Source organism: Acinetobacter guerrae, assembly GCF_009372255.1.
Classification (GTDB): Bacteria; Pseudomonadota; Gammaproteobacteria; order Pseudomonadales; family Moraxellaceae; genus Acinetobacter; species Acinetobacter guerrae.
Genome location: NZ_LXGN01000001.1, coordinates 57,672 through 115,342 on the forward strand (window position 1 = coordinate 57,672; position 57,671 = coordinate 115,342).

Annotated in this window: 55 protein-coding genes (1 of these 55 only partly in view); 18 read left to right on the forward strand and 37 right to left on the reverse strand. The window is 38.2% G+C overall.

Annotation, left to right across the window (positions count from 1 at the left end; translation table 11 throughout):
- Positions 1–137 precede the first annotated feature (137 nt).
- From A7A69_RS00240 to gcvH, 5 genes are all read left to right on the forward strand, one after another.
- A complete protein-coding gene (locus tag A7A69_RS00240) occupies positions 138–1,403 on the forward strand; it encodes a mechanosensitive ion channel family protein (RefSeq protein WP_120369107.1) in 1,266 nt (421 codons plus the stop codon).
- 12 nt (positions 1,404–1,415) lie between these two features.
- A complete protein-coding gene (locus tag A7A69_RS00245; protein ID WP_152876170.1) occupies positions 1,416–3,263 on the forward strand; it encodes an ABC transporter ATP-binding protein in 1,848 nt (615 codons plus the stop codon).
- Positions 3,263–3,703, forward strand: a complete 441-nt coding sequence (locus A7A69_RS00250; RefSeq protein ID WP_120369108.1) for a MaoC family dehydratase — start codon at positions 3,263–3,265, stop codon at positions 3,701–3,703. The genes A7A69_RS00245 and A7A69_RS00250 overlap by 1 nt, the downstream gene beginning before the upstream one ends.
- 105 nt (positions 3,704–3,808) lie before the next feature.
- Complete coding sequence (locus A7A69_RS00255) at positions 3,809–4,834, forward strand: AraC family transcriptional regulator (RefSeq protein ID WP_120369109.1); 1,026 nt, start codon at positions 3,809–3,811, stop codon at positions 4,832–4,834.
- Positions 4,835–4,907: 73 nt separating this feature from the next.
- A complete protein-coding gene (gene gcvH / locus A7A69_RS00260; protein WP_152875918.1) occupies positions 4,908–5,282 on the forward strand; it encodes a glycine cleavage system protein GcvH in 375 nt (124 codons plus the stop codon).
- Positions 5,283–5,337: 55 nt separating this feature from the next.
- Here the strand turns inward: gcvH and A7A69_RS00265 are convergent, their stop codons facing one another.
- On the reverse strand, positions 5,338–6,396 hold the full coding sequence (locus tag A7A69_RS00265; RefSeq protein WP_152875919.1) for a 3-deoxy-7-phosphoheptulonate synthase: 1,059 nt from the start codon (positions 6,394–6,396) through the stop codon (positions 5,338–5,340).
- Between the two features lie 588 nt (positions 6,397–6,984).
- Here A7A69_RS00265 and A7A69_RS00270 point away from each other — a divergent pair.
- The gene (locus tag A7A69_RS00270; protein WP_152875920.1) at positions 6,985–8,586 is read left to right on the forward strand and encodes an ATP-binding cassette domain-containing protein; all 1,602 of its coding nucleotides are present in this window, start codon (positions 6,985–6,987) and stop codon (positions 8,584–8,586) included.
- Between the two features lie 60 nt (positions 8,587–8,646).
- Here the strand turns inward: A7A69_RS00270 and A7A69_RS00275 are convergent, their stop codons facing one another.
- Entirely contained in the window at positions 8,647–9,756 is a 1,110-nt protein-coding gene (locus A7A69_RS00275) for an S-(hydroxymethyl)glutathione dehydrogenase/class III alcohol dehydrogenase (protein ID WP_152875921.1), read from the reverse strand.
- Positions 9,757–9,774: 18 nt separating this feature from the next.
- Complete coding sequence (locus A7A69_RS00280; RefSeq protein ID WP_120369113.1) at positions 9,775–10,050, reverse strand: metal/formaldehyde-sensitive transcriptional repressor; 276 nt, start codon at positions 10,048–10,050, stop codon at positions 9,775–9,777.
- A 287-nt stretch (positions 10,051–10,337) separates the two neighbouring features.
- On the opposite strand from A7A69_RS00280, the gene A7A69_RS00285 reads away from it, so the two are divergent.
- Positions 10,338–11,849 carry a phospholipase D family protein gene (locus A7A69_RS00285; protein WP_152876171.1) on the forward strand — a complete coding sequence of 504 codons (1,512 nt, stop codon included), beginning with the start codon at positions 10,338–10,340 and terminating at the stop codon, positions 11,847–11,849.
- On the opposite strand, the gene A7A69_RS00290 is transcribed toward A7A69_RS00285, so the two are convergent.
- The 3 genes from A7A69_RS00290 to A7A69_RS16745 form a co-directional block, all read right to left on the reverse strand.
- A complete protein-coding gene (locus A7A69_RS00290) occupies positions 11,850–12,470 on the reverse strand; it encodes a class I SAM-dependent methyltransferase (protein WP_152875922.1) in 621 nt (206 codons plus the stop codon).
- An 18-nt stretch (positions 12,471–12,488) separates the two neighbouring features.
- The gene (locus A7A69_RS00295; RefSeq protein ID WP_120369115.1) at positions 12,489–13,085 is read right to left on the reverse strand and encodes a uracil-DNA glycosylase family protein; all 597 of its coding nucleotides are present in this window, start codon (positions 13,083–13,085) and stop codon (positions 12,489–12,491) included.
- A 132-nt stretch (positions 13,086–13,217) separates the two neighbouring features.
- Positions 13,218–13,415, reverse strand: coding sequence for a hypothetical protein (locus tag A7A69_RS16745; RefSeq protein ID WP_151980643.1), 198 nt, complete (start codon positions 13,413–13,415; stop codon positions 13,218–13,220).
- A gap of 287 nt (positions 13,416–13,702) precedes the next feature.
- On the opposite strand from A7A69_RS16745, the gene A7A69_RS00305 reads away from it, so the two are divergent.
- The gene (locus A7A69_RS00305; protein ID WP_152875923.1) at positions 13,703–14,146 is read left to right on the forward strand and encodes a GNAT family N-acetyltransferase; all 444 of its coding nucleotides are present in this window, start codon (positions 13,703–13,705) and stop codon (positions 14,144–14,146) included.
- Positions 14,147–14,195: 49 nt separating this feature from the next.
- On the opposite strand, the gene A7A69_RS00310 is transcribed toward A7A69_RS00305, so the two are convergent.
- The 4 genes from A7A69_RS00310 to A7A69_RS00325 are packed head-to-tail and all read right to left on the reverse strand — an operon-like array spanning position 14,196 to position 18,040.
- Positions 14,196–14,939, reverse strand: coding sequence for an SDR family oxidoreductase (locus tag A7A69_RS00310; RefSeq protein ID WP_152875924.1), 744 nt, complete (start codon positions 14,937–14,939; stop codon positions 14,196–14,198).
- A gap of 12 nt (positions 14,940–14,951) precedes the next feature.
- Complete coding sequence (locus A7A69_RS00315; protein ID WP_152875925.1) at positions 14,952–15,650, reverse strand: histidine phosphatase family protein; 699 nt, start codon at positions 15,648–15,650, stop codon at positions 14,952–14,954.
- On the reverse strand, positions 15,647–16,768 hold the full coding sequence (locus tag A7A69_RS00320; RefSeq protein WP_152875926.1) for a phosphotransferase family protein: 1,122 nt from the start codon (positions 16,766–16,768) through the stop codon (positions 15,647–15,649). The genes A7A69_RS00315 and A7A69_RS00320 overlap by 4 nt, the downstream gene beginning before the upstream one ends.
- A 24-nt stretch (positions 16,769–16,792) precedes the next feature.
- The gene (locus tag A7A69_RS00325) at positions 16,793–18,040 is read right to left on the reverse strand and encodes an acyl-CoA dehydrogenase family protein (RefSeq protein WP_152875927.1); all 1,248 of its coding nucleotides are present in this window, start codon (positions 18,038–18,040) and stop codon (positions 16,793–16,795) included.
- Positions 18,041–18,131: 91 nt separating this feature from the next.
- Here A7A69_RS00325 and A7A69_RS00330 point away from each other — a divergent pair, with 91 nt between their 5' ends.
- Positions 18,132–19,061 carry a LysR family transcriptional regulator gene (locus tag A7A69_RS00330; RefSeq protein WP_152875928.1) on the forward strand — a complete coding sequence of 310 codons (930 nt, stop codon included), beginning with the start codon at positions 18,132–18,134 and terminating at the stop codon, positions 19,059–19,061.
- Between the two features lie 131 nt (positions 19,062–19,192).
- Positions 19,193–20,857 (forward strand): phosphoethanolamine transferase, encoded by a 1,665-nt coding sequence (locus A7A69_RS00335; RefSeq protein ID WP_152875929.1) that lies wholly within the window; start codon positions 19,193–19,195, stop codon positions 20,855–20,857.
- 60 nt (positions 20,858–20,917) lie between these two features.
- Here the strand turns inward: A7A69_RS00335 and A7A69_RS00340 are convergent, their stop codons facing one another.
- The 4 genes from A7A69_RS00340 to galE form a co-directional block, all read right to left on the reverse strand.
- On the reverse strand, positions 20,918–21,520 hold the full coding sequence (locus tag A7A69_RS00340) for a nitroreductase family protein (RefSeq protein WP_151980651.1): 603 nt from the start codon (positions 21,518–21,520) through the stop codon (positions 20,918–20,920).
- 140 nt (positions 21,521–21,660) lie between these two features.
- Positions 21,661–22,152, reverse strand: coding sequence for a hypothetical protein (locus A7A69_RS00345; RefSeq protein ID WP_152875930.1), 492 nt, complete (start codon positions 22,150–22,152; stop codon positions 21,661–21,663).
- An 88-nt stretch (positions 22,153–22,240) separates the two neighbouring features.
- On the reverse strand, positions 22,241–23,635 hold the full coding sequence (gene fumC / locus A7A69_RS00350) for a class II fumarate hydratase (RefSeq protein ID WP_120369125.1): 1,395 nt from the start codon (positions 23,633–23,635) through the stop codon (positions 22,241–22,243).
- Between the two features lie 112 nt (positions 23,636–23,747).
- Positions 23,748–24,755, reverse strand: coding sequence for a UDP-glucose 4-epimerase GalE (gene galE / locus A7A69_RS00355; protein WP_152875931.1), 1,008 nt, complete (start codon positions 24,753–24,755; stop codon positions 23,748–23,750).
- Positions 24,756–24,827: 72 nt separating this feature from the next.
- On the opposite strand from galE, the gene tusD reads away from it, so the two are divergent.
- The 4 genes from tusD to A7A69_RS00375 are packed head-to-tail and all read left to right on the forward strand — an operon-like array spanning position 24,828 to position 26,221.
- Entirely contained in the window at positions 24,828–25,196 is a 369-nt protein-coding gene (gene tusD / locus A7A69_RS00360) for a sulfurtransferase complex subunit TusD (protein ID WP_120369127.1), read from the forward strand.
- Between the two features lie 45 nt (positions 25,197–25,241).
- A complete protein-coding gene (locus A7A69_RS00365; RefSeq protein WP_187349138.1) occupies positions 25,242–25,592 on the forward strand; it encodes a hypothetical protein in 351 nt (116 codons plus the stop codon).
- A gap of 12 nt (positions 25,593–25,604) precedes the next feature.
- Entirely contained in the window at positions 25,605–25,886 is a 282-nt protein-coding gene (locus A7A69_RS00370) for a hypothetical protein (RefSeq protein ID WP_120369129.1), read from the forward strand.
- 23 nt (positions 25,887–25,909) lie between these two features.
- The gene (locus tag A7A69_RS00375) at positions 25,910–26,221 is read left to right on the forward strand and encodes a TusE/DsrC/DsvC family sulfur relay protein (RefSeq protein ID WP_120369130.1); all 312 of its coding nucleotides are present in this window, start codon (positions 25,910–25,912) and stop codon (positions 26,219–26,221) included.
- Between the two features lie 17 nt (positions 26,222–26,238).
- Here the strand turns inward: A7A69_RS00375 and A7A69_RS00380 are convergent, their stop codons facing one another.
- The gene (locus A7A69_RS00380; protein WP_152875932.1) at positions 26,239–27,120 is read right to left on the reverse strand and encodes a DMT family transporter; all 882 of its coding nucleotides are present in this window, start codon (positions 27,118–27,120) and stop codon (positions 26,239–26,241) included.
- Positions 27,121–27,247: 127 nt separating this feature from the next.
- Between A7A69_RS00380 and A7A69_RS00385 the strand changes: the two genes are divergently transcribed.
- Positions 27,248–28,636 (forward strand): aminotransferase-like domain-containing protein, encoded by a 1,389-nt coding sequence (locus A7A69_RS00385; protein ID WP_152875933.1) that lies wholly within the window; start codon positions 27,248–27,250, stop codon positions 28,634–28,636.
- 2 nt (positions 28,637–28,638) lie between these two features.
- Here the strand turns inward: A7A69_RS00385 and A7A69_RS00390 are convergent, their stop codons facing one another.
- From A7A69_RS00390 to A7A69_RS00445, 12 genes are all read right to left on the reverse strand, one after another.
- A complete protein-coding gene (locus tag A7A69_RS00390; RefSeq protein ID WP_152875934.1) occupies positions 28,639–29,124 on the reverse strand; it encodes a winged helix-turn-helix transcriptional regulator in 486 nt (161 codons plus the stop codon).
- Between the two features lie 91 nt (positions 29,125–29,215).
- Positions 29,216–29,977, reverse strand: coding sequence for a molybdate ABC transporter substrate-binding protein (gene modA, locus A7A69_RS00395; RefSeq protein ID WP_152875935.1), 762 nt, complete (start codon positions 29,975–29,977; stop codon positions 29,216–29,218).
- Positions 29,978–29,992: 15 nt separating this feature from the next.
- Positions 29,993–31,216, reverse strand: a complete 1,224-nt coding sequence (locus A7A69_RS00400) for a molybdopterin molybdotransferase MoeA (protein WP_152875936.1) — start codon at positions 31,214–31,216, stop codon at positions 29,993–29,995.
- Entirely contained in the window at positions 31,216–32,139 is a 924-nt protein-coding gene (gene moaCB / locus A7A69_RS00405; RefSeq protein WP_152875937.1) for a bifunctional molybdenum cofactor biosynthesis protein MoaC/MoaB, read from the reverse strand. Before moaCB ends, A7A69_RS00400 begins: the two co-directional genes overlap by 1 nt.
- Before the next feature lie 29 nt (positions 32,140–32,168).
- The gene (locus A7A69_RS00410; RefSeq protein ID WP_151980660.1) at positions 32,169–32,675 is read right to left on the reverse strand and encodes a molybdenum cofactor biosynthesis protein MoaE; all 507 of its coding nucleotides are present in this window, start codon (positions 32,673–32,675) and stop codon (positions 32,169–32,171) included.
- A gap of 1 nt (position 32,676) precedes the next feature.
- The gene (locus tag A7A69_RS00415; RefSeq protein ID WP_120369138.1) at positions 32,677–32,928 is read right to left on the reverse strand and encodes a MoaD/ThiS family protein; all 252 of its coding nucleotides are present in this window, start codon (positions 32,926–32,928) and stop codon (positions 32,677–32,679) included.
- Positions 32,929–32,930: 2 nt separating this feature from the next.
- A complete protein-coding gene (gene moaA, locus A7A69_RS00420; RefSeq protein ID WP_152875938.1) occupies positions 32,931–33,956 on the reverse strand; it encodes a GTP 3',8-cyclase MoaA in 1,026 nt (341 codons plus the stop codon).
- A gap of 43 nt (positions 33,957–33,999) precedes the next feature.
- Entirely contained in the window at positions 34,000–34,608 is a 609-nt protein-coding gene (locus tag A7A69_RS00425) for an NTP transferase domain-containing protein (protein ID WP_151980662.1), read from the reverse strand.
- Entirely contained in the window at positions 34,605–37,385 is a 2,781-nt protein-coding gene (locus A7A69_RS00430; protein ID WP_152875939.1) for a nitrate reductase, read from the reverse strand. Before A7A69_RS00430 ends, A7A69_RS00425 begins: the two co-directional genes overlap by 4 nt.
- 184 nt (positions 37,386–37,569) lie before the next feature.
- Complete coding sequence (nirD, locus tag A7A69_RS00435) at positions 37,570–39,204, reverse strand: nitrite reductase small subunit NirD (RefSeq protein WP_152875940.1); 1,635 nt, start codon at positions 39,202–39,204, stop codon at positions 37,570–37,572.
- Between the two features lie 11 nt (positions 39,205–39,215).
- Positions 39,216–41,762 carry a nitrite reductase large subunit NirB gene (gene nirB, locus A7A69_RS00440; protein WP_152875941.1) on the reverse strand — a complete coding sequence of 849 codons (2,547 nt, stop codon included), beginning with the start codon at positions 41,760–41,762 and terminating at the stop codon, positions 39,216–39,218.
- Between the two features lie 31 nt (positions 41,763–41,793).
- Positions 41,794–43,140 (reverse strand): MFS transporter, encoded by a 1,347-nt coding sequence (locus tag A7A69_RS00445; RefSeq protein ID WP_120369144.1) that lies wholly within the window; start codon positions 43,138–43,140, stop codon positions 41,794–41,796.
- Positions 43,141–43,585: 445 nt separating this feature from the next.
- Here A7A69_RS00445 and A7A69_RS00450 point away from each other — a divergent pair, with 445 nt between their 5' ends.
- Both A7A69_RS00450 and A7A69_RS00455 read left to right on the forward strand, forming a co-directional pair.
- On the forward strand, positions 43,586–44,176 hold the full coding sequence (locus A7A69_RS00450) for an ANTAR domain-containing response regulator (RefSeq protein WP_151980666.1): 591 nt from the start codon (positions 43,586–43,588) through the stop codon (positions 44,174–44,176).
- Positions 44,177–45,205, forward strand: coding sequence for an ABC transporter substrate-binding protein (locus A7A69_RS00455; protein WP_152875942.1), 1,029 nt, complete (start codon positions 44,177–44,179; stop codon positions 45,203–45,205).
- Here the strand turns inward: A7A69_RS00455 and A7A69_RS00460 are convergent.
- The 7 genes from A7A69_RS00460 to A7A69_RS00490 form a co-directional block, all read right to left on the reverse strand.
- Positions 45,202–47,118, reverse strand: a complete 1,917-nt coding sequence (locus tag A7A69_RS00460) for an esterase/lipase family protein (RefSeq protein ID WP_152875943.1) — start codon at positions 47,116–47,118, stop codon at positions 45,202–45,204. The genes A7A69_RS00455 and A7A69_RS00460 overlap by 4 nt on opposite strands.
- A 129-nt stretch (positions 47,119–47,247) precedes the next feature.
- Complete coding sequence (locus A7A69_RS00465; RefSeq protein WP_120369148.1) at positions 47,248–48,519, reverse strand: D-amino acid dehydrogenase; 1,272 nt, start codon at positions 48,517–48,519, stop codon at positions 47,248–47,250.
- A gap of 191 nt (positions 48,520–48,710) precedes the next feature.
- Positions 48,711–49,430, reverse strand: a complete 720-nt coding sequence (ispD, locus tag A7A69_RS00470; protein WP_152875944.1) for a 2-C-methyl-D-erythritol 4-phosphate cytidylyltransferase — start codon at positions 49,428–49,430, stop codon at positions 48,711–48,713.
- Positions 49,396–49,785: a cell division protein FtsB gene (gene ftsB / locus A7A69_RS00475; RefSeq protein ID WP_120369150.1), complete on the reverse strand. Its 390-nt coding sequence runs from the start codon at positions 49,783–49,785 to the stop codon at positions 49,396–49,398. The genes ispD and ftsB overlap by 35 nt, the downstream gene beginning before the upstream one ends.
- A gap of 12 nt (positions 49,786–49,797) precedes the next feature.
- Positions 49,798–51,087: a phosphopyruvate hydratase gene (gene eno / locus A7A69_RS00480; protein ID WP_152875945.1), complete on the reverse strand. Its 1,290-nt coding sequence runs from the start codon at positions 51,085–51,087 to the stop codon at positions 49,798–49,800.
- 100 nt (positions 51,088–51,187) lie between these two features.
- On the reverse strand, positions 51,188–52,045 hold the full coding sequence (gene kdsA, locus A7A69_RS00485; protein WP_152875946.1) for a 3-deoxy-8-phosphooctulonate synthase: 858 nt from the start codon (positions 52,043–52,045) through the stop codon (positions 51,188–51,190).
- Positions 52,046–52,070: 25 nt separating this feature from the next.
- On the reverse strand, positions 52,071–53,708 hold the full coding sequence (locus A7A69_RS00490; protein ID WP_152875947.1) for a CTP synthase: 1,638 nt from the start codon (positions 53,706–53,708) through the stop codon (positions 52,071–52,073).
- Positions 53,709–53,934: 226 nt separating this feature from the next.
- Here A7A69_RS00490 and A7A69_RS00495 point away from each other — a divergent pair, with 226 nt between their 5' ends.
- A complete protein-coding gene (locus A7A69_RS00495) occupies positions 53,935–54,378 on the forward strand; it encodes an internalin (RefSeq protein WP_120369154.1) in 444 nt (147 codons plus the stop codon).
- Positions 54,379–54,461: 83 nt separating this feature from the next.
- On the opposite strand, the gene A7A69_RS00500 is transcribed toward A7A69_RS00495, so the two are convergent.
- The 3 genes from A7A69_RS00500 to A7A69_RS00510 form a co-directional block, all read right to left on the reverse strand.
- Positions 54,462–55,547 (reverse strand): YheT family hydrolase, encoded by a 1,086-nt coding sequence (locus tag A7A69_RS00500; RefSeq protein WP_152875948.1) that lies wholly within the window; start codon positions 55,545–55,547, stop codon positions 54,462–54,464.
- Positions 55,548–55,720: 173 nt separating this feature from the next.
- A complete protein-coding gene (locus A7A69_RS00505) occupies positions 55,721–56,128 on the reverse strand; it encodes a nuclear transport factor 2 family protein (RefSeq protein ID WP_152875949.1) in 408 nt (135 codons plus the stop codon).
- 64 nt (positions 56,129–56,192) lie between these two features.
- A protein-coding gene (locus tag A7A69_RS00510) for an NADPH-dependent 2,4-dienoyl-CoA reductase (protein ID WP_152875950.1) crosses the window boundary here: on the reverse strand, positions 56,193–57,671 show its 3' portion. The gene runs 546 nt beyond the window's last position; only the last 1,479 of its 2,025 coding nucleotides appear in the window; the start codon falls outside the window, past its right edge; the stop codon is at positions 56,193–56,195.

A 57,671-nucleotide genomic window follows, 5' to 3' on the forward strand; every position in this document is an offset into this window, starting at 1 on the left:
AATTTTAGTTAAATAATTGATTTTATTATTGTAAAAAGTCTGCTTTAAATCGTATAAAAAAAGTAGCTTTATACAATGTTATATAGCCAAGCCTTTACACTTCATTTAATTATTTATTTGTACAAAGGTGTAAAGGTTTGGATTTTTTAAAGCTTTTTCATGATATTGAAAACTGGATTGATCAGTATCCATGGCTTGAGATGTTAACGTCACTTAGTATTCTCATTATTTTGGCGATAATCGCCAATTTTATTGCGAAACAAATTGTGGTTCGTGGTATTCGTAAACTCATCAGCAAAATTAAATCTGCAAATCAGTCCATTTTTGCACAACACAGTGTGATTCGCCGTATTGCCAATATTGTACCTGCCATAGTAATTATGAATGGCATTACAACAGTTCCGCACTTATCAGAAAAAATCATTATTTTTGTGCAAATGGCAGCACAAGCCTTTATCTTTTTAACCATTGCGCTTGCCATCAGTGAAATGCTAAATGTGTTCAATTTAGTTTATCAACGCAATCCCAACGCTAAAAATAAGCCAATTAAAGGTTATTTACAGTTAGTTAAACTGATGATTTTTATTGTTTGTGCCCTGATGGTTTTGGGTACATTCCTAAAAAAGGATGTTTTTACCTTACTGGCTGGTTTTGGTGCGATGGCAACAGTATTGATGCTCGTCTTTCAAAATACTATTCTTTCTCTGGTTGCAAGTGTCCAGATTTCATCGTATGACATGGTGCGTATTGGCGACTGGATTTCGATGCCGTCACTCAATGCGGATGGCGATGTCATTGATATGTCATTACATACTGTAACCGTACAAAATTTTGATAAAACTTTTACCACCATTCCTACCAATAAACTTGTCACCGACACTTTCATTAACTGGCGTGGTATGAGTCAGGCAGGTGCGCGACGTATTAAACGTTCATTATTTATTGACCAAAGTAGTGTTCACTTTATGACGGAAGATGAACAGGAAAAGCTAAAAAATTTCCTATTACTGGATCAATATTTAGATACCAAGCAATCTGAACTAGAAAATTTTAATGATCAACTAAGCAATCAGACTGTATACAATCAGCGCCGTTTGACTAATTTAGGAACTTTTCGCGCTTATATTGAGTTTTATTTAAAACAACACTCTGGGATCGCTCAAAATCAGTCGTTAATGGTGCGTCAATTACAACCGACCAGTGATGGTTTGCCACTTGAAATTTATGCATTCACAAATACCACTGTATGGACTGCTTATGAAGCGATACAATCAGATATCTTTGATCACCTACTTGCAATTATTCCCGAATTCGGATTAAGAATTTATCAAGCACCTTCTGGAGCAGATGTGAAATCTTTGTCATCAGGTATAATTGTTGAGAATTTCACTCAGAAAAGCTAAGAGAAAATTATGCTGCTGCAATGGTTCGAAAAACTGGTTAATCCTTATCCCGAAAAAAATTTACACGAACCATTGCCTACCTCTTTTTTTGCATTCGTCTGGCAATCTACCAAAGGCGTACGCCCTTTTCTCATTTTTTTGATTATTTGTACGGCTGGTGCTGCCAGTTTTGAAGCCTTATTATTTTCGCAAATTGGTCATCTGGTAGATTGGCTTAGTCAAAGTCAACCCAGCAATTTTCTGCAAAATCACACTCAACACTTAATTATTTTAACGCTAATTTTGTTTGGGAATATTTTATTTATTTGTTTGCAGTCCATCGTAAAACATCAAATTTTATTTAGTAGTTTTCCAATGCGTTTGCGTTGGCGTTTTCATAATTTGTTATTACAGCAAGGTCTGGATTTTTTCCATAATGATTTTGCCGGCCGCTTATCTGCCAAAGTCATGCAAACAGCACTGGCAGTACGTGAGTTTTGGATGATTCTGGGTGACATGCTAGTTTATGTGATTGTTTACTTCATCACGATTAGCGCAGTACTTGGTGCAGTTTCACCTATTTTACTCATACCATTGGCTATATGGCTTGGCTTATTTATTTTAAGTGCGTGGTTTTTTATTCCTCGACTAAGCAAAATCTCAAAACAGCAAGCAGATGCGCGTGCTGTGATGACAGGACGAGTAACCGATGCTTATACCAATATTCAAACTGTAAAACTGTTTGCACATGCAGGTCGTGAAAGTAAATACGCCAAAGAATCCATGATGGAATTCATGGAAACTGTTTTTCGTCAAATGCGTTTAGGTACATTATTTGAAGTCAGTACCACTTTACTCAGTGCTGTATTATTTATTGGTGTTATTGGAACTGCTGTTTGGTTATGGCTAAATGGACAGGCAGGTTTAGGCGTTATAGCAGCAACAACAGCCATGATTTTAAAACTCAATAGCATGTCCGAATTTATGATGTGGCAAATGTCGATGCTATTTGAAAATGTGGGTACGATTCAAGATGGCATGTATACGCTTGGTAAACCTGTCAATATTCAAGATAAACCAGATGCAAAACCGCTAAAAGTCACTCACGGACAAATTCAGTTTGAAGATGTTTGTTTTGCTTATAATCAAAAAAATGTGATTGATCACTTTAATCTCAATATTCGTTCTGGCGAGAAAATAGGGGTAGTTGGGCGCTCAGGTGCTGGTAAATCAACTTTGATACAATTGCTTTTACATTTTTATAGCCTCAACCAAGGTCGTATTTCGATTGATGGACAAAACATTGAAGATGTAACTCAAGATAGCTTAAGAGCCAATATTGCATTGGTCACTCAAGATACTTCCCTTTTACATCGTACCGTCGCTGAAAATATTAAATACGGAAAACCTGATGCAACATGGGATGAAATCTATGAAGCAGTCAAAAAAGCACAGGCTGAAGATTTTATTCCCCAATTGACCGATATGCGCGGGCGTAAAGGATATGAAGCCTATGTGGGCGAGCGCGGTGTTAAACTTTCTGGTGGTCAACGCCAACGTATTGCCATTGCACGGGTATTTTTAAAAGATGCTCCTATTTTAATTTTAGATGAAGCAACAAGTGCGCTAGATTCTGAAGTTGAAGCGGCGATTCAATCTAGCCTTGATGCACTAATGCAAGATAAAACCGTAATCGCGATTGCACATCGACTTTCAACGATTGCTCAGATGGATCGTCTGGTTGTTCTGGATGAAGGTCGCATTGTGGAACAAGGTACGCATGAACAATTGATTGAAAAAGATGGTCTATACGCCCAGTTATGGAAACGTCAAACGGGTGGTTTTTTAGTTGAACAACATGAAGTTGAGGATAAACAATAATGCTGTATCTGGAAGATTTAAACGTTGGGGATCGTTTTATTAGTCGTGAATATGAAATGAGTATCGACGAAATTAAACAATTTGCAGGTCAATATGATCCCCAACCTTTTCATCTAGATGAAGAATCTGCAAAAGGAAGTCCGATTTTTCAGGGATTAGCCGCTAGTGGTTGGCATACTGCGGCTGTCACCATGCGATTATGGACAGAATGCTTTCCTATTCAAGGTGGTTTAATTGGTTCAGAATCAAGTTTACGTTGGCCACGCCCTACACGTCCTGGTGATAAAATCCATGTTGAAGTTGAAATTACTGCAATTGTACCTTCAAAAACTAAAAATGATCGTGGTATTGTGAGCTATATCACACAAGCACTGAATCAGAATGGTGATGTTTTACTTATATCGACGACTAAAATTGTAGTTTTTAGAAAAAATGTATAAATGATAGGCATGAAATTTTGTCCAACAATTTCTATATTTTTATTTTAAATTTCATGCCAAGATGTCACAGTTTACACGAAGCAAATGTTAAGCCACGGATAGCGAATGAAAATTAATTCAGCTCGTCAAGAACAAGGAATACCAGGGGTTTATGGGTTATTGCTATTAGACGTTGTATCTCGTTGGGGGTACAACGATCAAACTCTATTTGCTCCTTTTCATTTAACGAGTGAGCAATTGGCTGACCCTGAATATCGGATTCCCATTCATGTTGCCAATGAGTTGGTTAAACATGCTCTGCGTTTAACAGGTGAAAGCACTTTGGGCTATCATTTGGGTAACCAGATGCGTATCTCGATTCATGGGTTTATTGGTTATGCCATTATGACCGCCCACGACATTACAGATGCTTTGGCTTTAGCGACCCGTTTTATTCAATTACGCATGCCATTTTTACAGCTTTACTTCTCTACTTTTGGGCCAAAAGCAACATTACAACTACAGTGTGATTTTGATCTTGAACCTTTACGAACTGAAATTATTCTGGCATTGACCATTGGCATTATGAGCATGGCTAAAGCGTTGACTGCTAATGAAGAATTAACAGGTGAAGTAGATCTGGATTTTAAAAAGCCTGAAGGTTTCGATAAATATTTGAATAAAATGAATATCGATATGCGTTTTGATCAACCTCACCTTATATCAAGTTTTGATAAACAATACTTGGGATTAAAAATGGTGAATGCAGATCCAATTGCGAGTCAAATTGCCATTAATCAATGTGAATCTGAGTTGTCTGCATTAGGTGAACGTCGTCGCTTGGCTATGCGTGTTCGTGATATTTTGACTCATTCTGAACAGCATTATTTAAGCATTGAAAGTGTTGCTGAACGTTTACATATGTCCGACCGTACCTTAAAACGTCAGCTTGCTGCTGAAGGAACTTCTTTTTCAACATTGGTCGATGAAGTTCGTTATCGTCATGCAACCTCTTTACTTTCAAGGACAGATTATAGCCTTGAACAGATTGCAGATGAATTGGGTTATTCTGACGTCGCTAATTTTAGTCGTGCTTTTAAACGCTGGAGTGGTCGTAGCCCTAGTAACTGGCGCAAAGACCCTTATTTATAAGCTTTTATTTTTATTTAAAAACCTGTATAACCACTGTCAAAAATAAATGAACTTTGGATGCCGAGGAGCTGCAATGAATCATCCTTCTGAATTGAAATATGCAAGTACGCATGAATGGGCAAAAATTGAGGGTGATCTTGTGGTCACTGGGATTAGTGACCATGCACAGGATGCACTTGGCGACTTAGTCTATGTTGAGGCCCCTGAAGTTGATAGTCGTGTAACCGCAGGTGCTCAAGCAGGTGTGGTCGAATCGGTTAAAACAGCATCCGATATTCATGCTCCTGTTTCAGGAACAGTGGTTGAAGTGAACACAGCACTTGAAGATGATCCTGATTTTATTAATGAAGATCCGTATGGTAAAGGCTGGATCTATAAAATTAAGCCAGACAATATCGCAGATGTAGATCAATTGCTTTCAAATACTGATTACGAAGCAGGCTTATAAAAATTTCTGAGCCGTTAAAAAAAGCCACTCCCTTTAACAAGAGAGTGGCTTTGTATTATGCAGATTGTGCTAACTCTATTTCATCAAGTTGCATCGCAACTGCCAACAATAGATGTTCAGTATTGTTCCAACCCAAGCAACCATCTGTTATAGACTGACCATAAGTCATATCACATGAAATTTTCTGATTGCCATCAACCAGATGACTCTCTAGCATCACTCCACGTACCTGACTTTGTAATCGCTCCGCAATGATTTGCTTTAATACTTCAGCTTGTTTCATTGGGTCTTTCGAACTATTTCCATGACTACAATCAATCACCAATGGAGGCAAATCAGTTTGATGTTTCGCTTTAATTTGCTCGATCGACGCAAGATCATAATTTGGTCCCTGATGAGCGCCGCGTAAAATCAGATGTGGTAATAGATTTCCCGCACTGTGTAAAATTGCAGGCAGACCTTGCTGATTCATACCCAGAAACTGATGTTCATGTTTAGCAGACTGAATAGCATCCAACGCAATCTGGATTGAACCATCAGTACCATTTTTGAAACCAATCGCATAAGGCATATGACTTGAGATTTCACGATGAATCTGTGATTCACTAGTACGCGCACCAATTGCGCCCCACGCCAGAAGATCATCAAAATAACCAGTAGCCATTGGGCTTAAAATTTCACTGGCAATGGGTAAGCCCATTTCAATAATCTGTAAATATAAAGCACGTGATTTTTCTAAACCTAATTGCAAATTAGATGAATTATCCAAATTTGGATCATACAAAAAGCCTTTCCAACCTACAGTCGTGCGTGGCTTTTCGATGTAAGTACGCATCACCAGAAAAATTTGATCTTTCACCTGCTCTTGTAATTTGACTAATTTTGTTGCGTATTCGAGTGCAGAAACAGGATCATGAATGGAACATGGGCCAGTGATCACCATTAAACGTGAATCTTTGCCTGAAAGTATATTTTGAATAGTTTGGCGATGTTCTGTAATTTGTTTTGCAAAAGTAGAAGATAGCGGATATGCCGCTTTTAATTCGGATGGCAAGCTAAGCGAAATTTCTTTTGAAGTATTTTGTGCAATTAAAGTTTTATTGAGTGCGTTCATTTGATTTTCCTTTGGACTGATTTTATTTTCAGTCCGATCATTTATTTGAGCGATGTGGGTCTATTTAGTTGTAGGTTTTGACTAAAGTAAAACCAATAAACATTGCTAAAATATGAAGTCTTAAAGTTATACATGACGCATCTCCCAATTAAATAGTAGTTTGAAATAGATATAAAAAAACCTGATCGGGGTTGCCGATCAGGTATTAACTTGAAGGGCAACCATTTTGCTGCCCGAATGCGTTCAGGCAACTATTTAAATTGCCAAAAGTAATAATAAGCGTTGTTGATCATAGGTTGTTTTAACATTGCTACTTCAATTAAATAAAACATATCTTGGTTCCAAACATACCCTGTGTTTGGGAAATTGACAAGTGTTTTTCATAATTTATTTATTGACGAATAAATATACAAAGCATTAAGATGAACATTCCCCTTTTGCTCAATCGAGTTTCTGCCAATGAAGTAAGTCCTATTTTTTATCAATTTCACTTTTTGTAATTGATGTACAAAATAGACTTTTACTTTATTGTTTTAACTATTTTTATTTACTTTCTATTTTGTACATCCTGTTGTATTAGGAGGTCTTATGACCCAACAGGCATGTATTATTCAGCAGCTTAGCTTAGACATTCATTCCAAAAATATTTTTGATCAACTTCACTTTAATCTTCCAATACAGCAATGCACTGGCCTCATTGGTCGTAATGGTCAAGGTAAATCACTTCTAATGCAGTGTTTGGCGCAAGTTTCTAAATTTAGCTTCATTGGACAGATTAATTGGCAATGTCCTGTCGCATATTTATCTCAATTCAACCGACTAAGGGGTAACACCATTGCTCAAGTATTGGATATTGAAGATTTAGTTGATGCTTTTAAACGAATCGAAAATAACACAGCTTCATTTCAGGATTACGATCTAGTCGAAGATAAATGGCACTTACCCTACGAATGGCAACAGCAATTAGAACAGGCAGGATTACCCCTTGATCTCAACTTTTCTATACATTTATTGAGTGAAGGACAGAAAGTCAAACTGGCTCTATGTCGCTTATTTGCCTTAAAGGATCATTATCTTTTATTGGATGAGCCCAGCAATCATCTGGATTGTGTCAGTAGACAATGGTTAATTTCATGTTTAAAAGCGCATGCAATGGGATCTTTAATTATTAGTCATGATCGTTCGTTATTAGATGAAATGCAGCATATCTTGGAATTTAATGAGTTTGGTCTTTCTCATTTTTCTGGAAACTACACACATTATGCAAAACAATCAGCCTTACAACGTCATGCTCTTGAACGAGATATTGAGCAAGAAAAACGTCAACTCAAGCAACAGGTTGTACAACAACATCAAACATTGATGAAAAATCAGAAAAGACAGACTAGCGCGAACAAAAAGCGCAAAACAGGATCACAAGCGAAAGTCATATTGGATTTTAAACGAGAGCAGGCAACTCAACAATCGGGGCAACTTATTCGACAACAACAGCGTCAGTTACATCAGGAACAGTTATCGCTTTGCAATAAAAAACAGCGACTAGAAACATTCAAATCGCAGCAATTTGAATTTTCATCTACTGTTCAAAAATCAGGTGAAATTTTGAGATTAGTAAACACGCCTCATCCCTATTTACAAAATGCTAACTTCAATTTTTCTTTACAGTCCAAAGAAAAAATTCATTTGGTAGGTGAAAATGGAAGTGGAAAATCTACTTTGCTTAGAATTTTATCTAGAGATTCTTCAAATGAAAATAATGATTCTTTAAGTTTAAGTCGTAGTTTGTATCTAGATCAAAATTTTAGCTTTTTAGATCAACGGCTGTCTGCACTTGAAAATTTAATCGATTTAAACTCAGATCAAACAGCAGAGTTTTGGAGAAATTTGCTGGGTCAATTACGATTGCGTGAAGATAAAGTATTACAACCATTAGCTGAATTGAGTGGTGGTGAACAATTAAAAGTCGCTTTAATTGCTATGGCTCATCCATTAAACTCATTTGATCTTTTACTATTGGATGAACCAGAAAACCATCTTGATATAGAATCTAGAGAACTGCTAGCAAAAGCAATTCAAAGTTTTAATGGCGCAATTATATTAGTATCTCATGATGATTATTTTGTAAAACAATGTGGAATCATTCATGAAGTCAAAATTGCAGCTCTTTTAAATGAACGAAGAGCGTCGTGACGACGCTCTTGTTTATGTGCATTCGTTGTGTTGGTTCAGATCAGAAATACACGAGCTTGATTAATAGTGAATCACACTACGAATTGACTTACCTTCATGCATCAAATCAAAAGCATGGTTGATTTCATCTAAAGGCATGGTATGGGTCACAAATGGTTCAAGCTGAATTTCACCTTTCATTGCATCTTCAACCATACCAGGTAATTGGCTACGACCTTTTACACCACCAAAAGCTGTTCCTAACCATTTACGCCCTGTCACGAGTTGAAATGGACGTGTTGAGATTTCTTGACCTGCGCCCGCGACACCAATAATCACAGATTGTCCCCAACCACGATGGGCACATTCAAGTGCTGAACGCATAACATTGACATTGCCAATACATTCAAAAGAATGATCGACTCCCCAACCTGTCATTTCTACAATCACTTGCTGAATTGGCTTGTCATAATCTTTAGGATTAAGAAAATCTGTTGCGCCGAATTGTTTCGCCAGTTCAAATTTATCTGGATTCATATCGATTACGATAATTCGACCTGCTTTAGCCTGACGCGCACCTTGTACAACCGCCAGTCCAATACCACCTAGACCAAATACAGCAACACTGTCGCCTTCCTGAACTTTAGCAGTATTATGTACTGCACCAATGCCTGTCGTTACGCCACAGCCAAGTAGGCAAACCTGTTCATGATTCGCTTCAGGATTAATTTTTGCCAAAGAAACTTCGGCAACAACCGTATATTCACTGAAGGTTGAACATCCCATATAGTGATAAATTGGCTCACCATTATAAGAAAAACGTGTAGTACCATCTGGCATAACACCTTTACCTTGTGTAGCACGAACAGCAACACATAGGTTCGTTTTGCCTGATTTACAAAATAAACACTCACCGCATTCAGCCGTATAAAGTGGAATGACGTGATCGCCCGGTTTTACACTCGTCACACCTTCGCCGACTTCAACGACAATTCCTGCACCCTCATGACCTAAAATAGCAGGGAAAACACCTTCTGGATCATCCCCTGAAAGTGTAAAAGCGTCTGTATGACAAACCCCTGTATGACTGATTTTAATAAGGACTTCACCTGCTTTTGGCGGAGCAACATCAACTTCTATAATCTGTAAGGGTTGACCCGGACCAAATGCAACAGCAGCACGTGATTTCATGCTTTTTCTCCTATGTCTTTACTTTAAGTACGATTTCAAAATTTTAGCTATATCTGTCAATTCTTCATGACGCTGTTGTTCCGTGGTTTCACCAACCACTAAGGTATCTTTGAGATGAATTTCTAATACTTCATTCATTAAACCATTCATCGCGCCACGTGTCGCACAAATCTGTTGAAGAATTGCAGTACATGAGGTGTCACTTTCTAATGCACGTTCAATGGCTTGAACTTGACCCTGAATTTTGCGGAGGCGAAGTATAATTTTCTTTTTGTCTTCAATTTGCTTAGGCATAAGCGCTCTCTTTTACATTTTTTCATACTATACCCCAGTATAGTATAAAAGTGAATATGCTTTATTCAAAAAAGGATTTAGAACTTTTTTGCTTACATCATGCAGTCATCTTTTTTTATTAATATTTTGTTAGCCAAATATCAACAATTCATATATGAGATAATTGATATAATTCAAAAGAATAGCCTAAAAATAATTTTTACTTTTCTTATGATTTAAGGATCGGGTGGATGCAAAGAATGTGGAGTCAAGACTTTGAACCTCTTATAAAAAGAAGTCTGATCTTTATGCTTTTTATATGGATGACTGCTTTCCTACCCCAATATAGCTCTGCTTCTCAAGGAAATAATATTTTGAATACAAGTAATTGGTTAAATGACCCATCTGCTAAAGAAAATATTGAACAAGGATTGACTGCATTCGTTCCTCTGGATGATGCATTTGCCAGTATTGCCTCTCGTATTCATCTTATTCGAAAAGCTCAACATACCATTGATTTACAATATTATATTTGGAACAATGATTATGTCGGTCAGTTGATGCTCAAAGAGTTATTAAAAGCGGCAGATCGTGGTGTAAAAATCCGTCTTATTATTGATGATCAAAATGGTAATAGGCTTGATCCAACCTTAAGAGCTTTATCTCAACATCCCAATTTTCAAATAAAACTGTTTAATCCTTATCAATTTAGACATTTTAGAGTATTAGATTACCTGTTTAGGTTAAAACAGATCAATCATCGTATGCACAATAAACTGATTATTGCAGATGATACGATTGCTGTTACTGGAGGTCGAAATATTAGTAGTGAATACTTCGATGCCAGTTATAAGTTTCAGTTTACAGATCTTGATATTTTATTTTATGGCACTGCTGCCGATCAGGCTGAGCGCGTTTTTAAAGAATTTTGGAATAATTCACTCAGTGTTCCTTCACATCAATTGATTGGAAAAGGAAAAGCCAAACAGCTTGTAGAACTTAGACAAGCTTATGAAAATATTGGAAATAGTTACAGTCCTACAGAAAATCGAATCAACGAAGCACAAAATGAACTCAATGAAGCCTTACAGTTACGTCCAGTACAGTGGGCAAAAGCCTATTTTGTGGCAGATCATCCAGATAAGATTTTAGATCAGGCCAGTGATCAGGGGCTTATTTATAATCAGATGATTGAAATAATGGGCTACCCTAAACAACATATGGAACTTGTTTCTGCCTACTTTGTTCCAACTGATCGAGGAACTGAATACCTGTCCAAATTAAGTCAGCAAGGGATGAAAGTAAGAGTTTTAACCAATTCTTTTGCCGCCAATGATGTTGCGATTGTTCATGCATTCTATGCTCAATATCGTAAAAGGCTTTTGGAAAATGGGGTGAAACTCTATGAATTTAAGCCGTTATTAGAGCGAACAAAACCAACATGGTATGAAAAATTGACTGGACGAGTCATTCCAGCCAAAGGAAAAAGTAGTTCAAGTTTGCATGCGAAATTTTTCGATATTGATGGAAAAGTTTTTATCGGTTCATTCAATTTCGATCCAAGATCAGCACACTTAAATACAGAAGTCGGTTTAGTCGTAGAGTCTGATGAGTTACAAAATGAAATTACAGAAACGCTAGATCAATATTTACCGCAAGTTGCTTACGAACTTAAACTTAATGAGCAAGGCAATATAAACTGGATTGAATATAAAAGTGATGGAAAAACAGTGATATATAATGATGATCCAGATACCACAAAATTTCAGCGATTTATGATGAAAATAGTGGCTTTTTTACCTATCGAATGGATGATGTGATTAGACTTTACATTCAAATAGGCATAAGCCCTGAATTTCTAATGGAATACGAACTTGCGTAAAACCAGCATCTTTAAAAACTTTTAGATGTTCGGTTTCAGACATATATAGCTCATTATTTTGCATCGCATCTTCAGCAAAAAGATGATCACACACAAAATAAGTTGCTTTAGGTTTTAGTAAATTCATAACTACTTGATGAAAATCAAAAGCATAAGTTTTATGTCTTAATTCATGTAAAGCCTGATGAATAATAATATAGTCAAATTGTTCTAGGCTCTTTTGCCAGTTGGCTTGCTTGAAATCACCCACTAAGTAGGTCGCTCGTTGAGATTCATTTGGGTTAAGCTTCTGCAAAGCTAGCGTATGCATGACTTCTGAAAAATCAAAGGCTGTATATTGAATATCAGGTAAATGTTCTAATAAATATTTACCCAAGAATCCTGGCCCTGATCCTAGCTCTAAAATTTGAAGTTTTGAATTGTTATTTTGTTCAATATTTTGCAGATAATAAGAGAAAAAATCATAACGCCACGGTCGCTTAATATTTGCCGATAACTCCCATGCTTTAGCATCATCAAAATTTTTTAAATTTATTGGGCTTTGAATATCTAAACTCATGCTTCTCTCATTTAATTTTTAAACTAAACCAATATTTTCAAATAATGCACGATAAGCCTCTGCTTTTTTTTCTAGCGATAAAGGATAGGCTCTAGAAGAAGATGGCATGCGATATAAAGATAGCTTTCGTTCTAAAAAATAGGTTTGAGTAGACTTCCCTATTTGTGGTTTTTCAGTATTTTCTGGCAAGGATAACATGAGTGTATCTGTTGCTTTATCACCCGTCGTCATCACGGTATTACACTGTGGAATTTGCTCAAGTAAGTCTTGTAAATTGGTTGGTGTAATAATTTCAAGAAACTTATCTGCGGCATTGCCTTTTAAACGTCGGATTTGCAAAGCCGTATCAAAAATTGCAATTCCCTTTTCGATTAAAAAGTCTCGTATTTGCTGTTCTTTAAACTTTTTGTTAGCCAAATCCAAAAAATGATTTTTATCATTAAAAAAGAGATAACCAAAAATTCGCCACATATCATTTTGAAAATTCGGATAATAAAAATCCATTTTCCATCGTTCTTGTGGTGGAGGAAAGCTTCCTAACATGAGTAAACGCGCATTTATAGGCAAAAAAGGTTGAAGCGGATGAGATTCTATTGCCTGTTCATTTTCATTCATTGCATCTATCTTAATGAAATTAAATATGGAAAAATGATTAAACCCAATATATCAAAATGATCATACAAAAGACTATAAAAAAGCTCGCCTTTCTTAGGCAAGCTTTTTAGTATTCTATGCGTTTAAAATCTTCTATCGAAGACCACTGAGTTCATCGTCTGTAGCCAGAACTACCGAGGTTAAAATCGGTGCGGCAAGGATAATAGGTACAATGATAATCCACAGGTCTGTGGTTAGCTTACTTGAGAAGGAGAAATGGATAATAATAGCAGCCAAAATTAATACGGCTAACAGTACAGCCATGAATCGAGTTGCAAATTTTAAAAGCATTTTTTGATCTCATGTTGTTTATAGTTGCCATCAGTATAGTCCTTATTTTCATAATAGCCTACTTTTTTTATGGAATACATGCCTCAATTTTAGAACTCTTTAAAGATATGAATCATTCCCCAATTGCGCTCTAAATTTCAACTGAATATTTTTTATTTAATTGCATGATTTTATTAATATTTTATTACAAAAGTATAGTTTTATCGGACTCAGTTTGCTATGTTAAAAGTGCATTTAGCAGGCCATAACTTTCCTATCACTTTAAAAATATGTCGACGAGAGACAGTATGAATATACGTCCAATTACTCCAGATGATTTCAATCCTTGGCTAGAGCTATGGAAAGGTTATCAAATCTTTTATAAGGCCAACATTAGTGATGAAATCACCAAAACCACATTTGATCGATTTAATGATACAAATGAACCCGTTTATTGCTTGGTTGTAGAAAATGAAACTCATGAGCTTGTAGGTTTTGTGCATTATATTTTTCATCGAAGCACATGGACGATCGAAAATTATTGTTATTTACAGGATTTGTTTGTTAATCCCAAACAGCGAGTTTCAGGTCTAGGGCGCATGCTGATCGAAGCTGTTTATGGTGATGCAGAAAAAAATCATTGTTCGCGCGTTTATTGGCTAACGCAAGAAAATAATTATCAGGCACGTATGCTATATGATCGTGTTGCAGATCAAACTGGTTTTATTCAATATCGAAAATTATTCAAATAATCAAAAATTAAAGAGATAGCACTAAATTTGATGCTATCTCCTAAATATATTAGCCTAATTTATTGACGAGTCTTAAAGGTAAAACTTTCATGGCAATGCCCATAGGTAGCCACGGCCATTGTGGAACGTAAGCTTTAACAGGCTCTTTTTCAATAGCTTTGACCAAAAGACGCGATCCCGTTTTTTCATCTACCTCAAATGGTAAATGTTTCGCGCCTTCATTTAACTCGGTACGAATATATCCTGGAAAAATAGTCGAAACTTTAATGGGTGTATCAATCAATTCGGCTCGAATACCTTCGGCTAAGTGAGCAACAGCCGCTTTGCTTGCAGCGTAAGTAGAAAGATGTTTTGGTAACCCCCGCATCGCACTCATTGATGAAATAACAACTAAATGCCCTGATTTTTGTTCACGGAAAATTTCAACAGCAGCTTCACATTGCGCCAGTGCAGAAATAAAGTTAGTTTCTGCTGTGGCTCGATTAATTTCAAAATTACCTTTACCAATACGACGACCATTGCCCACGCCTGCATTGACAATAATACGATCAATCCGACCGAAGTCTTGTTTAAATGCTCTGAATACTTCAAAAACTTTATCATAATCAGTCACATCTAGAACTTTTGCAATTACTTTTATACCATGCTGTTTTTGCAATTCTGTTTGTAACTCTTGTAATCGTTCCAAACGTCTAGCACAGATCGCCAAATTATAGCCTTTCTTTGCAAATTCTCGTGCCATGCCCGCTCCTAATCCAGAGCTTGCACCTGTAATCAAAATTGTTTTTGTCATAATAAAATCCTTTTATATCCATGTAAGCAGATCTGGATTTTCTGCTTTGATAAAATGATGTTCGTTTAAACTTAAAAGCTGTGGTTCATTTCCTACCAACCGCAATGTCGTTAAGCTGGTATTGGCAATTGCCCAATTTAATGCAAAAGTGCGGTTTGGATTTAGTTCTAAAATCTTTCCAGCAGCGACAGAAATTACTCCACCCGAAGTGAAAACGACTGCATATCTGGGTTTACTTTGTGCAAGCTCATTACATAAATCCTGCAACGCAGTTTCTACACGTTGCTTAAAGTCTGGCCAAGATTCTTCATATTCATGATGAAATTCGCCCTCTGTCCAACGTGTAATTGCACCTTCAAAAATTTTGGCTAAGTACGCACGAGGATTAGCTTCTTTGGCCACATCTGCTTTGAGCAATTCAGGTTGTTTAAAGCGTGGTTCATAATGTGCAAAAACTTGCTGATGATTAAATTCATTCCAACCAGCATTGGTATGAACCATCGTTTCGGGAAAACTCTCTTTTAATGCACCTTGAGCAGTTTGCAAATGACGCTGCATCGTACCCGCAACAACGTATGGCTGCTCTTTTAAAATGTCTTTAAAATAACGCCCTAGTAATGTGGCTTGAGCTTCGCCGTTCTGAGATAGTTCATCATAATTGCTTTTACCAAAAGAAGCCTGACCATGACGTACTAAATAGATGGTAGTCATTTTTTTAGCACTCTCTGTACTTTATCTAGATATTTCTGAGCAATCTCAGAATCCTGTAGTTTTTGTTGTGCAATTAACTTTAAAGCACGAATATGCAAAGCATGAATCACGATCCAAAAATCTTTAAATGCAGGATTTCGAGTTTGTTTATGGAAGTATCGATAATAAATTTGTTGCGCAATGACTGCTAAACGAAATACACCAAATACTTCATAGAAGGTCCAGTTTTCGGTACTCAAACCTGTTTTTTCCAGATAGTAGTCGACCACTTGCTTACGAGTAAACATGCCTTTCAAATTGGTGGGTTGTCGGCGAGTCGATTTAAAAATCATATTATCGCTCTCTTCCACCCAATAAGCTAAAGCACTGCCCAAATCCATAAGCGGATCGCCTAATGTCGCCATTTCCCAATCTAGTACCCCAATCACCTGAGTTGGATGTTGTGGATCTAAAATGACATTATCAAAGCGCCAATCATTATGAATAATACAGGTGGTAGAGTCTTGAGGAATGTTGCTCAGCAGCCATTTTCTGACGTAATGGAATGACGGCACATTGATGGTTTTCGCCTTGTCATAACGTTTGTCCCACCCTTCAACTTGTCTACGGCAGTACCCTTCTCCCTTGCCAATATCAGCAAGTGGTGTATTTTGATAAGGCACTTGATGTAATTCAATCAACTTATCCAGTACATTTATACAAAGTTCACGAACATCTTGCTCTGTAAAGTTAAGTTCAGGGGGAAGTTTGGCACGAGGAATTATTCCTTCAACACGTTTCATCACGTAAAAATCACAGCCAATGACAGATTCATCCTGACATAACGCCACCATTTCAGGTACAACGGGGTAAGATTCTGCAAGGTTTTTCTGTACTAGATATTCACGTGCCATATCATGTGCCGATTTGGCTTTAGTTCCAGCGGGTGGACGACGTAAAATCAAATCGACATTGTCATACTGTAAACGATAAGTCCAATTGGAAGCTCCACCTGTATATTGGGTTACTTTCACGTCGCCAAGTAATGCTATTCCTTGTTGTTTAAGCCAGTTTTCTACTGCTACAACATTAAGTTCTTCGCCTTCTCGAACCTGACCGCCAATATCAATGATCGACATATATTATCCTTTAATGCTTTAAATCTAATTTGATGATTTCTTTTTTGTACTATAACCACGTTTTGCCAATTCTAGTTTGGCAATCATGCCTTTATGCACCTCATCAGGACCATCAGCTAAACGCAAACTACGTGCTTGTGCAAAGAATCCTGTCAAAGGCGTGTCCCTAGAAACCCCTGCACCGCCATGTAGTTGGATCGCCATATCGACCACTTTTTCAAGTACACTTGGCGCAACGACTTTAATCGCCGAGATTTCAGTCAGTGCTGCCATATTACCCATGGTGTCCATTTTATAGGCAGCATATAAAGTTAATAGTCGTGCTTGATCAATTGCAACGCGAGCTTCTGCAACACGTTCCAGATTACCACCAAGTTTCAAAAGTTCTTTGCCAAAAGCTTTACGAGACATGCCACGATCGATCATAAGCTCCAAAGATTTTTCCGCTGCGCCAATACAACGCATACAGTGATGGATACGACCAGGTCCTAAACGCCCTTGAGCGATTTCAAAACCCTGACCTGCACCACCAATAAAATTCTCAACAGGCACACGGACGTTATCAAAGCTGATTTCGCCATGACCATGTGGTGCATCATAGTCGCCAAATACAGGCAGCATCCTTTCAATCTTTACGCCTTTAGTATCAACAGGAACCAAGACCATTGAATGTTGATGATGACGGTCTTTGGTTTCATCAGGCGTATGCGCCATAAAAATAATGATTTTGGCATTTGGATCGCCCAAACCAGATGACCACCATTTACGTCCATTCAACACAATTTCATCGCCATCAATGACAGCAGTAGCTTGCATATTAGTCGCATCGCTGGAAGCAACCGCAGGTTCAGTCATACAAAAAACCGAGCGGATTTTTCCTTCTAATAAAGGTTTTAACCATTGCTGTTTTTGTGGCTCAGAACCATAACGCCAAAGTACTTCCATATTCCCACTATCTGGCGCATTACAATTAAATATGGTCGGTGCAAGTAAACTGCGTCCTGAAAGCTCTGCAATATGGGCATATTCTTGTACAGATAAACCTGCACCAAGCTCAGCATCGGGTAAAAACATATTCCATAAACCCGCTTGTTTGGCTTTGTCTTTTAATATTTCAAGCTGAGCTGGCCATCTCCAGTTTTTCCAGTTCCCATCTGGGTTAAGCCCATGCACTTCATTCCAAAAATCTGTCTCAATCGGCTCGATTTCATTTTCTATAAATGTTCTTGTTCTTGAAATAAAATCCTGTGCGCGTTCGGATAGTTCAAACATGATGATTCCTTTAATTTGTGTGTCATTTTGCTTTACTTGAAGATACGCTCAAATCTATTATGCATGAAATGATTTTATTAAATACAAAACTATGAATACTATTCATAACTCAAACGCTCAAAACCATTATTTGGATCTTGCTTTATTTCATCGCATTGATATCAATTTATATCCACTGTTTGTTGCAATTTTTGAACAAAAAAGTATTTCAAGTGCTGCGTTGAGTCTGTCTATTAGTCAGTCTGCGGCGAGCCATGCTCTGCAACGCTTACGATTGCAACTTAATGATGAAGTATTTGTACGTCACGGCAACAAAATGCTTCCTACGCCCTTTGCTGAACGAATTTATCCAGTGATCAAAACAGCATTGCTGTCAATTCAAAATATTAGCCAACAAAAGCAAAACTTTGATCCGAGTCTGATTAAAACACTAAAAATTGCTATTCATGATGAAATTGAGCCGCTTATTTTTCCTAAGTTAATTGATCATTTTCAAGGTATTGATCCAGACATTCAGTTCAGAAGTATTAAGCTAAATCGAAAGACCATCCAAAACGATTTAACTACGCAACAAATTGATTTTGTGATTGATTTAGAACACAATTTGGCTGAAAACATTGCTTTTAATCGTTTAGTTACAGATCGCTATGTGATTTGTACACAGCAAACTGAAGTCACAAAACATATTTACCAATCTGCACCGCATATTGGTGTTTCGTCTCGGCGGGCTGGCGTTTTACTAGAAGATGTTTATTTAACTCAAAATAATGTTTCCAGACATGTTTTCCTCAGATGTCAACATTATTCAACTGCGTTACAAATTCTTGAACAGAATCCATTTGCAATGCTTACTTTACCAAAAACCATTTTGGAACATCTTTTTTATGCAGAAAATTTAAAGATTCATGAATTACCCTTTTATTTCCCTCAGATTCATATTGGTTTATTTTCTAATGATGATTTAAGTGAAAATTTAAGGTACCAGTTTTTAAAGCAAGAAATAATTGCTTTATTTACTTAGGCTATTTTAACTGGCAAGCTATTTTACTTTCCTGAAATGTTTGTAATGCCATATGCCTCATGGGAAAGTCGGTTTAAGATAGATTTAAGATGTATTTCTTACATTGCTTGCTTCTCATCAGGTGCCGATTTATGTTGTATTTTCTACGTCAAGTCAGAGCATCTCTCCCAGTCCTCTCTCTTGGTTGTTTTAATCTAATCATTGCTTTATGGCTTGCGATTGCATTAAATCTTAGTTTTTATAAACATGTTCAATCCTTATCAGGATTTCATAGCGGGTTTGCTGTAGTTTGGCTTTGCATTGTAGCAATTTGTCTCACTGCTTATTACAATTTGTACTTGCAAGTTTTAAACTGGAAATGGACTGCAAAACCTATCTCAATTATTTTGATTTTTTTAGGTGGAATTAGCGCTTATTTTACTAATCAGTTAGGTGCTTATATCTCTCCAGAACAAATCCAGAATGTGATGCAAACGGATTTGGCGGAAACCAAACAATTAATGAACGTTCCCTTCTCTGTTTGGATTCTTGGAATGGTTATTTTACCTATTTTAATTGTCTGTTTAGTTCCAGTTGAATATCCTGTATTTAAAAAAAATATAATCCAAAAAATTGCCTATATTATTATTTCTTTTATTATTTTACTAATTTTGGTATTAAGTAACTATTTAAATTTTACCAATATATTTCGGCAACACAAAGATATTCGCCAATTAATTTCGCCAGATAATGTTTTAAACTCAAGTTATAAATATTTTCATCATTTACATAAAAAGAATTTACCTTTAGTTAAATACGGTCAGGATGCAAAAATTATTTCGCTACACACTGAACCATCTAAACCCAAGCTGATGATTTTAGTAGTTGGCGAAGCTGCGCGTGCAGAAAGTTTTTCACTCAATGGCTATACGCGTAATACCAATCCCCAGTTAGCACAAATAGAAAATCTGATTAACTTTAGTCAGGTCAGTTCTTGTGGTACAGCGACAGCGGTGTCTGTTCCTTGCATGTTTTCAGGCATGACCAAAGAACAATATGATGCAAATCTAGCTGTCCATCGTGAAGGTTTACTCGATATCGCACAACGTGCAGGCTATAAAGTGACGTGGATCGATAACGATTCTGGTTGTAAAGGGGCTTGTGATCGAGTCAATAACATTAAAATTAGTAAAAAGCTCAAAAAGCAATATTGTCGCGATGATGGTTTTTGTCTAGATGATGTCTTACTCATGAGCCTACAACGTTATTTGGCATCTATTCCATATCAGGATAAAACACCTCAACTAATCGTGTTGCATCAGCGTGGTAGTCATGGCCCTGCTTACTATAATCGTACTACATCAGAATTTTCACCATTTCAACCGACCTGTAAAACCAGTGCAATTCAAACTTGTGACCGCCAAAAATTAATGAATAGTTACGATAACACCATTCTTTATACCGACCATATTTTAAGTGAGATTATTCAAAGTATTGATAAAAACAAACAGTACCAATCCGCACTTTGGTATTTATCCGATCATGGTGAATCGACAGGTGAAAATGGGATTTATCTTCATGGTACAGTCTATTCACTTGCACCTTCACAGCAAACGCATATTCCAATGATCATGTGGTTTTCAAATGATTGGAAAAATGGTCACGCCACACAAGTTGAATGTTTAAAATCTCAACATGATCAGAATTTGAGTCAGGATAATTTATTCCCGACACTTTTGTCATTACTAGATATAAAAACCAATGTGATTGATTCCAAATTTAATATGCTAGATCAATGTCATGTCTTTCAGGATTAAATTGATTTGAATCAAACCGAATTTAGCGCGTGCAAAATTCGGTTTATTTAAAACTAATTTTTATTTAAATACTTTAAAACGTACCGCGTCATCGATATACGCTTTTTCACCTGCTGGTGCTTCGATCGAGCCAAAGACCAATTGAGCACGAAGTTTCCAACTACTTGGAACTTCCCATTCAGCATGCACTTTATCATCTACAATTGGATTATAGTGCTGCAAAGATGCACCTACATTCTCAGCAGCCAAAGCTGTCCAGACTGCGAGTTGCGCCATAGCTGTTGAATGCTCTGCCCAAACTGGAAAGTTATCTGCGTATAAAGCAAATTGCTCTTGTAAACTTGTGATCACATCTTGATCTTCAAAAAATAAAATAGTTCCTACGCCCGCAGCAAAGCTATCCATTTTTGCACTGGTTTTAGCCGCTGCTGCCTCATCGGTTGCATATTCACGTAATTTTTCTTTAACAAAGTTCCAAAATTTTTCATGTTCTTGATTAAATAATATAACAGCACGTGAAGACTGCGAATTAAAAGAGGATGGACTTTGACGAATTGCTTCCTGAATTAAATCAGTAAGTTGATCTGTTGTATGAGAGAGATTTTTGCCAATAGCATAAATAGTACGACGATTCTGCAAGAGTGGAAGAAGCGTATTAGACATTGTATTTTTCCTAATGATACACAACAAATTTTAAAGAAGATAAGAAACATATTTCTCATTCTTTATAGCATTTTTTATGCCATTTAGTCGCATTACTTCATTAGAAAAAATACAATAATATATTGAATTATTAACAATAATTAAAATTTACTAAATAGAACTTGTTCAGAGACTTCATTCTTCCAGATTTGACGCAAAGTTGGTAAATAAAAGCTTTCACCAATTTCAATAAGTTCTGCATCCATCAAACTATGGACTTCATGAATAAACACATAATCTAAGTCGACCAACGAAAGTTGAGCGTGTTTGATAGAAATTTGTTTACGTTTAATTTGAGCTTTTTTAACAAGCTGGTTGGCGAATTCTTTATCTTTAAATGCAGTAATAGCATTTAAACGCAGCTCGATAATGCCCCACGCTTCTAACAACTTTTTAAAAGTTTCAAAGTCTGTCGAAGTCGATTCCCATGTGGCATCTTCCAAATTATTGTCTTCAGGTAAAACAGGTAACAATAACTCTGCGGTACTTGGAAAGATTTTTTTGAGATTAATGAGGAATTTAACAGGTTGTTCACTTGGATAGTCATTAAATTGAATATGTTTTTGAACATCTGTTAAATAGACATCGATCATAGTAAATTTCATCAGCAGTTAATATCAAGAGGCATATATTGTACGCACATCGAGATCAGATACAAACTGCTGATGTGTTTATTTCGACTTATTTAGCGTTAGGAAATACCATTTGTTCAGGTTTAACGACATCGTCAAACTGCTGTGCAGTCACTAGACCTAACTCTACGGCCACCTGCTTGAGCGTTTTATTTTCCTTATAAGCTGTTTTGGCAACTTTTGCAGAATTTTCATAACCAATTACAGGATTTAATGCGGTAACCAGCATCAATGAATTGTGCAAGAAATAATCAATTTTTTCTTTATTTGGCTCGATGCCCACAGCACAATGTTCATTGAAACTATTACATGCATCACCCAATAGCTGAATCGACTGTAATAAGTTAAATGCAATCACAGGCATAAAAACATTCAGTTCAAAGTTACCCGATGCACCAGCAACATTAATCGTTGTGTCGTTACCTAACACTTGGGCAACAACCATGGTCATTGCTTCGCTTTGTGTTGGATTGACCTTACCTGGCATAATGCTTGAGCCTGGTTCATTTTCAGGAATACGAATTTCACCAAAACCACAACGTGGGCCACTAGCCAACCAACGAATATCATTGGCAATCTTGTTTAAACTTGCAGCAAGCGTTTTCAGTGCCCCTGAAGCAAAAACCGCTGCATCACGACCCGCCAAAGCCTCAAATTTATTTGGTGCAGTCACAAATGGCAGACCTGTTAGCGTTGCCAGTTGTGCAGCAGCTTTGACAGCATAATCAGGATGCGCATTTAAGCCTGTACCTACAGCTGTACCACCGAGTGGTAATTCATATAAGCCTTCAAGCGCCTGCTGTAGTCGTTTTAAGCCATGATCAAGCTGAGAAACATAACCACTAAATTCCTGCCCCAAAGTTAGAGGCGTGGCATCCTGTAAGTGAGTACGACCAATTTTTACGATATCAGCAAACTCATCGGATTTCTTTTGGAGTGTCTCTCTTAAACTTTTTACTGCTGGAATCAACAGTTCATTGATTTGAAGTGACGCAGCCACATGAATAGCGGTGGGAAATGAATCATTGGTCGATTGCGCACGATTGACATGATCATTTGGATGGACAGGTGACTGAGAACCCAGTGCATTCCCCAACTTTTGATTGGCAATATTAGCAATCACTTCATTACAGTTCATATTACTTTGTGTACCAGAACCTGTCTGCCAAACCACAAGTGGAAATTGAGAATCCCACTGTCCCGCAATGACTTCTTCAGCTGCACCAACAATGTATTGACTCAAATCTTGAGGAAGTTGTGCTAACTCTGCATTGGTGATTGCAGCTGCCTTTTTAACCAAACCCATTGCACGGATCATTGCACGTGGCAATCGCTCCTGACCAATCTTAAAGTTTTGCAAACTACGTTGCGTCTGGGCACCCCAAAGTGCATCATTCGGGACTTCAACGTCACCCATTGTGTCATGTTCAATTCGAGTTTGCATAAAAACCTCTATTCATGTTGTTTAAGACAATACGGGCTGGAGCAATTACATTGCTTGGCTAGTGGCAAGATACTAATCAACCTGGGCATTTTTGTAAATAAGAATCATTTTCTTATTGACCTTTTAATGTGTTTTGATAGAAACGCCATTCATCTTCAATCATTTTTTCCAAACTACGTTTTGGTTTCCAATTAAGTAGTTGCGCTGCTTTGGAAATATCAACGCCTAGGTGAGCCAACTCTTCATGTGAATATAACGCCTCATGGGTTTCAATTGGCGCAGTTGTTACTTCACTAATGACCTTAATTAAAGCCTCTATGGAAGTGAGATGATCTTGAGCAATATTAAAGCTTTCACAACAATGTTGCTGATTGCTTAGCCAATATAAACTTGCAAATACCGCTTCACAAACATCGAGTACATGGATAAAACTACGCTCTACAGTCTTATCCTGCGTCTCGACATTTTTGTGTAGTTCCAAAGAATCACGCTGCATAGCAGCCACTTGGAGGGCTAAAGGCACTATATTTTTAGGAAGTTGGGCGACATTTTCACCCAAAACTCCATGTTCAAATGCCCCGACAACATTTGAAAGACGAAGTATTGCAACTTGCCATTCATTATCTGTTTTTACAGTATCACGAATAATTTCCTCAATCATTTGTTGTGACTTGATATAAGGATTATCGTAACTAAAATTAAAAGTCTCATCCTCATTCAGTGCAGTCCCACTTTTACCATATATGGCTACACTGGAAAGATGAACAAGTCTACGTACACCCGTACGCTGCATAGAACGCAACAAGCTCATAATACAACTAACATTGTCGTTATAATATTCTAGCGGTTTTAATCTTGATTCTTCTAAAGACTTAAAACCTGCTGTATGAATCACAGCATCTATTGAGTATTGTTCAAACACTTTATTTAGCGCAGGTGTATTTCTCACATCAACTTTAACAAATGGAACGTACATCCCTGAAATATACTCAAGACGTTCTAAAGTTTGTAATGATGCATTTGCCAGATTATCGACTAATATAACTTCCTGACCTTGCGCCATAAGACTCAAAGCAATATGTGAACCGAGAAAGCCTAAACCACCTGTCACCAAAATCATTGTATACTTACCTACTTATTACGATGTGTATGACTCATCACAGACCTGACTCATCACCAAAGTGAAATTTCAATGAGTACATTACTGTTAATTACTTCTGCTCCTACTTCTATTCATGCATGGCATGCTTTTGAATTAGCTCAAGCACTCCATCAAAAAGGTGAAATATTTCATGTTTTCTTTTACCAAGATGGCGTACAAGTTGCAAATAGTTTGCAGTGGTTTCCCGACGACCAACGCCATTTAACATATGAATGGCAAAAACTGTCCATTCGTTTGCCTGTTTGTGTAAGTGCAGCACTAAACCGCGGCATCTGTGATCAAGAAAATGCTAAACGCCATCAACTATCTGATTCAAACCTTGCTCAAGGTTTCGAGCTGGTAGGACTTGGAGAGCTTGCTGATGCATTACAATCATCCGCACGTATTGTTCAATTTTAAACATGTTTTGTATTGTTAGAGTGTTGCTTTTAAAAGGTAAATTGTGTGAAAACTGTACTCGTGATTTTAACGCATGCAAATTTGGGTGCTTTACAGGTCAATGAAAGCATTGCAGCCACAATGGTGTTTGCGACATTTGGCACGCAAATAAAAGTATTATTACAAGATGCTGCTTTAAGTCTTTTAAATTCTGAAGTCATATTTGATCCGCTTAAGCATGCTTTTAAAGCGGGTTCTAATATGGTTGAAAGCTTTGAATTTTATGACCTTAGCCCGATTATGGTTGAATCGAGATTTCAGGATCATCCTTTGGTAAGACAGAGCCAACAGGAAATTGAATTTATTGAACTCAATGCCAAATTCATTCAATCTTTCAATTATGTTTTGTACTGGTAAGGAAATGGCACAATGAATCGTACTCTTTATTTAGTTCAATGTTGCTCTTCGTCTACTCAGAACATTTTAGCAAAACTCAAGCAGATTTATAGCGATCATGATCATGTCGTTTTTTTAGGAGAATCTGTTGCAACGTTAAATCAAGCAGATTTAGCTCCTTTTTCTCAGCGCTATTGTCTAGAGACTGAACAAGTATTGTTAAATCCTGATTTAGTTTCGACTTTGACTTTATTAAACTATGCCCAATTTGCGGATTTAGTTTTACAATTTGAACGTTGTATTTCTCTTAAATAAAAGATTTTTGCTTAGGCTATTTTATGCAGTTAGAACTTGATCAAGATGGGCATCTTGTAGATTATACGATTTGGAATAATCAAGTCGCACAACAACTTGCTAGCTCTATAGATTTAGAGTTAACAGATTGGCATTTTGAAGTTTTACATGCGGTACGCCAATTTTATCAACAGTTTGGACATTCTCCTGCTACCCGACCACTGATTAAGTATTTAATGAAAACGATTAGCCCTGAAATTGATAATGCTATGCTTCAGCAAAGATTTAATACAGGTCTGGTCGCACGGCATTTAAGTCGTTTGGCGGGTATTCCAAAACCTGCAAATTGTTTATAGTTACTAAAAAAACCACTTTAGGCAAACTTTTTGGCAAAAGTAACGCAACCAATCACGCCAAAGGTGATAAATAGCATGATCCAACTGATGGATTCATGTAATAACAACGCCGCCAAACCTAATCCAAATAAAGGCTGTAATAGTTGTAATTGACCCACAGTGGCAATTCCACCTTGTGCCAAGCCGTAATACCAAAAGAAAAAGCCTATTAGCATACTAAACAAGGACACATACAGCAGCGCAAGCAATGCCGAAAAAGATAAATGTGCGATTGTTTGTGTCGAAAAGTTGAAGATTGTGATCATTAACATCATCGGTAAAGACATCACCAACGCCCAACAAATGACCTGCCACCCGCCTATTTTTCGAGAGAGCTTTCCGCCTTCTGCATAACCTAATCCACAGACAATAATTGCGGCCAACATATATATAATACCAAGCAGATTTGTTGCACCATTTTCAGAGTTTGGCGCATTTTCTAGCAATATATACAGTAGGACCAAAGCACTTCCTAACAAGGAAAATATCCAAAAAACAGGTTTCGGTTGCTCTCCGCCTCGTATCACTGCAAAAATTGCAGTGCTTAAGGGCAACAAACCCACAAAAATAATTGAATATGCGGCATTGATATACTGTAAAGCCAATGCAGTAAATAGCGGAAAACCAACAACAACGCCAAGTGCCACATAGATTAGCCCGACAACATCTTTTCGATCTGGTTTATTCACATTTAATAATTTCAGTAAAATCAAGGCAATAATACCTGCAATCACAGATCGACTACCTGTTAATAGCCATGGGTTCATATCCATCACTGCAATACGTGTCGCAGGTAAAGAGCCAGAAAAAATAATCACGCCCATAAAACCACTACACCACGCCAAAAATTGAGGATTCATATCTCAATTACTCTTATTTTCATGACTATATTTATAATTCTGTGCTATGTTTTTGGACATAGACAATTCAGTACAATTTTAAAAAACTGTACTGTATAAAATCCCAGTACAGCCAGATGCGACAGCCATGACTAAAATCGAACAAGTGATTGATTACATAGATATGCAATTAAAAAGTCGTCGCTTAACCCCCAGTATGCGTTTACCTTCAGTCAGACTTTTAGCCAAAGAACTTCATTTTTCCGTATCAACAATTGTTGAAGCCTATGAACGCATGGTATCGATGGGGATCATTGAAGCCAGAGCAGGTGCAGGTTTCTTTGTTTGTGCGCCGCTTGAACCACTTATTCTTTCTAATATTGAACCCATTCGGGAAAAAAGACTTGATCCGCTCTGGATTTCACGTCAGCTTCTAGAAGCCTCTCCACAATTAATTAAAGTCGGTTGTGGCTGGTTACCTGATGATTGGATGCCACATGAAAGTTTGCGAAAGGCAATTCGTGATGCATCAAAAAGTTCAATCTCTGAACTTGTTCATTATTCCTCACCATTAGGTTTATTGGGTTTACGTGAGCTATTGGCTAGGCGGTTATATAACAAAGCAATCGAAGTTACACCAGATCAAATTTTATTGACTGATTCAGGTTCATATTCTATCGATTTGATTTGCCGTTTTTTATTGAAGCCAGATGATGTCGTGCTTGTTGATGACCCCTGTTATTTCAATTTTCGAGCATTACTCAAAGTACATCAGGTTAAAATTATTGGTATTCCTTATACAGCTCAAGGGCCAGATATTGAAGCCTTTAAACAAGCCATTGAACAATATCATCCACGTTTGTATATCACTAATTCAGGAATTCATAATCCAACGGGCGCAACACTTTCACAACCTACCGCTCATCAATTGGTTTCTCTCATCGAACAAGCAAATATGGTGGTGGTTGAAGATGATATATTTTCAGATTTTGAAACTACGCATTCTCCACGTTTTAGTGCATTAGATGGTCTTAAGCACAGCATTTATATTGGCAGCTTTTCCAAAACTTTATCAGCTTCAGTTCGCTGTGGTTATATTGTGGCAAAAGGAGAATGGATTGATCATTTAGTCGATTTAAAAGTTGCGACCAGTTTCAGCAATAGCAATTTTTCGGCACAAATCTTATATCGGGCATTGACCGATGGTAGTTATCGAAAACACATGGAACAACTCAAGATTAAACTTGCAGAAGCAATGCAGTTCAATGTTCAAATGTTTGAAAAACTACAGATAAAACCCTGGATTATTCCTAAAGCAGGTATTTTTCTGTGGTGCGAATTACCAACTGATATTGATATAAAAAAAATGGCTGATTACTGTACAGAAAATGGCGTGGTTTTGGCTTTAGGAAGCTCGTTTAGTCAGTCGGATAGATTCCAACAGTTTCTAAGATTCAATGTTGCACAATGCATGCATCCAGATATTTTTTCAATCTTAGAAAAAGCCATGCGATATGCACGGCATGCACCAGCTTAATATTAAGCCTTTTTTATCTGGGTCTGTTTTATATGAGCTGCATACACGGGACTCAGCTTTGTTACAACCTGTCGAGCCTGTATTTCTTCGCCGCATTCCGAGCACGTCAAAATAGGTTTAAATATTTGTCCGCAACTTTTGTGCTGATACAACATTGGCGCACCTGCACCTCCATCCATCCATTTATCTGCCCAATTCGCCATAGACAGAAGCACGGGATATAACTCCATTCCCTTTTCTGTTAAACGATACTCAAAACGTTCCTGACGATCGACATAAGGAGTTTTTACCAATATTTCATGTTCGACCAAGCGTTTTAATCGTTCTGATAATACATGCCGAGTCACACCCAAATGTGACTGAAAATCATCAAAACGGCGTGTACCTAAGAAACAGTTACGCAAGATAAGCATCGTCCAACGATCACCCATAATGGACAATGTACGAGCAATTGAGCATGGTTGTTCGCCAATATCATCCCATTTCATTACTGCTCCCTCATGTTTGGCTTTGTCTTATCATACGTTTCATTGTATAAAAATAGCTAGTGATGATCATATTTTAAGTCGATCATCAGTACTATTTTTTATTGGTAAAACCATAACTGAGTAACAGTGATCTTACTTTTGGATTTGTTAAAATAAAGCGTTGAAATTGTACTGCGGCTTTATTTTTTTCACCCTGTGATGTCAGATTGATATAATAATCAATAGGATCATGCGTATTTACAGGGAAAACTCCCATGATTTTAACTTTCTTAGTGGTTAAGGCATCTGTTTGAAAAGTAATCCCGACATCACATTTTCCATTTTGGACTGCATTTAAAAGACCACGGCTATCTGAATTTTGTGTAATACGCTGCTGTAAATTAGAGAACCAACCTAAATGAGTTAAACTTTGCTTGGTATAAATTCCTAAAGCACTTGCATCTAGTTGGGCCGTGCATAAATTTCCTTTAAATGCTTGTGCAAACTTAAACTGTTTGGCCTGACCAAATGGAATGTCCATATTAACCGATGTAATCGCGACCAATTGATCACTCATTAGGTATTTGACACGACTTTTATTGACCACTTTATTTTGATTTAAAGCCTGTAGACTTGTTTTATCTGTTGATAAATAAATATCAGCATTTGTTCCTTGTTGCATTTGCTTAACCAAGGTCACAGGATCTATAAATACAGGAATTACTTTTTGATCAGGATTTTGCTGTTGATATAACTTTGTGATATCAGTAAATGCGTTTGCAAAACTTGGTGCTGCATAGATTTTTACTTCACTCGCCAAAGTAAAGCCTGTCATCATGCATAAACAAGAAAATAAACCAAACCGTGTTAACATGATTAACCTTTTATTTTAAATAAATAGACCGTCTACTATCTCACCTGCATTTATTTGTTTAGATGCTGGAATACGCACTAAACAATCGGTTAGCATGAGATTACTGAGCATATGTGATTGTTGCTTGGCTAAGGCACTGACTTCAAGTGTGCTTTGATTAAAAGTTGCAACCATCCGTAAAAACCGCTCACGATGATCAGCTTTCAAGTCATGTGTTATTTTTGCTTTAAACCCTGACTTTTGTTCCCGTTTATTTTGTAATGCATCCAGTAATAGTTTTCCATAGACTTGCATACACACATAGACCGCAGCAGGATTACCCGGTAAACCCAGTAAATAACAATTTTTTTGCTGTTTTTCATATTTGGCAAAATAAAGTGGCTTACCTGGTTTTTGTTTTACTTTCCAAAATACTTGCTGAAAACCGACATCGAACGAGCATGGGCGCACAAAGTCATAATCGCCAACAGAAACCCCGCCTGTGGTAATGATCACGTCATACTCTGACTTTAGACCTTCAAACAGCGCTGTCACAGCACTTGCCTGATCTTCAACATGAATCACATGTGCATCCATTCCATATTGTTTAAGCCAGTTTTTTAATAAAGGCCCATTGGCATCAAACACTTGAGCGTTACTTAGGCTATTTTGTGATTGTGCAACTTCATCCCCCGTAACCACGACGGCCACTTTAGGTTGTTTATATACACTAACGCGTTGAACCCCTGCCATACTGAGTGCAGCAAGACTGCCAATGTTCATATACTGTCCAACATTTGCTAGACACTGCCCGTACTTAACTTCTTCACCTTCACGGCGAATATCAACACCTATATTCAGATTTTCAACAATCTGAATATTTTGATCATCCATGATTTTTACGATTTCTTGGCGTGCAACTGTAGACGTTCCATCTGGAATTTTTCCGCCTGTGAAGATACGGATTGCCTGCCCCTCAGACAAAGCCAAGTGACTTTCCTCACCTGCCCGAACTTCACCAATCAGTTGAAACACTTGATCTTTAGAATCAGTTTGTTGTGAACATAAAGCATAGCCATCGACTGCACTTTGATCGAAACTGGGTAAGTTCACAGGAGAATAAACAGCTTCAGATAAATATCTACTTAGGCTATTTTTTACTAAAATAGATTCTGTAGCCAATGTCTTTGGCGTACTCAAAATATATTGAATTGCCTCATCTATGCTGATCAAACCATGTTCATATCCACATGCTGACATTATTCATATCCCCCAGGATGTGGTAAATCACGGCACACATCAAAAATATGCACAATTGCGGGTAAAAGTGCCGCCATTGATTCTGATGCGCCACCACGGCTTCCTGGCAAAGTCATGACCAAAGAACGATCGATAAATCCTGCAACTCCACGCGACATCGCCGCATACGGAGTACGGCGCTGACCAAAAGCACGTGCCGCTTCCATCAACCCATCTAGTTTACGCTCAAGCAAAGGCTCTAGGGTATCAACCGTAATATCGCGAGTACCAATTCCCGTACCGCCTACGGTGATAATACAGGCATAAGATTTGCTGAGTTCCAAGACTAAATCTTTAAGCTGTTCTGATTCATCAGGCAAAATTTGATAATGAATTGGGCTAAAGCCTGCTTCTGTTAAGGTATCCAAAACAGACTTGCCGGCGGTATCTGGTTTTTTACCCGACGCTACGGTATCGGACAATACAATCACAGCAGCAGAAACAGCTTGACGCAGCGTCCGTTTAAAATGCGATTTGCCACCTTTTTTCATTAACAGTTTGCATTGGTCTAGTACGAGATCTTCAGGTTCACAATGTGGTTTGAGCATGTCGTATAGCGTTAAACCTGCAATACTGGCTGCCGTCAAAGCCTCCATTTCAACCCCTGTTGGGCCTATTGTTTCTACAGTCGTTAAAATTTCTACAAAGTTTTCATGTAATTCATATTCAACTTCCGCACGATAAATAGGCAGTGGGTGACATAGTGGAATCAATTCATCGGTACGTTTAGCTGCCAAAATACCCGCGATACGACCAGTTTTTAGTGCATCGCCCTTTTCAGTATTTCCCTGACGTAATAATTCAATACAATGTGGTGGTGCATATAAAATGGCTTGAGCTTCGGCAATTCGATAACTTTCGGGTTTCATGCCTACGTTTTTCATTCATTGTTCCGTAAATAAAGTGAGTGCTATTAATGTGAATGGTGATGATGACTATGGCTATGATGTTCCGAATGTTGATCATGATGGTGTTCGGTAGAATCATGATCTTTACGAATACAACATCCCTCTACAAATTGGCTAGTTCCATCCATATAAAATTCTTCTTTCCAAATTGGAACTTCATGTTTGACGCGCTCTACTGCTTCTTCACATGCCTGAAAGGCTTCACGGCGATGTGCTGCATAGGCCACAGCAATAATCGCCATACCGCCGATGTCCAAAAACCCAATTCGGTGAATGACTCTCACATAAGACACACCGTATTTTTGGGTAATGTCCTGTTCAATCTGGCGAATCATTTTTTCAGCCACAGGCGTATAAGACGTATATTTTAAAGCTTTTACCGCACGTCCTTCATGATGATTACGCACAGTTCCCTGAAAAATACCAATGCCGCCACATTCAGGGAATTCACTAATAGAATCAAAACTATCCAGACTTAAATCTTGTGCCTGTACCCGCTGAAACTCTTTCATATCAGCCTCCTGCCACAGGTGACAGAAGCACTAAAGTACAATTCTGTTTTAAGGTCGCTTGACGTGGCACAATATCTTCACCAATCGCACAGGCGCAACGATCTAATGCTTTTTCTGCTTGAGGAAATTGTTCAATCATTTGATCTAGCACATCGCCCACTAAAATTTCAGTCGGATAATCCAACACCAATGGAGAAGGAAGCTGCCGTTCTATTGCACCGTAGGCTTCTATTTTGATCTGAATAGCGGACATGTTTATCCTCCTAACATATGCATACTAATTTTTCGGGAGTGCTGATGAATACGATGAAAACCTTCTGCTTTATGCCAGATATAAGTTGAGGTTTTCTGATATAAAGCTTGCTGTAGAATCTGATGAATGACTTCATCTTTTTCTGTGATCAGTTGATCTAGTAAAGGTTTAAGCATAAGTCCCTGAGTTGCAAATAAACAGTTATAAAGTTCGCCCTGTGCGGTTAGACGAATCCGATCACATTCACCACAAAATGAATGGCTAATGGTCGAGATAATCCCGACATCATATTCATCATTTAAACGATACAATCTGGCAGGCTCATGTTCTTGTTTTAATTCTTGGATATGGAACTGGCGAGACAGAACTTTTAAAATCTCTTGCTCTGTCACCACATCTGCTTTCGTCCAATGTTGATCACCATCTAGCGGCATAAATTCAATAAATCGAAGTGGGATTTTTTGCTGTTTCGCCCAATTTACCATTGGTAAAATCTGGTCTTCATTTTTGCCTTTCATCAAGACCGCATTAATTTTAAATGGCAAACCAACCGATTGTACGGCAGCAATTCCCTCTAAAACTGGTTTTAATTTTTTCTTGGTCAAAAATTGAAATTGATCAGGATCAAGACTATCTAAGCTAATATTTAGATCATCCAGACCTGCTTGTTTTAAATCATGGGCATATTTAGTCAAATAATGGGCATTGGTTGTGATTGAAATGCGCTTTAAACCTTTATGCCTTAATTGTTGCAAATTTCTTATAAAATGAACAACACCCAAACGCATAAGTGGTTCGCCACCCGTAATGCGGATTTTTTCAATTCCATTTTGCACCATAAAATCGCAAAACTGATAAAGTGCTTCAAAACTGAGTAAATCTTGTTTTTTCATCCATTCAGGATGTTCAGGCATACAATACATGCATTTGAAATTGCAACGATCCGTTACGGAAATTCTAAGTTTCCGTTTATTTCGCCCATATTGATCCTGAAAAATCGATGGGGATATCGAAACGACTCCATTCATGCATTTATACTCTTTTCATGCTGCATACATATTTTTCATCTGGTTATGCAAGATAACTCCATTGTTTGTACTGCTGAAGTTCATCCAATGAATTAATACTATGAAAAAATAATCGATGTTTACGGAAATAAGCAACCTGTGCATGCAAATCTTTTCTGCATTTATTTAAGCTTAGTTGCTTTTGCTGCAAATGTTGTTGCAAAAATGTGCAACTGGCTCGCTTCATTAAGCAAAATGGGTAAAGTGCATCCCCATTTATATTCACATAAGACATCATTGCATTTGGATCCTGAAGCAAAGCATCATGTAAGTTATGCATCACCTTGCTCGGAATATAAGTAACATCACAAGGAATAAATAAGACGTAATCTGCCTGAACATGTGCCCATGCGCTTTTCATTCCCATTAGAGGACCTAAAAAACCAGCTTGATCATCTGCATAACACTGAATATCAGGAATAATCTGCTGATAAAGCCCCATATCTCTGTGACTATTAATCCAGATCTTTCCAACCTGATCTTTGAACGTATTGTAAATCTTTAAAAGCTGCATCTGATCATCGAAGGTTTGTAATAGCTTATTTACGCCATTCATGCGTCTTGCCTGACCACCCGCTAAAATGACCAAATCTGTATGAGGATATTTTTTCATGCTTCAGCCTCCTGCTGACAAGCCTTAATAAGACCCCGAATTTCAGGTAAACATGAACCGCAATTTCCACCCGCTTTTAGACAAGCCGTTACTTGTTTTTCATGAGTCATATTTTGTGTTTTAATGGCCTCAATAATCTTATTTTTACCAACTTTAAAACAACTACAAACCAGTGGCCCATCGTTATTTACAGCAGACATTGGCATACCTGCCAATAAGGCTTTACGATGCAAGGCACTTAATCGTTCACGTTTAAATAGTCCCGCAACCCAATCTCGATCTGGCAATAAATCTGCGGGTGCAATATATAAACTTGCAATTAAAATACCATCTTGCAAAATCACATTATGACTCAGTTGTGATGAAATATCTTCAAGGCTTAACCATTCATAAGTTTCATCCACAAAAGGTAAGAAAGTTTTTAAATTTTTTTGAATTTGGTTAAAATTTTGACGATCTGCTATTTCATAACGCATTGCTTTTGCAGTTTTGATCTTGGTCCACCATGCACAATTTTGCAGTGATGTTTTGATGTGATGTTCAAAACCTTCGCGTACATATAGAACTCCTTGCCAAGCAGTATGGAAGGGTTGCATAGAAACTGGCGTATGTTTAAATTCAGGTTCACCAGAAATCGCATCTACCACTGGATTGACCAGTTTACCAATCCGCGCATCTGATGCGACTTGCTCAGTCCAGTGAATCGGGGCAAAGATTTGTCCACGGCGTACACTTTGAGCAAGCGTTACACGTAATACACAACTGCCCCATTTTGAACGAAGCTCAACTAAAGCTTTATCTCGAATACCAAACTTTAAGGCATCATTTGGATGGATTTCACAAAATGGTTCCGCTCGATGCGTGGTTAAATTTGCGGATAAACCTGTCCGTGTCATAGTATGCCATTGATCACGAATACGCCCTGTGTTCAAGATCAATGGATAATCTTCAGAGATGGCATGAACAGGATCAATTGCAACTGTTGCAATCAGTTTGGCTTTTTTATTTTTATGGCTAAAATTCCCATGCTCAAATAATCTTTCAACAGAAAAATTTTGAGCTTTTTCCCACACTGGCCATTGTATCGGCTGTAATTGATTGTATTCATCTAGACTTAAGTTCATTAAGCCTTTTAAGTTGAAATAACGAAAATTTTCAACTTGATCACGTTGCTCAAAACTTGCATTTTGATAAGCAGATAACGCCGCATGTTCATTAAAAATGTCACAGGTATGATGAAAATCAAAACCACTAAATCCGAGTTTTTTTGCAACTTCACACACTGCCCACCAGTCTGCTTTGGCTTGTTTTGGCGGATCTAAAAATGCACGTTGTCTTGAAATACGGCGTTCAGAATTGGTGACTGTACCATCCTTTTCTCCCCAACCCAGTGCAGGCAACAGTACATCTGCATAAGCCGTAGTGTCGGTATCTGCACAAATATCAGAAATCACTACAAATTCACATTTATCCAGAGCACGTTTAACTTGATCGGCATCGGGCAAACTTACTACAGGATTGGTTGCCATAATCCAAACAGCTTTAATTTTCCCACTTTCTATTGCCTGAAATAAATCAACCGCTTTTAAACCTGCTTGTTTGGCAATGCGAGGGCTATTCCAAAAGCTTTGCACTAAGCTTTGATGTGAAGAATTATCCAAGTCCAGGTGCGCTGCCAACATATTGGCCAGTCCACCCACTTCACGCCCGCCCATGGCATTGGGTTGTCCTGTCATTGAAAACGGTGCGGCGCCTAACTTGCCAATTTTTCCAGTCAATAAATGACAATTGATAATACTATTGGCTTTATTGACCCCTTGTGAAGATTGATTTACCCCCATTGAAAATAACGTCATCACTTTCTGCGTGCTGGCGAACTTCTCAAAAAATAATTGTATTTTTTCTGCTGAAATACCTGTGCGTTTTAGCAAAGCATCAAAATCTTTTTCTGTTTCACTTGCTTGCAGAATGGCTTCTAGTCCCTCTGTATTATTTTCAACAAAGTGATGATCTACAAAATTATTTTGGTAAAGATACTGCAATAAACCATTAAATAAAGCCACATCCTGACCGGGTAAAATTGGCAAATGTAAATCCGCCTGCTCACAAGTACTGGTAAAACGTGGATCTACCACCACCACAAATAAATCAGGATTTTTGGTCTTGGCTTGCATAATGCGTTGATATAAAACTGGATGACACCATGCTGTATTTGAACCAACTAGAACCACCATGTCGGTATGTTCAAAATCTTCATAACTAGCAGGCACAATATCTTCACCAAAAGCGCGTTTATGTGCGGCAACTGCTGATGACATGCACAAGCGCGAATTCGTATCAATATTAGCGGTGCCTAAATAGCCTTTAACGAATTTATTCACCACATAATAATCTTCAGTCAACAACTGACCTGAAACATAAAAAGCGATACTTTCACGTCCATATTCATCGATACAGGCTTGGAACTGATCTGCAATTTTTGCAATGGCTTGATCCCATGTTGTGACTTTACGCTGGTTTTTGCGTCCAAACATAGGCTGTAACACACGGCTTTCCAATCCGAGTGTATCTGCTAAATTACTTCCTTTAATGCATAATCTTCCAAAATTTGAAGGATGATCGGCATCACCCGTCACTTGTACTGATGTTCCATGGGCCTTATGTTTGACACTGATATCGACCCCACAGCCAACACCACAATAGGGACAGGTAGTTTTTGTCATGATGCTTCCTGCTTGATCGGAGCGACTGTGTTCCAAATGTTGAATACTGTTCATGACCGCTCCTTTGAATCCCACCCAGCCTCCCTTTATCAAAGGAGTAGTACCGCGAATTCATATCTTAAATATAATTGAAAAACAGTCCCTCTTTCATTTTGAGAAGGAAGCCACGAACTATCATCATTGCTTAAATTCGTGGCATTTCCCCGCTTTCATAAAAAGAAGGTTAGGGGGAAATGCATCACCCTGCCTTTTTCATTGCAAAATCCTTACCAAATAGCAATTTATTTCTAAAGGTCGAAATAGGTGTCTGATCTGCAATCAATTCGGCATACCACATCCCGTCTTCGGTATCACCAAACAAAACTGCACCAATGACTTTGTCTTTTTGAATAATAATGCGTTTATAAATCTGACGTTTCTCATCGTTTAATACAATGTCTTCATAATCTTCTTTCGGCTCGCTATTTTCTACATCAATTCGCCCTGCCGAAAACACATCTACACCACTGACTTTTAACTGAGTCGGAACGGTTGGTGATTTAAAAGTTAAGCTGCCATGTTCGGCCAAATGTGTTGCACAGATGAACGCTTGCCCCCAAAGTGGTTCAACTAAACCAAAAGTTTGGTTGCGATGCTCAATACATTCACCTACTGCATAGATACTTGGATCAAAGGTTTGCATGGTGTCATTGACCAAAATACCGCGATTACAACGCAATCCCGCACTTTGTGCCAAAGCAATATTTGGACGAATACCCACTGCAAAAATCACCAGATCAGCTTCAAGCACAGTTCCGTCTTTTAAACGAACCTGAGTCACATGCATATCTTTTCCAATCAAGGCTTCGGTATGTGCTTCAGTAATAATCTTGATCCCCTTTTGCTCGATACTATGTCGTAACATTGCGCTGGCTCTTGTATCTAACTGACGATCCATAATGCGATCGGTCAAATGAAGAACTGTCACATTCATGCCCCGTTGTTTGAGACCATAAGCGGCTTCTAATCCCAACAATCCACCACCGATGACCACTGCATTTTTCTTGGTTTCGCAATATTTGATCATGGTATTTACATCATAAATATCACGAAAGCTAATCACGCCATTTAAATCTGAACCCTGTACAGGCGGAATAAAAGGTTTTGAACCTGTGGCGATAATTAAACGGTCATAATCGATACGTTCTCCTTTTTGGGTATGTACTACTTTTCGAGTACGATCAATTTTTACAGCAGGATCTTGTGCAATAAATTTAATTCCTTTGTCGCTATACCATGAATGCGGATGTAACATGATGTCGTCAATCGTTTTTTCACCCGAAAGCACTGGCGATAACATAATACGGTTGTAATTGCCCCACGGTTCTTCGCCAATCACCGTCACTTCATAACGATCTGGTGCCATATCAAGTAAATCTTCAAGACAACGCATGCCTGCCAGACCATTACCAATTAACACCAACTTTAATTTTTCTTGTGAAGTGCCATTATTGGTAATGTAGGTTTTTTGCGGAACAGTGCCGACCCAAACTCGACCATTTTCAATTTTAGTTGGAAAAACCAATAATTTTTGGTCTTTATCTTCCAAACAACGTCCAGTCGCCAAACTAAAGTGTTGTTTATAAATAGGCGAAGCAATGACACGTTCGCCTTGTAGATCGCCAATAATGCCACGACACATCACATTGGCTTGACTAAATGGATCTTTATTACTCAATGCATAAATACGCTTTTCATAACCGACTCGAAATAGTGCAACCGATTGACCTTCAATCAGCGCACCTACACCTGTATTGGGCGTAATATCGTCTAAATCACAGACATCGATCCATACTTGTTCAGGAAGCATATTTATTTCTTTTAAACTGGTCATTGTTATTCTCCTTATGCTTCAACCATTGGGATACGATCTTCTGAACGCTCAATCTCATTCAAAGGGCGAATCTGATTGCGGACTTGGGTAAATTGAATATGTGGATCGGCTTGTTGATCTGCACTGGCATTAATATAAGTTTGGAAGCGTTTACGGATTTCAGGGTCTTCAACTGCTGTACGCCATTCATCTTGATAGGTACCAACGACATGGCTCATACGGCGTTCAAGTTCTTCGGCCAATCCTAATGAATCATGAACGATGACAGATTTCAGATAATCTAAGCCACCTTCCATATTGTCGCGCCATACACTGGTGCGTTGTAAACGATCTGCCGTTTGGATATAGAACATAAAGAAACGATCGATATAACGAACGAGGGTTTGAGTATCAAGATCAGAAGCTAATAATTCTGCATGTCGTGGCTTCATGCCGCCGTTACCGCACACATAAAGGTTCCAGCCTTTTTCGGTCGCAATCACTCCCACATCCTTGCTTTGTGCTTCAGCACATTCGCGGGTACAACCCGATACTGCCATTTTTAATTTATGTGGAGAGCGTAAGCCTTTATAACGATTTTCAAGTTCAATCGCCAAACCCACCGAATCATCCACTCCATAACGACACCACGTACTACCAACACATGACTTTACGGTACGCAATGATTTACCGTAAGCATGTCCAGATTCAAAACCTGCTGCATTGAGTTCTTCCCAAATAAATGGAAGTTGATGAATTTGTGCGCCAAATAGATCGACACGTTGTCCACCTGTAATTTTGGTATACAAATTATACTTTTTGGCAATTTGACCTACCGCGATTAAACCATCTGGTGTGACTTCACCGCCTGCCATACGTGGTACGACAGAATAAGAACCATCTTTTTGAATATTTCCCAAGTAGTAGTCGTTACTGTCTTGTAGACCTGCATGCTTTGGTTGTAATACAAAGTCATTCCAGCATGAGGCTAAAATATTTGCTGCTGTTGGTTTACAAATATCACAACCTAAACCGTGGCCGTGTTGCTGAATCAGATCATCAAAAGTTTTGATTTCATTGACCCTAACCAAGTGATACAACTCTTGACGTGAGTATGGAAAATGTTCACAAAGATGATTATTAACCGTTACACCTTGACGTTGTAACTCAGACTTGAGGACTTGTGTAACCAGTGGTGTGCATCCCCCACAAGCAGTTGCAGCTTTGGTGCATTTTTTCAAAGCTCCCAAAGAGGTTGAGCCAGCAGAAATTGCCTGACAAATATCTGCTTTAGAAACATTGTTACATGAGCAAATGGTGGCACTATCAGGGAGTAAATCAACTCCACTCCCGCCTGATTTTGCACCTGGGTCTGAAAACCCAGGCATGATCAAACTTTCAGGAATGTTTGGCAGTGCAATCCCATTCAACATCATTTGCAGAAGATCATTATATTCTTTGGCATCACCAACTAAGACTGCCCCAAGCAATTTGGTTTTGTCTGCATCAACTACGATTTTTTTATAGACCAGTGCATCTTCATCAGCATAAAAATAGCTCACTGAATTGGGAGTCACGCCATGTGCATCTCCAACTGATGCTACGTCTACTCCCATCAACTTTAGCTTGGTACTCATATCCGCACCCGCAAAGCAATGGGTTTCTTCCGTAAGGATATGTTTTGCTGCAATTCGTGCCATATCATAGCCAGGCGCGACTAAACCATAGATTTTGTTATCCCAAAGTGCGCATTCACCAATCGCATAAATGTTGTCATCTGAGGTTTGACAATAATCGTTGATTTTAATCCCGCCGCGTTCGCCAAGCGCCAAACCACTTAGTCGTGCTAATTCATCACGTGGACGAATGCCTGCTGAGAATAAAACAATATCGGTTTCAAGCTCAGAACCATCTGCAAACTTCATGATGTGAGTTGAGTTTTCACCTGACTCAATACACTGTGTAGCTTTTTGAGTGTGGACTTTTACACCCAAATTTTCAATTTTACGGCGTAAAACTTTACCGCCCAAATCATCAATCTGAACTGCCATTAATCGTGGTGCAAATTCCACCACATGTGTTTCAAGATTTAAGTCGCGTAAAGCCTTCGCAGCTTCCAAACCTAATAAACCACCACCAATCACCACACCTGATTTGGCATTTAAGCTCGCTGCACGAATGGCATCTAAATCTTCAATGGTGCGATAAACAAAACAGTTCTCACGATCATTGCCAGAAATGGGCGGTACAAAGGCATATGAACCTGTCGCCAACACCAATTTATCGTAATGAAGAATATCGCCAAAATGAGTGGTGACCGTTTGTTCAGCAGCATCAATGGCAACAGCTTTAGTATTGAGCCGTAAATCGATGCCATGTGCATCGGCAAAGTCAAATCGCGCAAGTGATAAGTCTTTCGCTGATTTTCCTGAAAAATATTCAGTCAAATGCACACGATCGTAGGCAATACGGGGTTCTTCAGCAAGAATGGTTATTTCTAATTCATCGTCTGCTTTTTCTAAAATTGCTTCGATAAATTTGTGGCCGACCATACCGTGACCAATCATAATCAGTTTCATGGGTTATCTCCTCAGATATTCATGTTGGTTATTAAGCAAGGTTGTTACGTTCAAGAACTGCCTGTTCAAATAAGCGCTGTTCTTTAACCTTATGTTCTGCCGAGAAACGAATCAGCATGACAAAACCCGCTGCAACCACCACTAAACCACCCAAAACCATTAAACAGGTTTGAATATCCAACATCCCTTTTAGTAAGAACCCTGCTGCGACTGCTCCAACATTGCCGCCCGCACCAATAATGCCAGCAACACCACCTAAAGCATCACGATCAATAAATGGCACCAAAGCATACGTTGCACCACATGCCATATGAGTAAACAAAGCAAATACTGTCATTGCCATAATCGCCAGCATTGCGCTATTCATTTGAGAAAATAAAATCAGAAATAAACCTTCACCTAAAATCATCACAAATAAAACTTTAGTACGACCATCTAAACCTTTTTTCATCGCGACTTTGTCAGATACAATTCCACCCAAAGCACGCGCAAATAAAGCAAGTAGACCAAAAATTCCAGCAGCCAAACCTGCTTCCTTTAGGCCAAAATTAAAGTTGTTGACGTAGTACATCGCAATAATGTTGTGAATAAAAATTTCAATACCAAAACAGGCTGCATACGCACCAAATAGAATCCAGACTCGATAGTTACGAGCGGCATGCATCAAAATCGCAATACCACCTTTTTTATCACTTCCAACCTGAATACCCTGCGCACGTAAATCTTTATAATTTCCTTGAGGTGTGTCTTGAGTTAGTTTCCAGTAAAGAATACCTACGATCACCATCATGATCCCTGGCACGAGTAACGCAATACGCCAGCCCATAGCTTGTTCAACACCAAACATCACCAGTGCAGATAACAATAGCGGCATAAGAGCCTGAGTCGCTCCACCACCTGCATTTCCCCATCCAGCAGAAGCAGCATTGGCGGTTCCAACCACATTCGGCGCAAACATAATGCTGGTGTGATACTGAGTGATCACAAAGCTCGCGCCAATCGCGCCAATCAATAATCGGAAAAATAGAAACGATTCATAGCTATTTGCCGAGGCCACACCAAATACAGGAATACTGCCAATGAGTAATAAAGCAGTATAAGTTTTGCGTGGGCCGTATTTATCACATAGTGGACCTACAATTAATCTGACTAAAATCGTAATTGCAACGGCAGCAATATTGATATTGGCAATCTGATCTTTAGTCAGATGAAACTCACCTGCGATGACTGGCATTAACGGCGCACAGGCAAACCAAGCAAAAAAACAGACAAAAAAAGCGAGCCAACTCATATGGAAGGCTCGCATCGCTGGAACAGTAAAATTAAATAAATTGATTTTTGTAGCTTTCTTAGCATTTAAATCTAAATTTGAAGACATGGCCTTCTCCTGAACTGAACGTAATATGGGCTTTACAGCACAAGGCTGTATTGGCAATCGATCAGAACGGACATCGTTGGCCGTCTTACAAATTTTCAATTTGAGTCTTCATTGACTCACATAAAATTAAGCAAGGGTTATGCCAACTTTAAACCTTAAAATTCAAATAACTCTAATAGTTTGAAATATAAAAATAAATTTAAGCGACTAAATATTTTTTATGAATTAACTTATTTACTATTTTAGTTTTATCGTTCTAATCATCTATTTTTAAATTGCGTCAAAATGACTCCTTAATGCGCTATTAGGGGTCAAAGCAAGCAAAAAGTTCAATAAAAATGCTTTGAAATCTAATTTTTTTGCATGGCATCAATTTTGCTGGTATTTGTTTCATCTATTTCGCTTAAACTAAGTCAAGTGTATCCATACTCATGTTTTATTCCTTATGTCAAAACTAAAAATTGCACTGATTGATGATGATTTTGAACGTGCTGAATTTGTTCAGCAGAATTTACGTGCGCACGGTTTTGATGTGGTTGCCTGCTTGAGCCTTGAGCATTTAAGTGACTTTCAACTTGAAGATTTACAGGCAGACGTGATTCTACTAGATATGGATCATCCCCATCGTGACCTGATTGAAAGCTGCGTCAGTCATTTTGATCTGCCCACTGTCCTATTTACCAAAAACACGCATAAAGACACCATTAAACAAGCGATTGCCGCAGGTGTGACTGCGTATATTGTCGATGGGATTGATCCTGCTCGCTTAGATACCATTTTGGAAATCTCGATTGAACAGTATAAAAAACATAAGCAGCTCGAAAGTGATTTAAAAGAAACCAAACTTAAATTGGCTGATCGTAAAGATATCGAAAAAGCCAAAGTGTTATTGATGCAATTGCACAGTTTGACTGAAGATACTGCATTTCAGTTACTCAGAAAAAATGCCATGAGTCATCGGATTACAATGGGTGAAATGGCAAGACGACTGATCGATGCACAACAATTACTTAGCCACCCGATCAAGGAGGATTAAATGAACCCGCTTGAGAAAACCAAAATTCAGCTCGGTTATATTCCTCTTTTAGATTGTATTGCACTACTTTGGGCTAAAGAACGTGGATTTTTTGAAGAATTTGGCTTGGATGTCACACTGGTAAAAGAAGCATCATGGGCGAGTTTAAGAGATCGACTCGCTTTTGGGGTATTAGATGCTGCACATTGTTTATCTGCAATGTTACCTGCTGCTGCAATTGCAGATGATCAAATTGGAATTCCACTAAAAACACCTTTGGTTTTAAGTATTAATCGTGCCTATATCAGTTTAAGCCAAAGTTTAAGTCATGCACTTACTATACAAGTCGCAGACTCTGCCCAAATCAATGCACAAAAATTAGTAAATCATATACAACATGGGCAATATGTTGCTTTAGCTCATGTGTTTAAACACTCTATTCATCACTATTGTTTACGTGAATGGCTAGCACTAGCCAATCTGCAAACAGCACAACAGATTGCGTTAAAAACCCTCCCACCTCCATATATGGTTGAGGCATTGTCATCGGGCTTAATTGATGGTTTCTGTGTAGGTGAACCCTGGAATATTCAGGGTGAAATTGAAGGCGTCAGTCAGATTGTTGCCTCAAGTCGGGATATTATTCCCCCCATTGCAGATAAGGTGATGGCGGTAACACAAGAATGGGCCTTAAAACACCCAAATACATTAATTGCGCTTACTGCTGCGGTATTGAAAGCTCAAAAAGAATTAGAAACTTTAAATGACTATACACCCGTTTGGAAAATGTTAGCTGAATTTAACATTATTCGATTTAAGTGTTCGCCACAGGTTCACGTACAAAAATATTATGTCATTGAATCGATTATTCGAAATTTTGTTGAAAACAATGCTGCTCCAGATCCACATCATTTTATCTGGCTTTTTGAACAAATGCAGAAATGGGATGATTCAGTCAATCATTTTGACCAGACATCAATTGAACATTTAAGTCAAAATTGTATTGAACACGATGTATATCAAAATGCTTTAGCACAAATCACGATTTAGTGATCATTTTCATTTAAATGTAGCAATAAAATTCTTCGCATTTCATTAATTGCCGAGGTAGTCATTTGTACATAATGATTGCCTTTAATGATCTTCTCTGAACTTGCTCCGTTCAAATGTGAACTGTTATAAGGAACAATCCCATCATTCATAAATGAGGGTAACTCAGAATGTGCTGCATTGCCAATAATGGAATGATATTTGATCATCGGCACAGGCATGACATCTTTAGTCAAAAGCATAAAATCAGAGTTTTCACTTAAATTGCTTGCGCCATTTTCAATTAAACCATGATGCCGCACCGTATTGGTTTTATCGAGTAAGGTGTTTGACTGCACATTGTCATAAAATTCATTTGGAATTTTAATAATATTGCGCGCTAAACGCGTAAACCAACGATCTGCATAGTTGGTTCCACGATGTGGCGTAGCAATGAAAATCGCACGAGAAAAATTTGGAATTGCTTTAAATTGAAAGCGTTCACGAATCACAGGGTGTTTGAGTAACATGGCGTATTGTGCTTTGTTCATTTTTTCAATTACTGCGTTTGAAATGTCCTGATCACTCACCAATAAACGACTAATCACTCCCCCCATACTATGCCCAATCAGCACTGCATCCTGTACGGGTGGATATTGCTTTTGAATATTTTGAAAGGCCCGTGTGAGTAAAACGTATATCTGATAACGACTTTCAAAGATGGGCATATTGGTCGAATAAAAAACTTGCCAGACCTGATAATGCTCCCGAAGCTCTTGATCTCCCATAATATCATTGGTCAAAGAAACCCAAGCCTCAGGGCTACTGGCTAAACCATGAATAAAAACGATCACTTTTTTATTTGGATTGTATGGTTCCAGCATATATACATGCGGCATTAACAATCCATTTTCTTTATTCAATAAAGTCCAATATCCAGTTTTTCCCAAATGATTCTGAGATAACCAATAACCATAAGGTGCTGAATAATTCGCTGTTAAAGTATAATCATTTTGATGAATCCTAATATTGTCTGTTAAATATGGATCTACAAACTTGATTTTAAAATTGGTCTGATCTATATCAAAATGCTGATCAGGATTATCGGGGATCATGATTGCAGTTAATGGCAATACTTGAGGTGGATGAATATTTGGAGAAAGTGAATTTTTATAAAACTGGATAGGATCTAAAATAAACCCATTATTTTGATCATGCTCTTCAAACTCCACTACATATTCAGCCCCTAAACCATCAGTGCGGTTAACCGTATGAAAGCCTGAAAAATTCATGTTATAACTGGATCTAAATACCACAATTTTATGTTCTTTTAAGTGTGGAAAATCTGAAGAATCAATGTTATATCGATGTTTTCCAAACTGAATCATATCAGGCAAACTGCCTTGATGATATTCACCGTAATATCGTGTGAGCAACTTTGAAATGGCAAAATTATAAAAAATACGGACTTGACTTTGGCGATGATCAAATACTCTACTTGAGGGTATATTTTTAGAATCAAAAAGATAGGCATAGCTATGCCTTATACTCTGATCAAGATATTCAAGCTCTGTCGAAAAACAACTGTTTTGGGTGTGACTACATTCCCCACTATTGTCAAGTTCAAGAGCTTTGGCCAGATACAATTCACTTATCGCAGCATGGTAAGCATCATGATCATGAGAATAAATATCCCTAATGGCATTCAGACAAAAATCAAATTGGAGCAGACACTTTTTTTGATTTAAATTGGTCAAATAAACAATATTTTTTGTCGTCGCACTTAAATTTTTACTGGTTAGAATATTTTCATATTTGCTATTGAGGGATTGGCTTAATTCATTCTCATGTAATTGCACCAATTGACAACCAGTAAGCATGAATAAACAGACTAAAATACTCATTTTAAGCATGTTTACGAACTGACCAACCATGCCGTTCCCCTAAATCAGCAGATTTATCTCACTTTCCACAACGCTAATTTTTGCAAATAGCGAAGGTATATCATAAAACCAATCATTTAAACTTAAATATACGATTGTCTGACTAAACCATTATTTTCTCTATAGATGTATCGATTTTTCATAACGTTCAATACTTAAATCATCTGCTTGAATCTGTGGAGTCCGTCTGGAAATTAGATCAGATAATAATTTTGCAGAACCACAAGACATCGTCCAACCTAAAGTCCCGTGTCCAGTATTGGTATATAAATTTGAATATTGAGTTTTGCCTACAATTGGTGTGCCATCAGGTGTTGCAGGGCGTAACCCCGTCCAGAAACTAGCTTGATCCAAATCACTGGAAAAAGGAAATAACTGATTCAATACCATTTTTAAGGTATCTTCACGAGACGTATCCAGTGAACGATCGAAGCCGTTAATTTCTGCCATTCCTCCTACACGAATACGATCGTCAAAACGCGTTAAAGCAATCTTATAACTTTCATCTAAAATGGTCGAAACTGGAGACATGTCGGCATCGATGATCGGTGTGGTAATCGAATACCCCTTAAGTGGATAAACGGGCGCAAAGATCCCAATTTGCTTGAGCATTTCATGACTATAACTACCTAGTGCCATCACATAAGCATCTGCTTTTATTTTTTGCCCATCCTTTAAAACAATTCCCGAAATTTCATCCGCATTTTTTTCAAGATGGCTAATGGAGGTATTAAACATAAAATGCACGCCTTGCTTGGCTGCCAGTTCTGCAAGTTCAACAGTAAATTTTTGGCAATCTCCAGTCTGATCATGAGGTAAACGTAATCCCCCAACAAAATCAACGGTTGCTTTGGCTAATGCGGGCTCAGCCTGAATCACACCCTGTTTATCCAACAATTGATAAGGCACACCTTCTTCTTTAAGAACTTCGGTATCTTTTTCAGCCGAATCTAGCTGTTGCTGCTTTCTGAACAACTGTAATGTACCCAACTGTCGTTCGTCAAAATGAATGCCTGTTTCCTTACGCAGTTCATCCAGACAATCCCGACTATATTCTGAAATTCTGACCATGCGTTCTTTATTAATTTTATAACGATGGATATTACACTCTGCCAACATCCGTACCATCCAGTGATATTGATACATATCCCCTGTAATTTTAATCGTTAATGGTGCGTGATGCTGAAACATCCACTTGAATGCTTTGAGTGGTACACCCGGCGCAGCCCAAGGTGATGCATATCCTGGTGAAATCTGTCCTGCATTGGCAAAGCTGGTTTCTAGCGCAACACCCGGCTGTCGATCAATCACGGTCACTTCATGACCTGCTTGTCTTAAATAATATGCTGAAGTAGTTCCAATAACGCCTGCACCTAACACGATAATATGCATACAAGGCCTGCTGTTTTTATCAATTGAATGGAAAATGCTGTCCTATATTTTTTAGTAAGAAATAAATAGAAGTTAACAAGTTTTAAAATATAGATATTTAAAATTAATTCTGAATAGATTGAATGACAAGCAGTGTTATGTGAATGCTTGTCACTCCTGATTACAATTTAAATTGTATTGGTTTAAGTGGTCTATAGAGTCTGTTGCGATGCCAATATCAAACGTGCTAGTTCTAAATCATCTGCATACGTGATTTTAATATTATCTGAACGCCCTTGCACAACATCAACAGAAACTCCTGCATGTTCAAGTGCGCTAGCTTCATCTGTGATATTGATTTTATCCATAAGAGCCTTCTCAATCGCAGCTCGAAGTACACCTAATTTGGCCATTTGCGGTGTTTGTGCTTGCCATAAGTGATCACGGCTCACCGTATTTTGAATGTGTTGTTCACTCACAAACTTTAAAGTATCGCGCACTGGAATTGCCAAAATAGCAGCAGTGTCATGTTCAATACAATAATTCGCTAACTGTTTGAGATTTTCAGCACTCACACATGGACGCGCAGCATCATGCACCAAAACATAATCATCATCCGATGCCAGATCTTTTAAATAATGCAATGCATTTAAAACTGAATCTACACGCTCAGCCCCACCCACACAGAAATGAGCTTTTTCAGGTGCTTTAAAACTCAGATTTTTTGCGACTGTATCCTGCTCACCAATTGCTAATACATAACCCGCTAAAGGCAATGTATTCAACCGATCAATCGTATATTCGAGTACTGTTTTGTCTTGAATCGTTTGATATTGTTTAAGCAGGGTTTTAGAAAAACGACTTCCAGAACCCGCAGCAGGAATCACTGCCCATAATTTAATCTGGGACATCAGGATTTGGCGGGGTTTCATTGGTTTCCAAGTCTACTTTAGCATTTGGATCAATATAAATCGGTTTGTAATGGGTACTAATTGTACTCATTTGTACAAAAGTCTCACGAGGCTTAATCAGACCTAAATCTAAACGTGCATGTTCTTCAATGGCTTCACTGCCATTTTTTAGATCAAACACTTCTGCCGCTAAAATACGGTTTCGTTCTTTCAATTCTTCGTTTATTTCAGCTTGTTGTGTAATTTGCTGACGTAAAGTTTGGTGAGCAAAGTAACCACCTTCACCCCACCAGAAACTGTACTGAAGACCCGTCACCAGAACGATGACGAGTAACAGTATCAATTTGCTCGAAGTCGATTTAAATACTTCTAACATAGCATCCAAAGATTAGTTTAAACCCTTGAACTCAGCTTTACCGCGATATGCAGCATGAGTCAATTCTTCAATACGAAGTAATTGGTTATATTTTGCTACACGGTCAGAACGGCAAAGTGAACCCGTCTTGATTTGACCTGCTGCTGTACCAACCGCCAAGTCTGCAATGGTTGAATCTTCAGTTTCACCAGAACGATGTGAAATCACGGTGCTATAACCATTAGCTTTAGCGAGATAGATCGCATCTAAAGTTTCAGTCAACGTACCAATTTGGTTATATTTGATCAGAATTGAGTTCGCAACATGCTCATCAATACCACGTTGTAAAATCTTAGGATTGGTTACAAACAGATCATCACCGACCAACTGAATTTTGTCACCCAAAATTGAAGTCAGGTAGCTCCAGCCTTCCCAATCAGATTCATCCAGACCATCTTCAATTGAGATAATTGGATATTGGTTAACTAAACCAGCTAAATAGTCAGAGAACTGGTTGCTTGTGAAGGCTTTATTACCTTCACCTGCAAGAACATATTGACCATTTTTGTAAAATTCTGAAGATGCACAATCAAGCGCAAGCATAATATCAGAACCCGCTTTATAGCCAGTTTGTGAAATAGCTTCAAGAATAACAGTAATTGCTTCTTCGTTAGAACGAAGATTTGGTGCAAAACCACCTTCATCACCAACAGCAGTATTTAAACCTTTTTTGTTTAAAACTGATTTTAAAGAATGAAAAATTTCAGCACCCGCACGTAACGCTTCAGCAAAAGAAGTGAAACCTACAGGTTCAATCATAAACTCTTGAATATCAACATTATTATCTGCATGTGAACCACCATTGATGATGTTCATCATAGGTACAGGCATAGACAACGTTGTTTGACCACGTAAGTCAGCGATGTATTGGAATAACTCAGTTTTCTTTTCTGCAGCAGCAGCACGTGCAGCAGCTAAAGAAACAGCTAAAGTTGCGTTTGCACCTAATTTTTCTTTATTTTCAGTACCATCAAGCGCAATCATTTTGTCATCAAGCGCTTTTTGTTCAAATACATTTTGACCTTTTAAAAGATCCTTGATTTGACCATTGACGTTCTGAACCGCAGTGCGAACACCTTTACCCAAGTAACGTGATTTGTCACCGTCACGAAGTTCTAAAGCTTCACGAGAACCAGTTGAAGCACCAGATGGTGCACATGCACGGCCAACAACGCCAGATTCTAAAATGACATCAGCTTCGATGGTTGGGTTACCACGAGAGTCCAAAATTTCACGTGCACGAATGTCAACGATTTGGCTCATGAACAATTCCTCGGTTAAATGAATGATTAAATAAGTTTTGCATTATATTGGACTACGATTAAACCTGTCTTTATCGTAGATCCTCAAACTATTAAAAAACTTAATGGGTGTCTAAGGTTTTGAATCCTTTTACTAAAGTATCCAATTCTTTAATTTGTGCCAAAAATGGCTCAAGTTGCGATAAACGCAAAGCCGATGGTCCATCGCATTTAGCCACATCTGGATCAGGATGTGCTTCCAGAAACAAACCAGCCAAACCTGTTGCCATTCCTGCTCGCGCCAATGTCGTAATTTGCGCACGGCGACCACCCGCCGAATCAGAGCGACCACCTGGCGTTTGTAAGGCATGCGTCACATCAAAAAAAACAGGGACATTCATATCTTTCATGATATCAAAGCCGAGCATATCGACGACCAGATTGTTATACCCAAACGCAGATCCACGTTCACATAAAATCAGTTTATCATTACCTGCTTCCAGACATTTATGCAGAATATGACGCATTTCATGTGGGGCTAAAAACTGGGCTTTCTTGATATTAATAATCGCCTGTGTTTTTGCCATCGCTTCAACCAAATCAGTTTGACGACTTAAAAATGCAGGCAACTGAATAATATCAGCAACTTCAGCAACTGGCGCAGCCTGATAAGGCTCATGCACATCAGTAATGATAGGCACATTAAACTGTTTTTTAATTTCGCCTAACCATTCAATGCCTTTGTCTAGTCCTGGACCACGAAATGAATGCAGGCTAGAACGATTGGCTTTATCAAAGCTTGCTTTAAATACATAAGGAATATCAAGACGCTTGCAGATATCAATATAGGTTTCTGCAATTTCAAAGGCTAAGTCTTTTGATTCTAATACGTTCATACCGCCGAATAATACAAATGGCAAATGATTTGCCATTTGTATATCGCCTAAACGTACAATTTCTTGTGGTTTTAATTGTGACATTTAAACTTCCTAGTTTATGCGCCGATTACTTGCTCTTTTGATACTGTTTCTTTGCAGCACCAATAAAGCTTGCAAATAATGGATGACCATCACGAGGTGAACTTGTAAACTCCGGATGGAATTGTACAGCAATAAACCACGGATGTTCTGGAATTTCAACCGTTTCTACCAAATGCTGTGCAGTTGAATAACCTGAGATTTTCATACCCGCTTGTTCAAGCGGTTCAATAAAACGGTTATTCATCTCATAACGATGGCGATGACGTTCAGTAATTTCAGCTTTACCATATACTTCGCGTGTTTTAGTCCCTTCAACCAATTCAGACTTCTGCGCGCCTAAACGCATCGTTCCACCCAAATCTGATTCAAGACTACGCTGTTGCAATTCACCGCGCTCATCTAGCCATTCGGTAATCAAACCAATCACTGGGAATTTAGTCGTACGATTAAACTCAGTTGAAGTTGCATCGGCCATGCCAGCAACATTACGCGCATATTCTACAACCGCAAGTTGCATACCCAGACAAATCCCTAAAAATGGAACTTGTTTTTCACGAGCATACTGAATTGCTTTCATTTTGCCTTCAGTACCCCGCTCACCAAAACCGCCTGGTACTAATATCGCATCAGCACCATCAAGTACAGAGACATCTAAATCTTCAAATTTTTCAGCATCTACGTAGTCAATCTGAACTTTAACGCGGTTTTGAATCCCTGCATGCAACAAAGCTTCATTCACTGACTTATAAGCATCTGGAAGCTCGACATATTTACCCACCATCGCCACGCGAACGGTATATTCAGGGTTAAATAATCCTTCACACACTTGATCCCAGTCAGACAAATCTGCTTCAGGTAATTCATTAAAGCCAAAACGTTCACAAATTAAATCATCAACATTTTGCTCATAGAAATCACGTGGAATCTGGTAAATGGTTTTTGCATCTTTACACACGACAACAGCACGTGCTTCAACATTGGTAAACAATGCGATTTTGCGTTTGGTATCAGCATCAACATCGTGTTCAGTACGACAGATCAAAATATCTGGCTGAATACCAATAGACAACAACTCTTTTACAGAATGCTGTGTTGGCTTGGTTTTAAGTTCAGCCGCAGATTTGATGTAAGGCAGTAATGTCAAATGCATGAGCATCGTACGCTTATGACCTAACTCGACCATAAGCTGACGTACAGATTCCATAAAAGGAAGAGATTCAATATCACCAACTGTACCGCCAATTTCAACAATTGCGACGTCATAGCCTTCACCAGCAGCTAATACACGCTCTTTAATATTGTCGGTGATATGAGGGATAACTTGTACAGTACCACCAAGATAATCACCACGACGTTCTTTATTTAAAACATCCTGATAAACTCGGCCACTGGTAAAGTTGTTCAATTTGGTCATTTTCGCACGACGTAAGAAACGTTCGTAATAACCCAAATCTAGGTCAGTTTCGGCACCATCCTCTGTGACAAAAACTTCACCATGCTGGAAGGGACTCATTGTTCCCGGATCGACATTAATGTATGGATCCATTTTTACCATGGTCACTTTTAAACCACGGGCTTCTAAAAGTGCAGCAACTGAAGCAGCTGAAATACCTTTACCTAGTGATGAAACAACACCACCAGTCACGAAAATAAAATGGGTCATTGAGTTTCTCGTACAATCGAGCCTAAATCGGCCTACAATGTTGGGCAATTTTACTTTACTCTGTACCTATAAAGCAAAGTCAATCCGCCGCAATTCATAGAACAATAAACAATTGGTTATTCTATCAGCATTTTCGATAAAAATTTAGGTATCACGACTAGGATTTTCAATCTTATATTTGCTGTTATAATGGTTGTACCTCGATTAATCATAGATTTGTGCAAGTATGAATAAGAAACTTTTAATTTGTGGCATGATTGCAACAGGTCTCCTTTTAACTGCATGTGTTAAAAAAGAACCGCCTAAAGAAGAAGAGCAAGAAAAAGTTGAAACAACGACTCAGGAGCAACCTCAACAACCTGCCGAGTTTAAATCTCTTGATAGTGCAGGAACTCAACAGGAAATCCCGACTCAGGTTCAGGTAGAACGCGAAGAAACGCCACACACGACAACTGAAGTTCGTCGTGAAGTAATTTCAGCATCTACGCCAACTGAAACAAACACACCGGTTCAACAACCGAAGAAAGAAGAAATGAAAGCTGAATCAGTCAAACCAGCAGCGGAACAAGTTGCTTCGACTAAAGCAAATAGCAGTAGTAGCAGTTCTCAAAGTGAAGATGATGCTGTTGCCGCCGCCATTGCAGCAGCTACACCTGCATTAAAAAACTAAGTTTTAATGCTGTCTAAAAAAGCAGATAAGTCATCCTTATCTGCTTTTTTATTGGGCTAAATCTAAAAACAATGATATGAAGTCTAATAATGTTTCAAAAAATCTGCCATCAATCTTGCTGCCCATGATCGGGTATTAAATCCCTCATAAAAACCGCAATGACTGCCTTTTTTTGTGGTGATCACCGCAATGTTGTCCATCTGCTGAATCACGTGTTTGTAAGGTTCTAAATTTTTAATCGAACATACAGGATCATCTTCTGCATTTAAAATAATGAGTGGGATTTTGACATTTTCAAATACATAAATAGGGTTAATAGCTTGGCAATAACTTTGATAATCCTGAAACCCAGCCATTTCATAATATTCTTTTTCGAATTCTTCGAGTGTTGTGCTTGCCAAGACTTTTTTGAGTGAAGCCGTGTGACTCCATGTCTTTTGATAAGGATGAATAAAATTTTTAAATAATTTTTTGGTCATCATCTTGCTATAAAAAGGATGTACATTTTTAAAGCCAATTTCTGTGTTATAGCCTGGACACATTGCAAAGGCTGCCTTAAATGGCGTATTTGTACCTTGCTCACCAAGATAACGCACCAAAAGACCAGTTCCCGCGGAAGAACCTACGGCGTACAAATCTGATGTTGGGAATAGATTGTGAATATGAATAAGTTGTTCTTTAAGGTCATGGGTTGATCCAAAAAGTGAAATTTGCGGTATAGGCATGGGTAAACCCGCATGTCCGCGCCGTAAGCATAATGCAATTCGCCAACCTGTATACTCATGCAGATCTTTTACCAGTTCACGCATACTTTCAGGTGTTCCTGTAATGGTATGCATGACCACGATTGTCGGGGTTTCAGGCGCCAGATCATAACCATACCAAGCAATCGCAGTTACACCACCATCCTGCATGGTGAGTTGATCAATACGGTCATAATTTAACTTTATGGTTTTTTTACGAATAATATCAAAATAGAGTAAATGGACATGGGTATTACTCAGCCACGGGGTTGGTCGATATTTTTGCTTTAATTGAGGGAGTTTTTCCAAAACATCTTTAATTTTTCCTTTCGGATCATAATAGATTTTTGGTGGTTCTGCACCCAGTACCGCATCGTAAAAGTTTGAACCCAAAACCTTTATTTTGTTTAAAATCGAAATGCCCATATCCAATAACGACCTCTAACGATGCGTAAAGTGTTTGTGTCATCAACTATGACCAACTACCCTCAAGTCACATAATTTCATTTGATTAAATAAAGACTGTGATGGTGGCCAATAAATTTCTAGCCTAACAATTTTAATCACATCTTGAAAATATCAAAATTGCTTAGGCTCATTTAATTTGGTTGATACTTCGCAAATCTTGCACCCATTTTCTCTGCCAACGCAGCCAAACCACTCATTGGACGAATCATCACTTCAAATTCAACAATTTTACCTTGTTGATTAAAACGAATCATATCAATCCCTTTTAAGGATTTACCGCTAACATTGGCAGCAAATTCCAATACCACGCTTGCACCATCTTCAGTATAAAATTCACGGTGATACGTAAAGTCTTCAAAAACCTGAACAACATTGGTTAAAATAAAAAAAACCACATGTTTCCCTTCATAAGGTTTATAGGCAACAGGTGAACGAAACACGACATCTTCAGCCAATAAATAATTTAAATCGGATAAATCTCCAGACTTGACCATTTGATGCCATTTTTCTAAAGATTGTTTAGTAATTTCAAGTGTCATGATATTTTCCCTTTTTCATGCATAAAATTCAGGGCATTTTCTCTAGGAAAATGCCCGATATGATTTAAAGTGTTGCAGCTAATTCAGCACCTTGACGAATCGCGCGTTTGGCATCCAGCTCACCCGCTTCTTTTGCCCCACCAATCAGATGGACATTTTTACCATCGGCTTTAAGTTGATCATACATAGCCGTATATGACTCTTGTCCCGCACAAATCACGACATTATCTACGTCTAAAATACGGGTATGACCATCTACCGTGACATGTAGCCCTTGATCATCCACTTTGTCATAGTTTGCACCTGCAATCATTTTTACATCGCGATGCTTTAGGCCTGTACGATGAATCCAACCTGTCGTTTTACCCAATCCAGCACCCACTGCGGCACTCTTACGTTGCAATAAATAAATTTCACGATCGGATTGTTCCAGTTCAGGCTGTTTCAAACCACCGACATGTGCATATGTTGTGTCAATTCCCCATTCTGCATAGAATTTTTCACGATTTAAGCTACCACTTTCCCCTTCGTGGCTTAAATATTCAGCCGTATCAAAACCAATACCGCCTGCACCAATAATTGCAACTCGTTTACCAACAGGTACGCGTTCTTTTAGCACTTGGATATAGCTCAATACTTTTGGATGATCGATACCTTCAAATTGTAATTGACGCGGTGTTACGCCTGTCGCAACAACAATTTCATCATAGTTAGCTTTGCTGAGTTCTTCATAAGTTACGGTATGATTTAAAACCAGTTCAATGTTCGGTTGTAATTCAATTTTACGTTTAAAATATCGCAAAGTTTCATAGAATTCTTCTTTACCAGGAATCGTTTTAGCAATATTAAACTGCCCACCAATCTGGTGATTTGAATCAAATATTTTAACTTTATGACCACGACTTGCAGCATAAGTTGCAAAGCTTAAACCCGCTGGGCCAGCACCAATAACCGCAATATTTTTTATCGCAGCAGTTTCTTTAAAAATTAGTTCAGTTTCATAGCAAGCACGTGGGTTAACCAAACACGTTGCTATTTTCATCGAAAAAATATGATCTAGACATGCCTGATTACAACCAATACATGTATTAATTTCATCACTACGACCTTCACTGGCTTTTACGACAAACTCTGCATCCGCTAACATTGGGCGTGCCATTGAAATCATATCGGCATGACCTTGCGCCAAAACATGTTCTGCCATTTCAGGTGTATTGATACGGTTAGATGTAATTAATGGAACTGAAACTTCACCTTTTAATTTCTCAGTCACCCATGTGAATGCAGCACGTGGTACTTTGGTCGCAATGGTTGGGATTCGTGCTTCATGCCAGCCAATACCCGTATTGATAATAGTTGCACCAGCCTGTTCTATTTTTTTTGCAAGTTGAATCACTTCTTCTAAAGTAGAGCCACCTTCAACCAAATCCAACATCGATAGCCGATAAATGATAATAAAGTTTTCGCCAACCAAATCACGTGTACGCTTTACGATTTCAATTGGAAATTGGATACGATTTTCATAACTCCCGCCCCATTCATC

Bases quoted from the DNA above. Each gene is read 5' to 3' on its own strand.
- A7A69_RS00430 (WP_152875939.1), bottom strand. From the start codon at position 37,385: ATGAACAGTATTCAACATTTGGAACACAGTCGCTCCGATCAAGCAGGA.
- A7A69_RS00280 (WP_120369113.1), bottom strand. From the start codon at position 10,050: ATGCCTAAGCAAATTGAAGACAAAAAGAAAATTATACTTCGCCTCCGC.
- A7A69_RS00370 (WP_120369129.1), top strand. From the start codon at position 25,605: ATGAATCGTACTCTTTATTTAGTTCAATGTTGCTCTTCGTCTACTCAG.
- A7A69_RS00495 (WP_120369154.1), top strand. From the start codon at position 53,935: ATGAATAAGAAACTTTTAATTTGTGGCATGATTGCAACAGGTCTCCTT.
- A7A69_RS00340 (WP_151980651.1), bottom strand. From the start codon at position 21,520: ATGTCTAATACGCTTCTTCCACTCTTGCAGAATCGTCGTACTATTTAT.
- A7A69_RS00415 (WP_120369138.1), bottom strand. From the start codon at position 32,928: ATGTCCGCTATTCAGATCAAAATAGAAGCCTACGGTGCAATAGAACGG.
- ftsB (WP_120369150.1), bottom strand. From the start codon at position 49,785: ATGTTAGAAGTATTTAAATCGACTTCGAGCAAATTGATACTGTTACTC.
- fumC (WP_120369125.1), bottom strand. From the start codon at position 23,635: ATGCAAACTCGAATTGAACATGACACAATGGGTGACGTTGAAGTCCCG.
- galE (WP_152875931.1), bottom strand. From the start codon at position 24,755: ATGATTTTGGTGACAGGTGGTTTAGGCTTTCTCGGTTCACATATTGCT.
- A7A69_RS00490 (WP_152875947.1), bottom strand. From the start codon at position 53,708: ATGACCCATTTTATTTTCGTGACTGGTGGTGTTGTTTCATCACTAGGT.
- A7A69_RS00265 (WP_152875919.1), bottom strand. From the start codon at position 6,396: ATGAACGCACTCAATAAAACTTTAATTGCACAAAATACTTCAAAAGAA.
- A7A69_RS00295 (WP_120369115.1), bottom strand. From the start codon at position 13,085: ATGAATGAAAATGAACAGGCAATAGAATCTCATCCGCTTCAACCTTTT.
- A7A69_RS00385 (WP_152875933.1), top strand. From the start codon at position 27,248: ATGACTAAAATCGAACAAGTGATTGATTACATAGATATGCAATTAAAA.
- A7A69_RS00465 (WP_120369148.1), bottom strand. From the start codon at position 48,519: ATGCATATTATCGTGTTAGGTGCAGGCGTTATTGGAACTACTTCAGCA.
- A7A69_RS00375 (WP_120369130.1), top strand. From the start codon at position 25,910: ATGCAGTTAGAACTTGATCAAGATGGGCATCTTGTAGATTATACGATT.
- A7A69_RS16745 (WP_151980643.1), bottom strand. From the start codon at position 13,415: ATGCTTTTAAAATTTGCAACTCGATTCATGGCTGTACTGTTAGCCGTA.
- A7A69_RS00450 (WP_151980666.1), top strand. From the start codon at position 43,586: ATGTCAAAACTAAAAATTGCACTGATTGATGATGATTTTGAACGTGCT.
- A7A69_RS00310 (WP_152875924.1), bottom strand. From the start codon at position 14,939: ATGACAAAAACAATTTTGATTACAGGTGCAAGCTCTGGATTAGGAGCG.
- A7A69_RS00400 (WP_152875936.1), bottom strand. From the start codon at position 31,216: ATGTCAGCATGTGGATATGAACATGGTTTGATCAGCATAGATGAGGCA.
- modA (WP_152875935.1), bottom strand. From the start codon at position 29,977: ATGTTAACACGGTTTGGTTTATTTTCTTGTTTATGCATGATGACAGGC.
- nirB (WP_152875941.1), bottom strand. From the start codon at position 41,762: ATGAAACTGATTATGATTGGTCACGGTATGGTCGGCCACAAATTTATC.
- A7A69_RS00345 (WP_152875930.1), bottom strand. From the start codon at position 22,152: ATGATCGATGTCTATTTAACAGATGTTCAAAAACATATTCAATTTAAT.
- kdsA (WP_152875946.1), bottom strand. From the start codon at position 52,045: ATGTCACAATTAAAACCACAAGAAATTGTACGTTTAGGCGATATACAA.
- ispD (WP_152875944.1), bottom strand. From the start codon at position 49,430: ATGAAACCCCGCCAAATCCTGATGTCCCAGATTAAATTATGGGCAGTG.
- gcvH (WP_152875918.1), top strand. From the start codon at position 4,908: ATGAATCATCCTTCTGAATTGAAATATGCAAGTACGCATGAATGGGCA.
- eno (WP_152875945.1), bottom strand. From the start codon at position 51,087: ATGAGCCAAATCGTTGACATTCGTGCACGTGAAATTTTGGACTCTCGT.
- A7A69_RS00320 (WP_152875926.1), bottom strand. From the start codon at position 16,768: ATGTCGATCATTGATATTGGCGGTCAGGTTCGAGAAGGCGAAGAACTT.
- A7A69_RS00270 (WP_152875920.1), top strand. From the start codon at position 6,985: ATGACCCAACAGGCATGTATTATTCAGCAGCTTAGCTTAGACATTCAT.
- A7A69_RS00335 (WP_152875929.1), top strand. From the start codon at position 19,193: ATGTTGTATTTTCTACGTCAAGTCAGAGCATCTCTCCCAGTCCTCTCT.
- A7A69_RS00380 (WP_152875932.1), bottom strand. From the start codon at position 27,120: ATGAATCCTCAATTTTTGGCGTGGTGTAGTGGTTTTATGGGCGTGATT.
- A7A69_RS00455 (WP_152875942.1), top strand. From the start codon at position 44,177: ATGAACCCGCTTGAGAAAACCAAAATTCAGCTCGGTTATATTCCTCTT.
- A7A69_RS00255 (WP_120369109.1), top strand. From the start codon at position 3,809: ATGAAAATTAATTCAGCTCGTCAAGAACAAGGAATACCAGGGGTTTAT.
- A7A69_RS00445 (WP_120369144.1), bottom strand. From the start codon at position 43,140: ATGTCTTCAAATTTAGATTTAAATGCTAAGAAAGCTACAAAAATCAAT.
- A7A69_RS00500 (WP_152875948.1), bottom strand. From the start codon at position 55,547: ATGGGCATTTCGATTTTAAACAAAATAAAGGTTTTGGGTTCAAACTTT.
- A7A69_RS00305 (WP_152875923.1), top strand. From the start codon at position 13,703: ATGAATATACGTCCAATTACTCCAGATGATTTCAATCCTTGGCTAGAG.
- A7A69_RS00325 (WP_152875927.1), bottom strand. From the start codon at position 18,040: ATGTTTGAACTATCCGAACGCGCACAGGATTTTATTTCAAGAACAAGA.
- tusD (WP_120369127.1), top strand. From the start codon at position 24,828: ATGAGTACATTACTGTTAATTACTTCTGCTCCTACTTCTATTCATGCA.
- A7A69_RS00330 (WP_152875928.1), top strand. From the start codon at position 18,132: ATGAATACTATTCATAACTCAAACGCTCAAAACCATTATTTGGATCTT.
- A7A69_RS00390 (WP_152875934.1), bottom strand. From the start codon at position 29,124: ATGAAATGGGATGATATTGGCGAACAACCATGCTCAATTGCTCGTACA.
- moaA (WP_152875938.1), bottom strand. From the start codon at position 33,956: ATGAATGGAGTCGTTTCGATATCCCCATCGATTTTTCAGGATCAATAT.
- A7A69_RS00250 (WP_120369108.1), top strand. From the start codon at position 3,263: ATGCTGTATCTGGAAGATTTAAACGTTGGGGATCGTTTTATTAGTCGT.
- A7A69_RS00410 (WP_151980660.1), bottom strand. From the start codon at position 32,675: ATGAAAGAGTTTCAGCGGGTACAGGCACAAGATTTAAGTCTGGATAGT.
- A7A69_RS00505 (WP_152875949.1), bottom strand. From the start codon at position 56,128: ATGACACTTGAAATTACTAAACAATCTTTAGAAAAATGGCATCAAATG.
- A7A69_RS00275 (WP_152875921.1), bottom strand. From the start codon at position 9,756: ATGAAATCACGTGCTGCTGTTGCATTTGGTCCGGGTCAACCCTTACAG.
- A7A69_RS00460 (WP_152875943.1), bottom strand. From the start codon at position 47,118: ATGGTTGGTCAGTTCGTAAACATGCTTAAAATGAGTATTTTAGTCTGT.
- A7A69_RS00425 (WP_151980662.1), bottom strand. From the start codon at position 34,608: ATGAAAAAATATCCTCATACAGATTTGGTCATTTTAGCGGGTGGTCAG.
- A7A69_RS00315 (WP_152875925.1), bottom strand. From the start codon at position 15,650: ATGACTACCATCTATTTAGTACGTCATGGTCAGGCTTCTTTTGGTAAA.
- nirD (WP_152875940.1), bottom strand. From the start codon at position 39,204: ATGACCAGTTTAAAAGAAATAAATATGCTTCCTGAACAAGTATGGATC.
- moaCB (WP_152875937.1), bottom strand. From the start codon at position 32,139: ATGAAAAACGTAGGCATGAAACCCGAAAGTTATCGAATTGCCGAAGCT.
- A7A69_RS00285 (WP_152876171.1), top strand. From the start codon at position 10,338: ATGCTTTTTATATGGATGACTGCTTTCCTACCCCAATATAGCTCTGCT.
- A7A69_RS00290 (WP_152875922.1), bottom strand. From the start codon at position 12,470: ATGAGTTTAGATATTCAAAGCCCAATAAATTTAAAAAATTTTGATGAT.